The 57,671-nt window shown below is 55.5% G+C and carries 45 protein-coding genes, 1 pseudogene and 1 riboswitch (2 of these 47 running past the window's edge); of the genes and pseudogenes, 40 read left to right on the top strand and 6 right to left on the bottom strand.

What is annotated here, in order from left to right:
- The 3 genes in view from GZH47_RS11320 to GZH47_RS34615 are tightly spaced (at most 22 nt apart) and all read left to right on the top strand, a layout consistent with a single transcriptional unit that may run on beyond the window.
- Positions 1-1,479 carry the end of a response regulator gene (locus GZH47_RS11320; protein WP_162640182.1) on the top strand. Its footprint begins 2,262 nt before the window's first position, so only the last 1,479 of its 3,741 coding nucleotides appear in the window; its start codon lies off the left edge, out of view; its stop codon occupies positions 1,477-1,479.
- A gap of 22 nt (positions 1,480-1,501) precedes the next feature.
- Complete coding sequence (locus GZH47_RS11315) at positions 1,502-2,353, top strand: CheR family methyltransferase (protein ID WP_162640181.1); 852 nt, start codon at positions 1,502-1,504, stop codon at positions 2,351-2,353.
- Between the two features lie 15 nt (positions 2,354-2,368).
- Positions 2,369-4,693 (top strand): response regulator, encoded by a 2,325-nt coding sequence (locus GZH47_RS34615; RefSeq protein WP_162640180.1) that lies wholly within the window; start codon positions 2,369-2,371, stop codon positions 4,691-4,693.
- A 136-nt stretch (positions 4,694-4,829) separates the two neighbouring features.
- Here GZH47_RS34615 and GZH47_RS11305 read toward each other — a convergent pair whose 3' ends face one another.
- Positions 4,830-5,633, bottom strand: a complete 804-nt coding sequence (locus tag GZH47_RS11305) for an SDR family oxidoreductase (protein ID WP_162640179.1) — start codon at positions 5,631-5,633, stop codon at positions 4,830-4,832.
- 109 nt (positions 5,634-5,742) lie between these two features.
- Positions 5,743-6,495 (bottom strand): AraC family transcriptional regulator, encoded by a 753-nt coding sequence (locus tag GZH47_RS11300; protein WP_162640178.1) that lies wholly within the window; start codon positions 6,493-6,495, stop codon positions 5,743-5,745.
- 121 nt (positions 6,496-6,616) lie between these two features.
- Between GZH47_RS11300 and GZH47_RS11295 the strand changes: the two genes are divergently transcribed.
- Positions 6,617-7,477 (top strand): phytanoyl-CoA dioxygenase family protein, encoded by an 861-nt coding sequence (locus tag GZH47_RS11295; RefSeq protein WP_162640177.1) that lies wholly within the window; start codon positions 6,617-6,619, stop codon positions 7,475-7,477.
- 81 nt (positions 7,478-7,558) lie between these two features.
- The gene (locus GZH47_RS11290; protein ID WP_162640176.1) at positions 7,559-7,711 is read left to right on the top strand and encodes a hypothetical protein; all 153 of its coding nucleotides are present in this window, start codon (positions 7,559-7,561) and stop codon (positions 7,709-7,711) included.
- On the opposite strand, the gene GZH47_RS11285 is transcribed toward GZH47_RS11290, so the two are convergent.
- Positions 7,708-8,820 carry an NADH:flavin oxidoreductase gene (locus GZH47_RS11285; RefSeq protein WP_162640175.1) on the bottom strand — a complete coding sequence of 371 codons (1,113 nt, stop codon included), beginning with the start codon at positions 8,818-8,820 and terminating at the stop codon, positions 7,708-7,710. The genes GZH47_RS11290 and GZH47_RS11285 overlap by 4 nt on opposite strands.
- Before the next feature lie 296 nt (positions 8,821-9,116).
- Positions 9,117-9,285: riboswitch (cyclic di-AMP (ydaO/yuaA leader) on the top strand.
- 106 nt (positions 9,286-9,391) lie between these two features.
- Here GZH47_RS11285 and GZH47_RS11280 point away from each other — a divergent pair.
- The 18 genes from GZH47_RS11280 (at position 9,392) to GZH47_RS11195 (ending at position 33,406) form a co-directional block, all read left to right on the top strand.
- Positions 9,392-9,865, top strand: coding sequence for a hypothetical protein (locus GZH47_RS11280; protein WP_162640174.1), 474 nt, complete (start codon positions 9,392-9,394; stop codon positions 9,863-9,865).
- Between the two features lie 155 nt (positions 9,866-10,020).
- Positions 10,021-10,566, top strand: a complete 546-nt coding sequence (locus GZH47_RS11275; RefSeq protein WP_225446445.1) for a hypothetical protein — start codon at positions 10,021-10,023, stop codon at positions 10,564-10,566.
- Positions 10,567-10,715: 149 nt separating this feature from the next.
- A complete protein-coding gene (gene kdpF, locus GZH47_RS34610) occupies positions 10,716-10,793 on the top strand; it encodes a K(+)-transporting ATPase subunit F (protein ID WP_162645188.1) in 78 nt (25 codons plus the stop codon).
- A 149-nt stretch (positions 10,794-10,942) separates the two neighbouring features.
- Positions 10,943-12,616 carry a potassium-transporting ATPase subunit KdpA gene (kdpA, locus tag GZH47_RS11265; RefSeq protein ID WP_162645187.1) on the top strand — a complete coding sequence of 558 codons (1,674 nt, stop codon included), beginning with the start codon at positions 10,943-10,945 and terminating at the stop codon, positions 12,614-12,616.
- A 241-nt stretch (positions 12,617-12,857) separates the two neighbouring features.
- Complete coding sequence (kdpB, locus tag GZH47_RS11260; protein WP_162640173.1) at positions 12,858-14,897, top strand: potassium-transporting ATPase subunit KdpB; 2,040 nt, start codon at positions 12,858-12,860, stop codon at positions 14,895-14,897.
- Positions 14,898-14,923: 26 nt separating this feature from the next.
- A complete protein-coding gene (gene kdpC / locus GZH47_RS11255) occupies positions 14,924-15,490 on the top strand; it encodes a potassium-transporting ATPase subunit KdpC (protein WP_162640172.1) in 567 nt (188 codons plus the stop codon).
- 80 nt (positions 15,491-15,570) lie between these two features.
- On the top strand, positions 15,571-17,928 hold the full coding sequence (locus GZH47_RS11250) for a universal stress protein (RefSeq protein WP_162640171.1): 2,358 nt from the start codon (positions 15,571-15,573) through the stop codon (positions 17,926-17,928).
- Complete coding sequence (locus GZH47_RS11245) at positions 17,903-19,465, top strand: ATP-binding protein (RefSeq protein WP_225446444.1); 1,563 nt, start codon at positions 17,903-17,905, stop codon at positions 19,463-19,465. The genes GZH47_RS11250 and GZH47_RS11245 overlap by 26 nt, the downstream gene beginning before the upstream one ends.
- The gene (locus tag GZH47_RS11240) at positions 19,462-20,169 is read left to right on the top strand and encodes a response regulator (protein WP_162640170.1); all 708 of its coding nucleotides are present in this window, start codon (positions 19,462-19,464) and stop codon (positions 20,167-20,169) included. Before GZH47_RS11245 ends, GZH47_RS11240 begins: the two co-directional genes overlap by 4 nt.
- Positions 20,170-21,258: 1,089 nt before the next feature.
- The gene (locus tag GZH47_RS11235) at positions 21,259-22,884 is read left to right on the top strand and encodes a response regulator (protein WP_162640169.1); all 1,626 of its coding nucleotides are present in this window, start codon (positions 21,259-21,261) and stop codon (positions 22,882-22,884) included.
- A gap of 1 nt (position 22,885) precedes the next feature.
- Positions 22,886-24,664, top strand: a complete 1,779-nt coding sequence (locus GZH47_RS11230; RefSeq protein WP_162640168.1) for a cache domain-containing sensor histidine kinase — start codon at positions 22,886-22,888, stop codon at positions 24,662-24,664.
- 25 nt (positions 24,665-24,689) lie between these two features.
- On the top strand, positions 24,690-25,676 hold the full coding sequence (locus GZH47_RS11225; RefSeq protein ID WP_162640167.1) for a substrate-binding domain-containing protein: 987 nt from the start codon (positions 24,690-24,692) through the stop codon (positions 25,674-25,676).
- 35 nt (positions 25,677-25,711) lie between these two features.
- Complete coding sequence (locus GZH47_RS11220) at positions 25,712-26,986, top strand: extracellular solute-binding protein (RefSeq protein WP_162640166.1); 1,275 nt, start codon at positions 25,712-25,714, stop codon at positions 26,984-26,986.
- Between the two features lie 686 nt (positions 26,987-27,672).
- Entirely contained in the window at positions 27,673-29,088 is a 1,416-nt protein-coding gene (locus GZH47_RS11215; RefSeq protein ID WP_192043600.1) for an ABC transporter substrate-binding protein, read from the top strand.
- 106 nt (positions 29,089-29,194) lie between these two features.
- Positions 29,195-30,097 carry a carbohydrate ABC transporter permease gene (locus GZH47_RS11210; protein ID WP_162640165.1) on the top strand — a complete coding sequence of 301 codons (903 nt, stop codon included), beginning with the start codon at positions 29,195-29,197 and terminating at the stop codon, positions 30,095-30,097.
- A 13-nt stretch (positions 30,098-30,110) separates the two neighbouring features.
- Entirely contained in the window at positions 30,111-30,956 is an 846-nt protein-coding gene (locus GZH47_RS11205; protein ID WP_162640164.1) for a carbohydrate ABC transporter permease, read from the top strand.
- Positions 30,957-31,120: 164 nt separating this feature from the next.
- Complete coding sequence (locus GZH47_RS11200) at positions 31,121-31,471, top strand: hypothetical protein (protein WP_162640163.1); 351 nt, start codon at positions 31,121-31,123, stop codon at positions 31,469-31,471.
- Between the two features lie 450 nt (positions 31,472-31,921).
- Positions 31,922-33,406 (top strand): P-loop ATPase, Sll1717 family, encoded by a 1,485-nt coding sequence (locus GZH47_RS11195; protein WP_162640162.1) that lies wholly within the window; start codon positions 31,922-31,924, stop codon positions 33,404-33,406.
- 1,165 nt (positions 33,407-34,571) lie between these two features.
- Here GZH47_RS11195 and GZH47_RS11190 read toward each other — a convergent pair.
- Positions 34,572-35,819 carry a DUF5050 domain-containing protein gene (locus GZH47_RS11190; RefSeq protein ID WP_162640161.1) on the bottom strand — a complete coding sequence of 416 codons (1,248 nt, stop codon included), beginning with the start codon at positions 35,817-35,819 and terminating at the stop codon, positions 34,572-34,574.
- A 264-nt stretch (positions 35,820-36,083) separates the two neighbouring features.
- Between GZH47_RS11190 and GZH47_RS11185 the strand changes: the two genes are divergently transcribed.
- The 6 genes from GZH47_RS11185 to GZH47_RS11160 all read left to right on the top strand — a co-directional run bounded on the left by GZH47_RS11185 (position 36,084) and on the right by GZH47_RS11160 (position 42,709).
- Entirely contained in the window at positions 36,084-37,232 is a 1,149-nt protein-coding gene (locus GZH47_RS11185) for an enolase C-terminal domain-like protein (RefSeq protein ID WP_162640160.1), read from the top strand.
- 262 nt (positions 37,233-37,494) lie between these two features.
- Complete coding sequence (locus tag GZH47_RS11180) at positions 37,495-38,118, top strand: flavin reductase family protein (protein ID WP_162645185.1); 624 nt, start codon at positions 37,495-37,497, stop codon at positions 38,116-38,118.
- A 317-nt stretch (positions 38,119-38,435) separates the two neighbouring features.
- Positions 38,436-39,986, top strand: coding sequence for an ABC-F family ATP-binding cassette domain-containing protein (locus GZH47_RS11175; RefSeq protein WP_162640159.1), 1,551 nt, complete (start codon positions 38,436-38,438; stop codon positions 39,984-39,986).
- A 197-nt stretch (positions 39,987-40,183) separates the two neighbouring features.
- Positions 40,184-40,759 carry a hypothetical protein gene (locus GZH47_RS11170; protein ID WP_162640158.1) on the top strand — a complete coding sequence of 192 codons (576 nt, stop codon included), beginning with the start codon at positions 40,184-40,186 and terminating at the stop codon, positions 40,757-40,759.
- Between the two features lie 353 nt (positions 40,760-41,112).
- Positions 41,113-41,460: a YciI family protein gene (locus GZH47_RS11165; RefSeq protein ID WP_162640157.1), complete on the top strand. Its 348-nt coding sequence runs from the start codon at positions 41,113-41,115 to the stop codon at positions 41,458-41,460.
- Positions 41,461-41,467: 7 nt separating this feature from the next.
- A complete protein-coding gene (locus tag GZH47_RS11160; protein ID WP_162640156.1) occupies positions 41,468-42,709 on the top strand; it encodes an RNA polymerase sigma factor in 1,242 nt (413 codons plus the stop codon).
- A 162-nt stretch (positions 42,710-42,871) separates the two neighbouring features.
- Here GZH47_RS11160 and GZH47_RS11155 read toward each other — a convergent pair whose 3' ends face one another.
- Positions 42,872-44,374 carry a hypothetical protein gene (locus tag GZH47_RS11155; RefSeq protein WP_162640155.1) on the bottom strand — a complete coding sequence of 501 codons (1,503 nt, stop codon included), beginning with the start codon at positions 44,372-44,374 and terminating at the stop codon, positions 42,872-42,874.
- A gap of 236 nt (positions 44,375-44,610) precedes the next feature.
- On the opposite strand from GZH47_RS11155, the gene GZH47_RS11150 reads away from it, so the two are divergent.
- Together GZH47_RS11150 and GZH47_RS11145 are read left to right on the top strand one after the other, a co-directional pair.
- Positions 44,611-48,429, top strand: a complete 3,819-nt coding sequence (locus GZH47_RS11150) for a glycosyl hydrolase (RefSeq protein WP_162640154.1) — start codon at positions 44,611-44,613, stop codon at positions 48,427-48,429.
- 144 nt (positions 48,430-48,573) lie between these two features.
- The gene (locus tag GZH47_RS11145) at positions 48,574-49,629 is read left to right on the top strand and encodes a hypothetical protein (RefSeq protein WP_162640153.1); all 1,056 of its coding nucleotides are present in this window, start codon (positions 48,574-48,576) and stop codon (positions 49,627-49,629) included.
- Between the two features lie 113 nt (positions 49,630-49,742).
- Here GZH47_RS11145 and GZH47_RS11140 read toward each other — a convergent pair whose 3' ends face one another.
- Positions 49,743-50,435 (bottom strand): Dph6-related ATP pyrophosphatase, encoded by a 693-nt coding sequence (locus GZH47_RS11140; RefSeq protein WP_162640152.1) that lies wholly within the window; start codon positions 50,433-50,435, stop codon positions 49,743-49,745.
- Positions 50,436-50,531: 96 nt separating this feature from the next.
- On the opposite strand from GZH47_RS11140, the gene GZH47_RS11135 reads away from it, so the two are divergent.
- From GZH47_RS11135 to GZH47_RS11095, 9 genes and pseudogenes are all read left to right on the top strand, one after another.
- Entirely contained in the window at positions 50,532-51,200 is a 669-nt protein-coding gene (locus tag GZH47_RS11135; RefSeq protein ID WP_162640151.1) for an RNA polymerase sigma factor, read from the top strand.
- An 85-nt stretch (positions 51,201-51,285) separates the two neighbouring features.
- Positions 51,286-51,699, top strand: a complete 414-nt coding sequence (locus GZH47_RS11130; RefSeq protein ID WP_162640150.1) for a VOC family protein — start codon at positions 51,286-51,288, stop codon at positions 51,697-51,699.
- A gap of 201 nt (positions 51,700-51,900) precedes the next feature.
- Complete coding sequence (locus GZH47_RS11125; protein ID WP_225446443.1) at positions 51,901-53,016, top strand: GNAT family N-acetyltransferase; 1,116 nt, start codon at positions 51,901-51,903, stop codon at positions 53,014-53,016.
- A gap of 20 nt (positions 53,017-53,036) precedes the next feature.
- Complete coding sequence (locus GZH47_RS11120) at positions 53,037-54,017, top strand: DUF4838 domain-containing protein (RefSeq protein WP_162640148.1); 981 nt, start codon at positions 53,037-53,039, stop codon at positions 54,015-54,017.
- A 125-nt stretch (positions 54,018-54,142) separates the two neighbouring features.
- Entirely contained in the window at positions 54,143-54,604 is a 462-nt protein-coding gene (locus GZH47_RS11115; protein WP_225446442.1) for a HEAT repeat domain-containing protein, read from the top strand.
- 6 nt (positions 54,605-54,610) lie between these two features.
- A pseudogene (locus GZH47_RS34605) lies at positions 54,611-54,733 on the top strand (DUF3934 domain-containing protein); the annotation flags it as partial.
- 366 nt (positions 54,734-55,099) lie between these two features.
- The gene (locus GZH47_RS11105) at positions 55,100-55,873 is read left to right on the top strand and encodes an NUDIX hydrolase (protein WP_162640146.1); all 774 of its coding nucleotides are present in this window, start codon (positions 55,100-55,102) and stop codon (positions 55,871-55,873) included.
- A 21-nt stretch (positions 55,874-55,894) separates the two neighbouring features.
- The gene (locus tag GZH47_RS11100) at positions 55,895-56,452 is read left to right on the top strand and encodes a cysteine hydrolase family protein (protein WP_162640145.1); all 558 of its coding nucleotides are present in this window, start codon (positions 55,895-55,897) and stop codon (positions 56,450-56,452) included.
- Between the two features lie 15 nt (positions 56,453-56,467).
- On the top strand, positions 56,468-57,671 hold the 5' portion of the coding sequence (locus GZH47_RS11095; RefSeq protein ID WP_162640144.1) for a nicotinate phosphoribosyltransferase. Its footprint extends 239 nt past the window's final position; only the first 1,204 of its 1,443 coding nucleotides appear in the window; its start codon is at positions 56,468-56,470; the stop codon falls past the right edge of the window.

Raw genomic sequence — 57,671 nt, 5'->3', positions numbered from 1 at the left:
GGCGGCAAGCTCTTGCTGGAGAGCAAGGAAGGCGAGGGCAGCGTATTCACGCTGTACCTGCCCGAATATCACGTCGCCTTCCAGAACGGGAAGGACGCGCAGACGGATAGCGACGCGAAGCTCGGCGAGCAGGCCGTCGAGGCAGCCATGCTCGCGAAGCAGGGCCGCCGGGCGCTGAGCGAAGCCGCGATGTCGACAGCCTCCGGCCTGGCTGCACAGAGACCGCTGACGCCGAGCGGAACGAATGCCGGCCTGGTCCGGGCGGCCGCATCCATCGAAGACGACCGCGATTCGATCGAAACGGAGGACCGGGTCGTCCTCATTATCGAGGACGACGAACCGTTCGCACGCGTCCTGCTGGATATGGCGCGCGCGCACGGCTTTAAGGGCATCGTCGCCATGCAGGGCGATATCGGCTTGAACGAAGCTAGGCGCTACAAGCCGGATGCCATCCTGCTCGACATCATGCTGCCGGTCATGGACGGCTGGTCCGTGCTGCATCACCTCAAGCATGACGCCGATACGCGCCATATCCCGGTCCATGTCGTCTCCGTCATGGAAGAAGTGCAGCAAGGACTGGCCATGGGGGCGATCGCATACTTGCGCAAGCCGGCGGAGAAGGAGCGGTTGGAAAGGCTGTTCGTGAAGATGGAGTCCTTCCTTGCCCACGATCTCAAGTATGTGCTGGTTGTCGAAGACGACGCCGCCCAGCGCACGGGCATTATCGAGCTGGTCGGCGGCGAGGACGTTATCGTGAAGGCCGTGTCGTCCGGGGCGGAAGCGATGCGGGAGCTGGAGACGCAGCATTGGGACTGCATGGTGCTCGACCTCGGGCTGCCTGACATCTCCGGCTTCGAATTGCTGGACGGCATCCGCCGGAGCGAGAAGCTGCGCGAGCTGCCCATCATTATTTATACCGGGCGCGATCTCGACAAGAAGGATGAAATCCGGCTGCGCCAATACGCGGAGACGATTATTATCAAGGATGCCAAGTCACCGGAGCGGCTGCTGGACGAGACAACGCTGTTCCTGCATCGCGTCGTAGCGGACTTGCCGGAGGAGAAGCGCACCGTACTGAGGAAGCTTCATAGCGTGGAGACGATTTTCGAAGGAAAGTCCATTCTGATCGTCGACGACGATATCCGAAACGTGTTCGCCTTGTCGAGCGCTCTGGAAGGCTATAAAATGGATATTCATATTGCCGAGAACGGGCGGGAGGCGCTGGAGATGCTTGCGCGGCATCCCGACACGCAGCTGATCCTGATGGATATGATGATGCCCGAAATGGACGGCTACGAAACGATGCGGCATATTCGCGCCATTCCGGAATACGAACGGCTGCCGATGATCGCCATCACGGCGAAGGCGATGAAAGAAGATCGCGATAAATGCATTGAAGCCGGCGCTTCCGACTATATCTCGAAGCCGGTTAATATCGACCAGCTGCTGTCGTTAATGAGGGTGTGGTTATATCAATAGAATAGAGAGAGAAGAGAATAGCATGATGGAAATCAACGATGAATCAAGCAAAGCCGACGAGCGGGAGCAGGTCGAAGCTGCGCTGCTGCTGGAGGGGCTGTACCAGCTGTACGGGTACGATTTTCGCAATTACGCCCCTTCTTCGATCCGCCGCCGCATTTGGCATCGGGTGAGAGCGGAACGGCTGCCGACGATTACGTCCTTGACGGAGAAGGTGCTGCATGACCGGGCGGTCATGAACCGGCTGCTGGCCGACTTGACGATCCACGTAACGGAGATGTTCCGCGATCCGGAAGTGTTCCGGGTATTCCGCGAGCAGGTCGTTCCGCTGCTTCGAACGTATCCGTTTATCCGGATTTGGCATGCCGGCTGTTCCACGGGCGAGGAAGTGTACGCCATGGCCATTCTGCTGAAGGAAGAAGGACTGTACGACAAGTCGCGCATTTATGCAACGGACATGAACGAGCGCGTGCTGGAGACCGCGCGCGAGGGCGTGTATCCGCTCGACCGGATGCAGACGTTCACGCGTAACTACATCGAGGCGGGAGGCAGGGAATCGTTCAGCGATTACTATACGGCCAAATACGATTCCGTGCTGTTCCACAGCGAGCTTAAGAGCAATATCGTGTTCGCGCAGCATAATTTGGTTACGGATCGTTCTTTCAACGAATTCAATATCATTTTCTGCCGCAACGTCATGATCTATTTCAACAAAGAGCTGCAAAATCACGTGCACAGCTTGCTCTTCGAAAGTCTCAGCAACTTCGGCATTCTAGCGCTTGGCACGAAAGAGTCCATTAATTTCACGCGGCATGCCGATGCTTACGAGGAATTGGACGCCCACAGCCGGCTCTATCGCAAAATCAAATCTTGACCGGGAGGTATAAGCATGATTGCATATAGCGGACCGGTTAACATCTTGCTGGTGGATGACCATCCGGATAATTTGCTGGTGTTGGAAGCTGTATTAGGGGATTTGAACTGCAATCTCGTCAAATGTCTTTCCGGCGCGGAAGCGCTGCGATGCCTGCTGAGGGACGAGTTCGCGGTCATTCTGCTGGACGTGCAGATGCCGGAGATGGATGGCTTCGAGACGGCGAGACTGATCAAGTCGCGGAAAAAAACGCAGGAAACGCCGATTATTTTCATTTCGGCGACGAGCAAGGAAGCGGAGCATTTCTTCACCGGCTACGAGGCCGGCGCGATCGATTATATGCTGAAGCCGTTCATGCCGCAGATTCTCAAGGCCAAGATCGAAGGCTTCGTGCGGCTCTACGTCGGCAACAAGACCTTGCAGCTGCAAGCCGAGCTGCTGCAGCAGCAGAAGAGCGAGCTGGAGCGGGGCAACCGCGAGCTGATGCTGACGGCCTACCAGCTGACGAAAACGCAGGCGCTCACGCGCGCCATTCAAGAAACGAGCATGGATACGATGATGACGTTTGACGAGGACGGCATCATATTAACGGTCAACCCCGCGCTCATGGCGATGTTCGGCTACCGCGAGGACGAGGTGCTGGGGCAGCCGGTCGAGATGCTCGTTCCGTGTTTTGCGGGAGGGGCGTTCAAGACAGGCGGAGCCGGTTCGCAAGTACATAACGACGCGGCAAGGAACGGCCTTCATTCTGGCCCGGGGCAGATCATGTCCGTAAGCCACGATGCAGCGCCGGGGCCGGGTGAATGGTTCGACACGACGCCGAGGGCTGACCATGCATCGGCCGTGCCGGATCATGGCAATAGGGAGAGGCTTGTCGGCGGCGGTTCGCTGACAGGGGATCGCAGGCAGCTGAATCCGGTCCGCAAGGATGGCAGCCGTTTCCCCTCGGAAATCCAGATCGGCGTGGCGACCATCGACGATGAGCGCATCTACGCTTGCACCGTCGTCGACATGACGGAGCGCAAACGTTTCGAGCGCGAGCTGATGGCCGCGAAGGAAACGGCGGAGATCGCGGCGCGGGCGAAGACGAATTTTCTCACGATGGTGAGCCATGAGATCCGCACGCCGATGAACGGCGTGCTCGGCATGACGGGGCTGCTGCTCGATACGGAGCTCGACGAGTCGCAGCGCGAGTTCGCTGAAATCATCCGCAAGAGCGGCGAAGCGCTGCTGTCGGTCATCAATGATATTTTGGACTATGCGAAGATCGAGTCGGGTAAGCTGGAATTGGAGCATCTCCCGTTCAAGCTGCCGCATCTGATCGAAGAAACGTTCGACCTGTTCACGGCCAAGTCCAAGCAAAGCCGCCTGGCGCTTACATACGAGGCGGATCCGGCACTGCCGGAGCTGCTTGAAGGGGACGAGATCAAGCTGCGGCAGGTGCTCGTCAATCTGATCGGCAACGCCTTTAAATTTACGGCGCATGGCTCCATTGCCGTCACTACGAAGCTGCTTGCCGCCCAAGAGGAAGCGGTGCGGATCGAATTCGCCGTGACGGATACCGGCGTCGGCATTCCCGGAGATAAGCTGCCGCTGTTGTTTCAGCCTTTCTCGCAGGTCGATACGTCGCTTACGCGGCAGTACGAAGGAACGGGCCTCGGACTAGCGATATGCAAAAACCTGGTCGAAATGATGGGCGGTACCATCGCGGTGGAATCCGATCAGGGGATCGGCACGACGTTCCGTTTCACCGTGCAGCTCCGAACCTGGCAGGCGGCGCGGCATGAGCCGGCCCCGGAAGGAAGCTTCGCGTCGCTTGCTGCGGATGACTTCGAGCTGTGGCAGGAAGCAGAAAGGGATGGCGACAGGAGATTGGCGGCAGACGGGAGACTGGCAGCGGACAAGGAAATGGCAGCGGACAGGGGAATGGGAGGCGACAGGGCAGCTGCCGTGCTCGTCGCCGACGATAACGTCATTAATCAGAAGCTGACATTGACGCTGCTGAATAAACTCGGCGTAGCCGCGGACGTCGCCAGCAACGGCAGCGATGCCGTGGAATTGGCTTATCGACGCAATTACGATTTGATCTTAATGGATATGCGAATGCCGATTATGGACGGGCTAGAAGCAACGCGCCGCCTCTTGGCGTCTGCGCCGCCCGGCCGGGCGCCGGTGGTCGTCGCGATGACGGCGAATGTGATGCCTACGGACCGCGAACGTTGTTTGGAAGCGGGGATGACGGATTTTCTAGTGAAACCGATTCAATTTGAAATGATGAAGCAGGTGCTGAGGCGGCATGGCATCGAACCGGAACAGAAGGAATCATCCGTAGGCCAATAGAGCGCTGCGCCGAGCGCGTACGCGGAAACGAATAGACGAACGTTGAGAGGGCGGCAGCTTGCCGCCCTCTTTTCTATCTACTAGGTATCCATTACAGGTATCCATTACAGGTATCCATTACAGGTCATCGTTGCTGTCATCCATGCAGCAGCGACTCCGCCCCGTCGATGAAGATCGGCGTGCCGGTAATGTGGCTCGATGCGTCGGAAGCCAGGAACAATACCAAGTCGCCGACCTGGGCCGCACGGCCGGGGCCGTGTTCCAATGGCTGGTCGCCTTCGGGATATTCGACCGGAATTTGAATTTCTTCCAGCTCCGGCGTAGGATGCGTATTTTGCCCGATATGCGTCTTGATGGCACCGGGACAGACCGCATTGACGCGAATGCCGTATTGGGCCAGCTCCAAGGCGGCCATTTGCATGAAAGCAACCTGTCCTGCTTTGGAGGTGCTGTACGCGCTCATGCCGAAATTCGAGAACACCCGATTGCCGTTGATGGAGCTCGTGATGACGATGCTGCCGCCTTTCTTCTTCAGAAACGGGACGGCGTATTTGACGGTCAGGAAGGTTCCCTTCAAATTCGTATCGAGCGTCGTGCTCCAATCCTCGTGCGTCATGGATTCAATGGGCGCCAATGTACCGTTGATGCCGGCGTTGGCGAACACGATATCAAGCCGGTCCCATTTGCCTGCTGCTTCCCGGATGGCGTTCTCGACTTCCTCCGGCTTCGAAATATCCGCCTCGACGGCAATGGCTTCGCCGCCGGATTCGTTGATCCGTTTCCGTACGTCGGCGACCCGCTCCTCCTTGATGTCCACGAGCGCAATGCGCGCGCCTTCCTTCGCCAGCCTCAGCGCGGCGGCCCGGCCGATGCCGGATCCTGCTCCGGTAATAACGGCGACTTTGCCGTCTAAGATTCCTTTGTCGTTCGCTGCATGCATAGGTATGATGAGACCTCCATTCCATGGATTGCGAATTGCTCCGCATCTTCTCATACCCGTTTTGTCCTAATTGCAACCAAATATACCTGCCGCCCGCGATCCGCCGAGCTTAACGGATCTTCCTGTATTGCAGCGGCGTCACGCCGAACGACCGCTTGAACAGCTCGATGAATTGCGACGTCGTCGAGAAGCCGCAGTCCATGCCGATCGCGCTGACCGTCTGCGCCGTGTGCAGCAGCCGGTCCTTGGCCGCTTCCAGCCGTTTGCGCAGGATGTACTGGCCTGGCGGAAGGCCGGTCTGCTCCTTGAACAGATGGCGAAAATGATCCTCGCTGTACCCGGACAGCTCTGCAAGCGTGCGAAGCTCGACGGGCTGCGTGAAGTTCTCGTCCAAGTACCGCCTGGCGTAGAAAAGCCGTTCCGGCCGGTGTTCGTCCTGCGGAGCGGCGGTCTCGGACTGGCGTCCCAGCAGCAGGATAATCTCGTTCAGCAAGAGATTCGTCCGCGGGACGTAGTGGGCTTTCTGGGCGAGCAGCTCTTCTTTCATCGTCAGCATGAGCGATAGAACGGTCCGTTCTTCCGTGTCGGCGATCAGGCCGTTCTGCAAGGGCACCGGGAAATCGTCGTAGCGGAAGCCGAAGAAGATGACCTCGGTTTCCTCGTCATGCCGCTCGTCGTGCATATAGTCGGGCCGTGTCATCGTCATGGTGCCGGGCGCGTAAACGAGCGTCCGGCCGCCCAAATTCATCGTTCCGCTCCCCGATACATAGTATACGAGCTCGTAGCAGCTATGCTTGTGGAAATCCACATAGGTGCCGGGTTCATGGGATTTATATAAGAAAAACTCCAGCTTGCCGTTCATGGAAGCTCCCAGCCTTTCGCCGAATCCTGATATTTCATAACCAGTCTATTATAGCGGCGCATGGTTGTCACCTCTATGATAAAAGAGCAGCAACATTACGGATGCGCGGGAGTGATCGACGGTGGCCAACGGGATCGAGCAGGGTTTGACCGAACAGGAAATCAGCCGTTATTGGGAAGACGGATTTCTCGTATTTGACGATATTTTGACCGCGGAGGAAGTGGAGGAGCTGCGTCTCGCTTGCGAACAGCCGCAAATTACGGCGCTCCGCTCGCAGAAGGATTACGAGACGAAGACGGTGCATTCGCTCGGCATTACGGCGCTTCACCCGGCCTTTCTGAAGCTGGCGAAGCATCCGGCGATCGTCGCCAAGCTGATCCCGCTGCTCGGAGCGGACATCGAGCTGCAGCATTCCAAGCTGGCGACGAAGCCGCCGACGAAGGGCGTGGGCATCTTCGCCTGGCATCAGGACTATGCTTTCTACCCGCATACGAACACCGATCTGCTGTCGGTCATGGTCATGCTCGACGATGCGACGCCGGAGAACGGCTGCATGCGGATGGTCAAGGGCAGCCATCGACTGGGGCAGCTGAATCATCTGAGCGACGGGCGGTTCGCGGCGGAATGCCAGGAGAGCCGGTATTGGGAACGGCCGGCCAATCCGAATGATATCGTGCTCATTACCCCGAAAACCGGCGGCATCAGCATTCATCATACCTTGACGCTGCATGGCTCGGATGCGAACGCGTCGGGCAAGCCGCGCCGGGGAATCGTATTCTCGTACCGGGCGTCTGATGCCTATCAGCTGGCCGACACGCTGTTCGACGACACGGGCCTGACGATTTGCGGCAGCAACAAGGGCATCGTGCGCTGCGCGGCTGGCGTCGTAACGCTGCCGTACCGGGGCGGAAACACGCCGTACGGCTCGGCTTGGAATCAAGTCGGCGGGTTCGCATGGGAGAAGAACGGAGAGAACGCGTAGGAGCAGCACACGTACGATTCGCGCACAATTCTCGTATAGATCGCGCTTAGATCGCCCGCGCAGACCGCGCGGACATCGCGCATGACAAAGAGCCATGAAGACCGCGCCGCGCGGTTCATTCATGGCTCTTTGTCATGGGGCGGCAATTCGTATCTGTACGTCCAAGCACGCTCCAATCGGCAAAACAGGCTGTCCCCGATCAAGATCGAGAACAGCCTGATTCATGTGGTTTAATACAGCGTTTGCGTCGCTTCCGGCGTGAACGGACGCAGTTCATCCTGGCGTCCTTCTTTGATTTTCTTCGCCCATGCGGGATCGTTCAGCAAGGCTCTGCCGATGGCGACGAGGTCGAATTCGCCGCGATCGAGCCGTTCCAGCAAGCCGTCGATGCTGACCGCTTCGGCGCCTTTCTTCTCTTTGAACAGACGCGTGAACTCGAGATCGAGTCCGACCGAGCCGACGGTGATCGTCGGTTTGCCCGTCAGCTTCTTCGTCCAGCCTGCCAAATTCAAGTCCTCTCCGTCCGCGAACGCGGGCTCCCAGAAACGGCGCGTCGAGCAGTGGAAGACATCGACGCCGGCGTCGACCAGCGGCTGCAGGAAGCGGCTTAATTCATCCGGCGATTCCGCGAGCTTCGCGTCATAGGCGCCGTCCTTCCATTGGGAGAAGCGCATGATGATCGGAAACTCCGATCCGACGGCGCGTCTGCATGCTTCGACGACTTCCGTCGCGAAGCGGGTCCGTTTCACGAGGTCGCCGCCGTAGCGGTCCGTTCGAACGTTCGTCACGCCCCAGAAGAATTGGTCGATCAGGTACCCGTGGGCGCCATGCAGCTCGATGCCGTCGAAGCCGAGCCGTTTGGCATCGGCCGCCGCCTGAGCATAAGCAGCGATCAGATCGGCGATTTCCGCTTCGGTGAGCGGGTCGCCCACTTGTTCGCCGGCCAGGTTGAGCCCGGAAGGACCGACCGACGGCGCTTCCGGATTCGTGCCGGTGCCGGGCTTGCGCGTCAAGCCGATATGCCACAGCTGCGGAAGGATTTTGCCGCCGGCTTCGTGAACGGCCTTAACGACGCCGGACCAGCCCTCCAAGGCGTTCGTGCCGAAGAAATGCGGCCACTTCGTGCTTGCGCCTGCCGCGGGATGATTGATCAAGGTGCCTTCCGTGACGATCAGGCCGACGCCGTTCTCGGCACGGCGCTTATAGTAGGCCGCCACGTCCTCGCCGGGTACGCCGCCGGGCGAGAAGCCTCGCGTCATGGGGGCCATGACGATGCGATTGTCGAGCGTCAATTTGTCCGAACGGAAAGGCTGGAATAATGCTTTAACGGAATTCGTGCTCATAATAATTCCTCCCTGCAAGTTATTCGGGCATCGTCTGCGCTGCAGTTGTACACCTTCAATGTACCCCTATAAATCGTTAAATTCAATAGAACTAGTCGGCTTAGGAACGTCGGGCTTGTCAGCGGCTTAGCAAATAGAAGCATGCCGAAGAAATTGGCAGCACTTTCCGCGAAATAAACGGATGCGCGCGTTTTCATTGCGATTTTTCGGCGAGAAGCCCGTTTGCGGACATCAGGCCGCTTTTTACAATTCCTGAGGACGGGACTACGATTAGTATCAACAAATGAATGGTATCCATTCCAATATCGCTGAATCCCTTTCGAAGGGGAACGGGGGAACCGCGGGAGGCGCCGATTGCCGGCGTCCGCCCAGGGGTGAATCGCGGGCAGGCATGGCTTGTCCGGGCAGGGCGCTCTCTAGCCCGAATAGGGCAGCTAACCTCGTAAGCGGACCAAGAGAGACAATCAGGCAAATGCGCGGCGGCACTTGTTTCTTTGTGCTGCCCGCGAAGCCGGGAGCGGAGATTTCTCTTCCTCTCGGCTTTTTTATTTTCCAAGAGGAGTGAAGGGACATGCAGGCTGCGCAAGCGGAACAGAATGGACGGACGAAGGTTTTCCTGCAAGAACGCATGGATAGCACGAGGATTGCGAGAGTCGAGTGCTTCCGGTTCGACGGCGAGGCGGCGCGGCTGCTCGTTCCCGGATGCGGCAGCGGCGATTGCTGCGGCATGGTGAAGCTAAGCGCGGCGGAAGGCGACTGGGGTGCCGGCGTCTTTCGCGAATGCCGCTTGAAGGGGGATTTCGTTCAGTGGGCATGCGCCTTTCAGCGGGTGAAGCGCGCGACGCTGGCCGAAGGGCTGCGCGAGGCGCTGCTCAAGCAAGAGAGCTGGGGGAACGCGCGGACCGCGGCGTTTCTGATGGCGCTTCAAGCGCTGGCGTCGGGCAGCGCGTTCAGATCCGGGACGGGAGCCGCGGGACCGCTTCCCGCTAGCTTTGGCGATCCGGCGTACTGCTTCCGGCATGCCGAAGCGTACGTCATTTTCTGATTCGGCGGCAGCGGATTGGCGGCACGGGGAGGGAAAGAGCCTCATTTTTATGTTTTTTTTACACCTGGAGCGGAATCTCTTTACCCCGAATTTATGGGAAACGGGATTAAGATGACTTTAGGCAAACGCGAGAGCGAGGGACAGGAGGCAGAAGCGTGAACGGACAAGAGCTTGAAACGAGCCCGGCATGGGCGCCGACATCGCCACAGACACAGATATCGACATCGCAACAGACACAGATCCAGACATCGACGCAGACTCAGACATCGGCATCGGCATCGGCGCCGGAAACGATCGTAGTCCCGTCCTTAACGAAGGCCGGCGAACATTTCATCAAGCAGCTGATGGCGAAGGGCGTGCCGTTCACGGCCGTAACGAACAGCGCCGCCGAGCGGCAGCGGCTCTCCAAGCTCGGAGCAAGGTCCATCCTGCTGGTCAATACGATCGATGCGGATGAATGGCAGTCGCCGGATTTTCCCGTCGGCAAGGTGTTTCTGTTCGAAAGCAGCCTGTCGCTCTGCTGCAGATATTTGCGCATGGTGCGCCAGTGGACCGATCGGACGGTGCATGTCATCACAAGCCGAACGAATGGCCGGCTGATCTACAAGAGCCTTGGCGCCGATCAAATCACGCATTCCCAAACCGGGAGCGTAGCTTTTCTGCTGGACGCGCATAATACGGCAGTCTATGGAAAATCGTAACGAATGCGAGAGAGGTTATGGAGGAGGTTGCGCGGATGGTGAACGATTTTACGATGGTCGTCTTGGTGACGATCGTATTCGGACTGTTTTGGGGTTTTAAGAAATTTTGCGAGCGCGCATAAGATGATGCTTCCGAAGGAGGAAACGCCATGATCACAATGGGAATTATCGCCATCGCGCTATTGATCTATCTCGGGTTCGTGTTGGTGAAACCGGAGAAATTTTAAGCCTTGAAATACAAGCAAGCCTAAGCTTCCGCTTACCCTTAAGCTTGTATTTCCCCGGAACGAAACGCTCCGCGCCGCCGGAAGGAGGGCGACAGCCGTTTCGCCTTGCAAGGCTGCTTCTATAACGAGGAGGATATTTGAATATGGCTATGGGATTCGTACAAGTCGCCATTACGCTGGCGATCGTCATGCTGCTGGTCAAACCGGTCGGCACCTATCTTGTAAAAGTCTTTGCGCAGGAACGCACGGGGCTGGACCGGGTATTCGGTCCGATCGAGCGGCTGCTCTACCGGATCGCGGGCGTGCGCGAAGGAGAGTCCATGGGCTGGCGCGCTTACTTAAGCGCCGTGCTGCTGTCCAATTTTGTCATGCTGCTTCTATGTTATCTGGTATTGCGCCTTCAGAGTTATCTGCCGCTGAACCCGGACGGCATCGGAAATATGCCCGCAGGTCAGGCGTTCAATACGGCGGTATCGTTCATGACCAATACGAACTGGCAATCGTACAGCGGCGAGAACGGATTATCGTATCTGTCGCAATTGCTGGTGATTACGTTCTCGATGTTTACATCGGCGGCGACGGGCTTCGCGGTGGCGATTGCCTTCATTCGCGGCTTGATCGGCCGCAAGGACGACCTCGGCAACTTCTACGTCGACGTCATTCGTTCCATTACGCGCGTATTTCTGCCGCTTGCCTTCTTGGTTGCGCTGTTCCTGGTGTTTCAGGGGGTACCGCAAACGCTGCTCGGCGCCGTTCACGCTTCGACGCTGGACGGGGGAGAACAGACGATAACCCGCGGCCTCATTGCATCGCTCGAGTCGATCAAGCATCTTGGCACGAACGGCGGCGGCTGGATGGGCACCAATGCGGCGCATCCGTTCGAGAACCCGACGGCGCTGACGAATTTGGTCCATATTCTTTGCATGATGCTGCTGCCTACGGCGCTGATTTACGCGTTCGGTCTGATGATCCGCAATAAGAAACAAGGCTGGGCCGTGTTCGGCGCGATGAGCGTCATCTTCCTGGTCATGCTGGTGACCGTGTTCGTCGCGGAATACAAAGGCGTCGGCGCATTGGATGCCATGGGCGTTCACGGGAACATGGAAGGCAAGGAAGTGCGGTTCGGCATCTCGGAATCCGCATTGTTCACGACCGTAACGACGGCGGCTACGACAGGCAGCGTCAACAACATGCATGAATCGCTGACTCCGCTTGGCGGATTCACGGCACTTGCCGAAATGATGCTTAATAATGTATTCGGCGGCAAGGGCGTCGGCCTTCTTAATGGGTTATTGTATCTTATCCTATCCATATTTATATGCGGCCTGATGGTCGGACGAACGCCGGAATTTCTTGGCAAGAAAATCGAAGGCAAGGAAGTGAAGCTCGCTTCCATCGCCCTGCTGATCCACCCGCTCATCATATTGGCGCCGACGGCCATCGCGTTCCTCAGTTCGAGCGCGCAGTCGTCCATCTCGAACGGCGGCATGCACGGCTTGTCGGAGGTGCTCTATGCGTTCACATCGGGCGCAGCCAATAATGGCTCGGCCTTCGGCGGCCTGAACGCCAATACGGACTTTTACAATATCGGCATCGGCGTCGTCATGCTGCTCGGCCGTTACGTCTCGATCACGGCCATGATCGCAATCGCGGGCTCGCTGGCAGTCAAACGCGTCGTGCCGGTGACGACAGGAACGCTCCGGACGAACACGGCGTTGTTCTCGGGCATCCTGCTGGTCATCATCCTGGTCATCGGAGCACTAACGTTCTTCCCAGCACTGGCGCTGGGCCCAATCGCAGAACACCTGGCAATGCCTAAGTAATAAATAACAGGCCGACGAGCGTGCAAGACCGCGAGTCAAGCCTTCTGCTTTACGAGTTTAAAGATTGTAAAGAGTGACCGAAGGTCGGCAGAGAGTCGGAAAAACGAAGTGGTCGCCTTTGTAATCGGATATAAACCTCTAAATGTCTTATGAAATGAAATATATCCGAGTACAACAGCGATTGGAGACCTTTGCCGACCGTAGGGAATAACTTTATCCAAGCTTTATAAGGAGGATCACCATGGAGGCCAGCAAAAAAACGTATTCAGGAGAAATCATCGTCCAAGCGGCCGCGGACGCGTTCAAGAAGCTGAACCCCGCGGTCATGATCAAGAATCCGGTCATGTTCATCGTCGAAGTCGGGACGCTGATCACCTTCTTGCTCTCGATCAAGCCGGATCTCTTCGCCGCGGGCGGTTCCGGCCGGGGCTATAATATCGCCGTGTTCATCATCCTGCTCTTCACCGTGCTGTTCGCGAACTTCGCCGAAGCGCTGGCGGAAGGCCGAGGCAAGGCGCAAGCGGATACGCTGCGCAAGACCAAGTCGGAGACGACGGCCAAGGTCGTCCAGAAAGACGGCTCGCTGAAGCAAGTATCGTCCACGCAGCTGCGCAAAGGGGACATCGTCCGCGTCGATACCGGGGAGATGATCCCGACCGACGGCGAGATCGTCGAAGGGCTCGCGTCCATCGACGAATCGGCCATTACCGGCGAGTCCGCGCCGGTCATCAAGGAAGCCGGCGGCGACTTCTCGTCCGTTACCGGCGGTACGAGGGTCGTATCGGACTTCATCGTCGTGAAAGTCATGACGGATCCCGGCGAGTCGTTCCTCGATCGGATGATCGCGCTCGTCGAAGGCGCCAAACGGCAGAAGACGCCGAATGAAATCGCATTGACGACGCTGCTCGCCGTGCTCACGATGATCTTCTTGATCGTCATCGTCACGATGGTGCCGATGGCGGACTATCTCAACGTCCATCTGGACATCGCGACGCTCATCGCCCTGCTCGTGTGCTTGATCCCTACGACGATCGGCGGCCTGCTATCCGCGATCGGGATTGCCGGCATGGACCGCGTCACGCAGTTTAACGTGCTCGCGATGTCGGGCAAGGCGGTTGAAGCCGCCGGCGATATCGACACGCTCATCCTGGATAAGACCGGTACGATTACGTACGGCAACCGGATGGCATCGGAGTTCGCGCCTGTTAGCGGCGTATCGGCGCAGGAGATGGCAACGGCGGCGCTGCGGGCTTCATTGAAAGACGAAACGCCGGAAGGACGTTCCATCGTGGAGCTGGCGCTCAAGCTGGGCACGGTGCCGGGCCATCCCGGCGACGAAGCGGCCGAACCGGTCGAATTCACGGCCGAGACGCGGATGTCCGGCCTCGACCTGGCGGACGGCACGAAGATTCGCAAAGGCGCCGTCGACGCGATGAAACGCTATATTACGGCTCAAGGCGGCAGCATACCCGGCGGATTGGACGACATTGCGAACCGTATTGCCAAGGCAGGCGGAACGCCGCTGGCGGTTGCCATCGGCGATAAGATTTACGGGGTCATTTACTTGAAGGATACCGTGAAGCCGGGGCTGAAGGAACGGTTCGCGGAGATGAGGGGCATGGGCATCAAGACGATCATGTGTACCGGCGACAATCCGCTGACGGCTGCGACGATCGCGCTGGAAGCGGGCGTCGACGACTTCATCGCGGAAGCGAAGCCGGAGGACAAAATCGCCGCCATCCGCAAAGAACAGATGGAAGGCAAGCTCGTCGCGATGACGGGCGACGGTACGAACGATGCGCCGGCGCTGGCGCAAGCCGACGTGGGACTCGCGATGAACTCCGGCACGATGGCGGCGAAGGAAGCGGCCAACATGATCGATCTCGATTCCGATCCGACGAAGCTGCTGTCCGTCGTCTCGATCGGCAAGCAGCTGCTCATTACGCGCGGCGCGCTGACGACGTTCTCGATTTCCAACGACATCGCGAAATATTTTGCCATCATTCCGGCGATGTTCATCCTGGCGATGCCGCAGCTGCAGTCGCTCAACATCATGAACCTGGCTTCGCCGAAGTCGGCCATTCTGTCGGCGCTGATCTTCAATGCGATCATTATCCCGCTGCTCATTCCGATCGCGATGAAAGGCGTCAAATACCGTGCCATGAGCGCGGACCGGCTGCTGACGCGCAACGTGCTGCTGTACGGAATCGGCGGAGTTATCGTGCCGTTCATCGGAATCAAAATCATCGATCTCGTACTGCATGGCCTAAATCTCGCCTAAAATGAAAGAAGAGGAGTCCTTCGACGATGAAATCGATAGTAACCGCGATCCGCGTTTCCATAGTGCTGATGTTAATTTGCGGCTTTATATACCCGCTCGTGACGACCGGTTTTGCGCAAGTGCTGTTCCCGAAGCAGGCTGACGGAAGCCTGATGGTTTCCGCCGACGGCACCGTCCTCGGCTCGAAGCTGCTGGCCCAGAACGTGGAGTCGCCGAAGCTGTTCCACCCCCGGGCGTCGAACGCCAAGTACGACCCGACCGCTTCGGCCGGCTCTAACCGCGCGGTCGCGACGACGGAATACGTGAAGGAAATGGAAGAGAGGGTCGCCGCCGTGAAGGCCGACAATCCGGAATTGACGGATATCCCGGCCGACCTCGTGACCGTATCGGGTTCGGGCTTCGACCCGGATCTGTCGCCGGAAGCGGCGAAGGCGCAGGTGCCGCGAATCAGCAAGGCGACCGGCATGAGCGCGGACGCGCTGAATAAGCTGATCGACGAAGTGGCGAACAGCCGCCAGCTGGGCATATTCGGCGAACCCCGGGTGAACGTGAACGCGCTCAACACGGAACTTATGCAGCAGATCAAGCTTTAATCGCAACGATGACGCAGCCGCTCCCGCTTGGCCGGGGGTGGCTTTGTCTGCATCTTGCATCGGTTGAGGGGGAGACGGATATGGAGAATTTCAAGCGCAAAACGCCGGAGGAAATATTGCAGTCCATCTCCAAGCTGCACCGGGGGACGCTCAAGATTTACATCGGACCGGTCAGCGGTTCGGGGAAAACGTACCATATGCTGCGGGAGGGCCAGACGCTGCTTCAACAAGACGTGGACGTTGTCATCTGCGCGGTCTCGACGCTGCAGCGGCCGGAGACGGTGGAGCAGATCGGAGAATTGGAGCGGGTGCCGAGCATTCATTGGTATAAGAACGGAACGGAATACAAGGATCTCAATCTGGATGCGCTGGTGGCGCGCAATCCGGAGGTCGTGCTGGCCGACGGGCTGGCGCACCGGAACCGGCCGGACGCGCGGTTCCCGACACGCTTGGAAGATATCAAGTTTCTGTTGAGCCGCGGCATCAGCGTGATTACGACGGTTAACGTGTATGAATTGGAAGGCTACACGGAGCTCGCCCATAGGATGACGGGCATCGAGGCGACGCATACGGTGCCCGCCGATACGCTGGAATTGGCCGATGAAGTCAGGCTGATCGACGTCACGCCGGAGACGATTCTGAACCGGCTGGCGGAAGGGCATTTGCTGGGCTGCAAGGACATGGCGGTGTTCAAACGGGGAAATCTCGGCGTCCTGCGCGAGCTTGCGCTGCGTCTTGTTGCCGAGGACGTAAGCGATTCGCTGCGGGAGTACCGGGAGGAACTGGGGCTCGTCGGACCGGCCGGAACGGTAGAACGGATTCTGGTTTCGGCGCAATACCATTGGAACGGGTCGATCTATGTCCGCCGCGGACAGCAAATCGCCAAGCGGTTGAACGGCGAGCTGATGGTGGTTACGTTTCGCCAGATGAAGAGCTCGTTGTCCAAGGAAGCGGCCGCTTTTCGCCGAAGCATCATGAAGCTGGTCGAGAAGGTAGGCGGCAGCTTCGAAGAGCTGCCCTTCCGGAATCGCCGTTCGATTCCGAGGACGATCGTGGATTATGCGGCGCGGCATGGCGTGACCCGTATCGTCATGGGACATTCGAAACATACGCGTTGGCAGGAGATCTGGCAGGGCTCCGTCATCGCTCGTCTGTTGAAGCTTGCGCGGAACATGGATGTATTTCTCGTTGCGGACCGGGCGGAGTATGAAGGCGAACGCGTGCTGCCGGCCAAATTCGCTTCCGCCGAGGAGCGGCAGCGGTACCGGCGGTTAAGCGAGAAGGAAGTGACCGAGCGGATCGGGGAAATCAAGCGGGGCACGTTCAAAGTGTATATCGGGGCCGCGCCCGGCGTCGGCAAGACGTACAGGATGCTGCGGGACGGCAATGATCTGCTGCGCAAAGGCATCGATGTGCGCATCGGCCTTCTGGAAACGCACGGCAGACAGGAGACGCTCGCCCAGATCTCCCAATTGCCGCTGATTCCGAGACTGCAGACGGTGTACCAAGGCATCTCGCTCGAGGAAATGGATACGGATGCCATCATTCAGGGCTGCCCCGAAGTCGTGCTCGTCGACGAGCTGGCGCATACGAACGTGCCGGGCAGCAAGAACAAGAAGCGATACGAGGACGTCCTGGAACTGCTGGATGCCGGCATCTCGGTCATTACGACCGTGAACGTGCAGCATCTGGAGAGTCTGAACGACGCGGTGGAGCAGATCACGGGCATCCGCGTGCGGGAAACGGTGCCCGATAGTATCCTGCAGCTGGCGGATGAAGTACAATTGATTGACGTTGCCCCCGAGGCGCTGCGAAATCGGATGCGCGAGGGCAAGATCTATGCTAGACCCAAGATTGACCAGGCGTTGTCCAATTTCTTCAAAACCGGCAACCTTATCGCGCTGCGCGAGCTGGCGCTGCGGGAAATCGCCGACGACGTCGATGAACGGCTGGAGTCGCTGGAGCGGAACAACTCGCTTCGCGGCCCGTGGCGGAGACGGGAATCGATCTTCGTCTGCGTTAACGACACGCCCCATGCCCAGCGGCTGGTGCGGCGCGGTTTTCGGACGGCTTATCGGCTCAAGGCGCAATGGAGCGTCAATTACGTGCGAGTCGGAGAGCGGCAGAACGGCGGGGATGCGGCGCCGAATCCAAGTCCCAATCTGGAGGCGCTGGAGCGGCTGACCGTTCGGCTGGGCGGCAAGTTCATCGTCCATTACGCCGAATCCCGCAAAGAGATCGCGGAAGTGTTGTCGGCGAACGCGGACAAGGCGGAGGCGACGCAGCTCATTATCGGTCAATCCCAGGTTTCCTGGTGGGAGATGTTCCTGCACGGCTCGGTCGTGAAGAAGCTGATCGGCCTGTCCAGGATGAGAGATATATTGATCGTCGCGGATTACGGTACGAAAGAGGGTGAGGAGCGTCGAGGCAACCGTTGAACGTAGAAAAAAACTTGCGCTGCTGCCTTATGCATGGATCACGATCGGCGTCGCGGCGCTGTCCGTCGTTCTGCATGAATTCGGTTTCGCTTTCGATGCCGTCAACATCGCGCTGATGTATTTGTTCCCGGTGCTCTTCAGCGCCGTGTATTGGGGACTTGTCCCCTCCTTCTATGCCGCAGCCGCCGGCGTGCTGGCGTTCGATTATTTCTTCGTGCCGCCGTTCCTCAGCTTCAGCGTGGAGGATCTGCGGTACTTGCTTTCTTTTGCCGTCTACTTGGCGGTGGCGGCGCTGACCGCCACGCTCGCGGCCCGGCTGAAGCAGCAGGTGAAGCTGTCGAAGGAGCGGGAGGCGCATACGGCCGCGCTCTATTCGCTGAGCCGGCAGATGGCGGCAGTCGGCGAGATCAAGACGCTGCTTGAAAATATCGCGCTCCAGGTGTCCGTTACCGTGCAGGCGCAAATCGCGATCTACATGCCGGATGCGCGATCCGAGCTGGCACGGACGGCGTACTCGCCCGGCGACCATGGCTTCGGCGAAGGGGAATCCGCCATGGTCATTGCCAAATGGACCTTCGAGCATGGCCGGATGGCCGGCAGGGGGACGGAAACGCTGGGCGAGTTTCCGGGCTTGTTCGTTCCTTTGCGGACGGAAGAGAGGACGTACGGCGTCTTGGCCGTTCGCGCGGACGCCGGAGCGCTGTCGGCCGAGAGCCGTCATCTGCTGGAAGCGTTCGGCGGACTGGCGGCGACGGCGATCGCGCGCGTCAAGCTGAGCGAGGAAGCCAAGCTGGCTCAGCTGACGGCCGAGTCCGAGCGCATTCGGACCGCGCTGCTGGACTCCGTATCGCATGAGCTCCGCACGCCGCTTGCCACCGTCATCGGCTCGGCGACGGGTCTGATCGACGGAGAAGACGTCTTCTCGTCCGATGACCGCCGGGAGCTGCTCGTTACGATTCGCGACGGCGCCTTGCGCATGAACCGGCTCGTCACGAACCTGCTCGGCATGGTCAAGCTGGAGAGCGGCATGCTTGCGTTGCGCCGGGACTGGGTCGATGCCGAGGATATGATCGGCGTGGTGCTGTCCCAGGTACGAGGCTTTGTGGGCGAGCGGCGGATCGAGGTGCGGATACAGGAGCCGACGCCGTATTTTCCGGGCGACGAAGTGCTGCTGGAGCAGGTGCTCGTCAACGTCGTCAGCAACGCGATCAAATATTCGCCCGACGGCAGCGAGGTGGTCATTGCCGTTCGGCAGTCCGGCTCATGGGTCCGGATTTCGGTGGCAGACAACGGCATCGGCATCGGCGAGGAGGATCGGGAACGGATTTTCGATAAATTTTACCGCGGGCCCGGATCGAACGGCACGACCGGGACGGGACTCGGGCTCGCGATTTGCAAAGGCATCGTGGAAGCCCACGGCGGCACGATCACGGCGGCTCCCCGCGCGGAGAGAGGCACGGTGGTGACCGTCGCGCTTCCGGCAGGCAAGCCGGAATTGCCGGAGGGCTGGCAGCGGGAAGAGGAGGAACAACAATGACGACAGAAACCGGTGCGCGCATTCTCGTCGTGGACGACGAACCGCAAATCCGCAAACTGCTCAAAGTCACGCTGAAGGCGCATCATTTCGACGTGCTGGAGGCGGAAACGGGAGAGGACGGCATCTATCAGGCCAGCATCAACCATCCCGATTTGATCGTGCTGGATCTGGGGCTGCCGGACGTGTCCGGCATGACGGTGCTGAACCGAATCCGCGAGTGGTCGCGCATTCCCATCATCGTGCTGACGGCGAAGGATCGCGAGGCGGACAAAATCGAAGCGCTCGACGGCGGCGCGGACGACTACGTCACGAAGCCGTTCGGCATGGGCGAGCTCGTAGCGCGAATCCGCGTTGCCCTCCGCCATTCGGGTAACGCGCAGCAGGAGCCCGTCCTTCGTTTCGGCCGTCTCGTCATCGACCTTGCGCAGCGTCTCGTGGAACTGGACGGCACAAGGGTCAAGCTGACGCCGACCGAGTATGAGCTGCTCAAAGTACTCGCGTCCAACGCAGGCAAAGTCATCACCCAAAGGCAGCTGCTGCAGCAAGTATGGGGCGGCCACCATCACGAGTCGGATACGCATTACCTGCGCATCTACATCGGCCATCTGCGCAAGAAGCTGGAAGAAGACCCAACCAGACCGACGTTCATCGAGACGGAGCCGGGGATTGGGTATCGGTTCTTGCTGCAGGAGCAGGCGAAGTAGCGATCATAATGTCCGCGCTTCGACTGTCGCTAACGAACCGTACGGCGTGCAGAAACTGCCGCTAACGACGAACCGTACGGCGTGCAGAAACTGCCGCTAACGAACCGTACGGCATGCAGAAACTGTCGCTAACAACGAACCGTACGGCATGCAGAAACTGCCGCTAACGAACCGTACACGTCTTAAACCACCCAAACTGCCGCCAAAAACAGGCTAACGAATCCAGCACGCCTTATTGTGGCCAAAACGGCTCACATCAAGGAGAAAAAGTCCAAATAGCGCTGCTGGGGTTCGTTAGCATGCAAAAAACAGAATGTAGGGGCAAATAGCGCCAACTGGATTCGTTAGCATCGGTAACTTTCCATTCAAAGCGATTAGCGTACAACTAACTAATCAAGGCACCAAGCCGCGCAAGAACAACACCTGAAAGTGTGTCCGCAGGACGAAAACGAGCTCTCCACAAATGCAACTTCGAAGACGGCCCCGCAGCAGGCACGCTAATTCCGGGTCCAGGGACGGAGTCCCTGGTGTCCCCTTGAGAGAAGGGGGATTTACCGCTAACGAACCGTACACGTCTTAAACCACCCAAATATCCGCCAAAAACAGGCTAACGAATCCAGCACGCCTTATTGTGGCCAAAACGGCTCATATCAGGGAGAAAAAGCCCAAATAGCGCTGCTGGGGTTCGTTAGCATGCAAAAAACAGAATGTAGGGGCAAATAGCGCCAACTGGATTCGTTAGCATCGGTAACTTTCCATTCAAAGCGACTAGCGTACAACTAATCAAGGCACCAAGCCGCGCAAGAACGCCAACTGAAAGTGTGTCCGCAGGACGAAAACGAGCCCTCCACAAACGCAACTTCGAAGACGGCCCCGCAGCAGGCACGCTAATTCCGGGTCCAGGGACGGAGTCCCTGGTGTCCCCCTTGAGAGAAGGGGGACACCAGGGGGTTGTGAAACGCTTTTGAACTTATTAATAGATGTAAATAAACGCTTTTATCGAGTAAAGAAAATCTATTCCCAAATTAAAAAAATGGACGATTGAGCTCCCAATCAGCTAATCTATGAAAGCGGGAGGTTGGTGCACCAATGTACAAAGCAATCATCGTCGACGACGAAGCAGTCGTACGCGTCGGCCTCAAAAATACGATTAACTGGCAGGAGCACGGCTTCGAATTGACCGGCGACTACGCCAACGGGCGCGATGCCTGGGAAGCGATCGAGCAGGACAAGCCCGACCTGGTCATTTCCGACATCAGCATGCCGTTCATGGACGGCTTGGAGCTGGCCGGACTCATTACCGCCAGCTACCCCTACATCAAAGTCATTATTCTCACCGGCTACGACGAGTTCGAATACGCCCAGCAGGCGCTGCGCCTGAAGGTGTCGGATTTCGTGCTGAAGCCGATTACCGCGCGCGAAATCCGTCAGCTGCTGGACAAGGTCCGCAGCGAAATGGACGAGGAACGCCAGCGCCGCGAAGACCTCAGCCGGCTGCAAAGCCAGCTGAAACAGAGCTTCCCGATCCTGAAGGAGCGGTTCCTGGAGCGGCTCGTCGCCGTCGGTCTCGGCCGCGCGGAGATCGAAGACCGCTTCGCTTATTTCGGCCTTGCCCCGCTTGCCGCGGGATCGGTTGCCGTCGTCGCCGACATCGACGATTTCGGCGACCGCGAGCTGCTTTCTTATGAGCATGACGTTGAATTTTTGCGGTTCGCCGCTTTTGATATTTTCGAAGAGATCGCCGAACGGGACCGAACGATCGTGTTCCGCACCCGCGAGGAGCGGATGGTCGCGATCATCACCGGCGAAGGCGATGAGAACGACATTTACGAAACCGCTTTCCGGTACGCGGAGGAAGTGCGCCACCATATCGAGAAGTTTCTCAGCTTCACCGTGACCATCGGCGTCGGCCGGATCGTGCAGTCCGCCGAGCTGCTGCCCGGCTCCTATAAAGGCGCGCTGTCCGCGCTGGACTACCGGTTTCTGCACGGCAAGAACCGGGTGCTCAGCATCCTCGATCTGGAGGGACAGCCGGAAGCGGCGTCCTTGCCGAACCTGTCATGGGACCGCAAGCTGGTCTCCACGGTCAAGACGGGCTCGATCCGCGAAGCGCAGGACTTAATCGAGCATGGCATCGCGGAGCTGAAGAAGTCGCGCGTGCCGATCGAGACATGCTTCCTGCAAATGCAGAAGGTCGTGCTTTCGCTCATGAACGCCATTCAGGAGGTCGTTCCGCATGACCGCGAAGGATCGATCGACAGCCAGATGATGCTGATGGAAGTGTACCGGTTCAAGACGCTGGACGAAATCGAGGCGTGGCTCAAGCAGGTCGTAAGCGCCGTCATGACGGAAATCGCCGACAACCGGAACCATTTTACGAATACGCAGATTCACCGGGCGATCGAATACATCGAGACCAATTATGCCAACGATAAAATGTCGCTGCAGGAGCTGTGCCGCCACGTGCTTATGAGCAGCAGCTATTTCAGCCTCGTGTTCAAGCAGAATACGGGCGAGACGTTCGTCGAGTATCTGACCGGTGTCCGCATTGCCAAGGCGAAGGAGCTGCTGCAGTCGACGGGCATGAAGTTTTACGAGATTGCCGAGCAGGTCGGGTACGCCGATCCGAATTATTTCAGCATCCTGTTCAAGAAACGCGTCGGCATGACGCCGAAAGACTATCGCGACAGACTCGCAAAGGAGAGCGGAACCTGATATGCCGAGAGAACGCCTGCTTCGCCTGCCGCTTTTTCCGCTGAAGAGCATCCGTTCGAGCATTTCGTTCGCCTTCTCGTGCGTCATCCTGGCGGCCATCGTCTCGATCAGCCTCATCAGCTACCAGCTGTCCGTCGGCGCGGTCGAGAAGAATTCGCAGGGGTATATCGAGGAAATCATCAAGCAAGTGAACACGAATATCCAGTCTTACGTCGACAACATGGAGAATATCTCCCTGCTTGCGATGACGAGCAAAGACGTGAAATATTATATTTCGGACAACAGCTTCATCAGCGCCGAAGAGCGCCGTCCGTACGAGAAACGCATTTCCGACCTGTTCCAGGCCATTCTCTATACGAGGCAGGACATCGCCAATATCATGGTATTCGGCTATAACGGACGGTTCGTCTCCGACCGGCGCATCACCGACCTGAACCCGAACGTGAACATTACGCAGCAGGCGTGGTATCAGGATGCGAAAGCCGCCGGCGGCAAATCGGTCATCTCCGCGCCGCATGTGCAGAATATCATTCAGAACGAGTACCGCTGGGTCGTTTCGCTCAGCCGCGAGCTGAAGAGCACGGACGGCATTACGGCGGAAGGCGTGTTCCTCGTCGACTTGAACCTGAGCGTCATCAACGACTTGGCGAGCAACATCAACCTCGGCAAGCGCGGGTACGTCTTCATCGTCGACCAGAAAGGGAACATCGTCTATCATCCGCAGCAGCAGCTCATCAACAGCAATTTGCGCGGGGAGCTCATACCGGAGGTGACGGCGGCGAAGAGCGGCACGTCCTTCATCGCGAACGACGCCAACGGCAAGCGCATCTATTCTATTCAAGACACGAGCTTCGGGTGGAAAATCGTCGGCGTCGCTTATACGGACGATCTGATCGCGAGCAAGAGCTCGCTTCGTAACTCCATCCTGCTGTACGCGCTGTGCGGGCTGGCGATTTCGCTGCTCATCTCGTTCTGGCTGTCCCACCGCCTATCCCGGCCGATCCGGGACTTGCAGTCGGATATGAAGCTTGTCGAGCGCGGGAATTTCGACATCCAGACCGAGATTCGCCAGATGAATGAAATCGGCCAGCTCGGCCGCAATTTCAACATGATGGTCGGCCGCATCAAGATGCTCATGAACGAAATCATCCAGAACCAGGAGAGCAAGCGGAAGAGCGAGCTGCAGCTGCTGCAGGCGCAGATCAATCCGCATTTTCTGTACAACACGCTTGATTCCATCGTGTGGATGGCGGAGCAGAAGCAGCATGAGGAAGTCGTCCTGATGACGTCCGCGCTGGCCAAGCTGTTCCGGGCGAGCATTACGAAGGATCAGGAAATCGTTCCGATTCGCGTGGAATTGGACCATATCACGAATTATTTGCTCATCCAGAAGATGCGCTACGAGAGCCAGCTCGATTACGAGATCGACTTCGCAGAAGACATTTTGCGGAACAAGACGATCAAGCTGCTGCTCCAGCCGTTCGTGGAGAACGCCATCTATCACGGGATTCGCAACAGTCCGGACAAAGGCCTGATTACGATTCGCGGCATGCACCAAGGAGAGAATATCGTGTTCGAGGTCGAAGACAATGGTCAGGGCATGCCGCCTGAGCAGCTGCAGCGGCTGCTCCTTCCCGAAGACGGCGAATCGGGCAAAGGCATTGGCATTCGCAATGTCAATGAACGCATCAAGCTGTATTTCGGCCATGAATACGGCATTCAAATTCGCAGCGAGCTCGAAGTCGGCACATGCGTGACGATTACGATCCCGACACTTTAATCAAAGGAAGAAGGAAGAACGCCTTATGCGCAAGCAGCGCCTCACGATTCTGCTCGTTCTCGTGCTTGTGACGGCCGCCGTCTACACGATCTTCTTCTCGAAGCTGATTCTGGTGCCGGATCGAGGAGATAAGACGATCACCGTCATACTGAAGTCGTTGAACGTCCGTTCCGATTATTGGCAGACGATGATTTCCGGCGCCCAGACGGCGGCGAAGGAGCTCGGTGTCGACCTCGACTTGCAGGGGCCGCTGCAGGAATACGATGTCGAGGGACAAATCAAAGCCATTCGGGACGCCATCGCGCGCAAGCCGGATGCGATTGCGGTCGCGCCGGTGGACGATCCGCGCATCCCGGGGCTGCTGAACGAGATTCGTTCGGCCGGCATTTCGCTCGTCGTCATGGAGACGCCGGTGACGCTGGCGGATCCGCCCGTGACGGTCGCGAACGATCATCTGGAGGCCGGCCGGCTTGCCGGGGACGTGGCTGCACGGGCGGCGAAAGGCAGTCCGGCCGTTGCGGTATTCAGCGATTCGATGAAATCGGCGATCTCGATCAAGCGTCTGGAGGGCATCCGGCAGTCGATGAAGGAGCACGGCGGAAGCGTCTCGGGTTTGTATTACAGCGGGGATTCCGAGCAGCTGGCCTATGAATTCACGGTCGCGCTGCTGCGGACGAATCCGCAGGTCAACGCTTTCATTACCTTGAACGAGAGTTCCACGCTCGGCGTTGCCAAAGCGCTCAAGGAAGCGAAGAAGACGGACCGTTATAATTTGGTCGGCTTCGAGAGTTCGATCTACGAGATTCAACTGCTCGAAGAGGGAACCGTAAGCGCTCTCCTCGTCCAGAAACCGTTCAATGTCGGTTATTTGGGCGTCAAGACGGCGATGGGACTGATCAACGGCCATCGGACGGACAAGACGACGAAGATCGGTTCGACCGTCGTCACCCGGGACAACATGAACGAGCCGGAAATCCAGCGGCTGATGTTTCCGTTTACCGTCATTCAATAACTACCGTGCGAACGCGCAAAGGGAGCGTAAATGCCATGGCATATAGAAAAATATTCTCGATCGCCGCCGTTTCGATGCTGCTCGCGCTCCCCGCGATGCTCGCTTCCTGCAGCGGCGAGAAAGGCGGACATGCGGCGCCTCCTCCGGAGAAGACGAGATCGCTGATCCGGTTCGTGGCGTCCGAATACAGCACGGAGACGAAGCCGATCCTCGAGAAGCTGGTCAAAGAGTTCGAGCTGAAGAATCCGCTCATCGATATCGAACTGCAAGTCGCGAACTGGGACATCCTGGATGGCCTCTATACCACGATGATCAGCCAGAATCAGCCGCCGGATCTGCTCAACACGAACGTGTACGCGCATTTTGCCAAGGACGGTTTGCTTAATGATTTGAATGACATCTTGTCGCCCGAGCTGCGCAACAAGCTGTATCCGAATTTGATGAGCATGGATCAGATCGAAGGCCATCAATACGCGATTCCGTACGTCGCTTCGATTCGGAATTTGTACTACAATCGGGATATTTTCGAGAAAGCGGGGATTGCGCAGCCGCCTTCGACCTGGTCGGAGCTCAAAGCAGATGCGCTTAAGATCAAGAAATCCGGCGGAGCGTACGGCTTCGGCGTCGACCTGACCGACAACGAGACGCAGGCGTACTTGTCGTATTTCTTCTTCGGCGCGGGCGGGGGCTGGATCCGGGACGGCAAGTGGATCATCAATTGTCCCGAGAACGTGGAGGGGCTGACGTATTTAAAAGCGCTCTTCGACGCGGGCCTCACCGATCCGGAGCCGACGGTTACGACGAGGGACGAGAAGCAGCGCATTCTCGGCGACGGCAAGCTCGGCATGATGATCTCCGGCGACTATTTCAGCTCCGTCGTGCCGAAGGAGTTTCCGGATTTGCGATGGGGCATGGGAGAGATTCCGGTCAAGGACGGCAGTGCGCCGATCTCGTTCGGCGTCCAGGACGTGCTCGTCTCCTTCAAGACGGATCACACCGACAAGGAAGCGTTGTCGACGTTTCTGGATTTCTTGTACGACGACCCGTCGTATCTGGACATGATCCGGCGCGAAGGCTTCCTGCCGGTCAATTCCCAGGTCGGCTCCGATATGGCGGCGGAAGACGATGACATGAAGGCCAGCCTGCTCGCGCTCACGCGGGCCAAGTTCTACCCCGTGCAGGACGTGGCCTGGCAGGCCGTCATGGACTACGCGCGCAAGCTGGGCGACGCCGTCCTGTACGACAACCTGGCGCCGAAGGCGGCGCTGGACGAGCTGCAGCATTTTGCCGAGAAGCGCAGCAAGCAGTAGAATGGGAATGAGGCGGCGGTATAGCCGGTTCCAGAGTAAGCGTAAGAAGAGTCGGACCGGTCCTCGTTGGGAGGGCCGGTTTTTTCGTTTCTGGTGGATTGAAATGTGTGGGGAGGCGATTGAGCTGGTGCGCACCTTGTGTCATGTACGGCGGAGTTGATCGGATTTGAGCAAAGAGCTGCACCCAGTGCAGTACATGCGGAGAAAAAGGCCGAATGGGAGCAAAGAGCTGCACCCAGTGCAGTATATGCGGAGAAAAAGGCCGAATGGGAGCAAAGAGCTGCACCCCGTGCAGTACATACGTAGGAAAACAGCCGTTACCCCTAGCAAAGCTGTCACCACGACTTGAATTCGGCTCCCCCCCCTCCAAATCCCCGGAATCGCTGCCACCATGACAGGAACTCACTCCACACGGTCCAACTCCCTTTAAAACACCGTCACCACAACAGAAATTCGCCCCTCGCCCCACGACTCGCCCACCTCGGCTGCTCCAACCCACACCACATCCTCCAACAACCCTAAAATCCTTACACAAGAAAATACTAAAGAATTCGTGGAAGATATTCGATTCAGCGAAACCGTTCCACCCTCTATGATGTAAACAAGCGCCGCAGCAGTCTTGCACGGGCGAATCGCTAGGGATTCGGGATTGGCGCCAGTACACACATATTAGGAGGGTACGCTTTATGATGAACAAGAAAAAGTACGCTGCGATGGGCGCGGCGGTATTGCTCGCTTCGGTCTCGCTCGCGGGTTGCGGTTCTAAGGACAACAACTCGAACAACACGGCCTCCACGAACAATGCTTCCACGAATAACGCATCCACGAACAACGGCGGTTCCACGAACGCGACGAACGACGGCAGCACGAACGGCGGCACGAACGCGACAACGCCGGATACGCCTAAACTGACGGGCGACTTCGAAGTGCAATATTTCGTTGGCGGCTACGGGGACAAATGGTGGACGAAGGTCATCGCGGACTTCCAAGCGGCGAACCCCGACCTGCATGTGAAAGCGCTCGGCGGCCCGAAAATCAACGAACAAAACAAACCGCGCTGGATCGGAGGCAACCCGCCGGATTTCGTCTACATCGACGGACCTGAACTGAACGACCGCCAAATGGTCGAAGACGGCCAGCTCGAAGATCTGACGGACTGGATCAAAGACGCGAAGAACGTCGACGGCGACAAAATCCTCGACATGCTGGCGCAGCAGCCGCAGCAGTTCGACGGCAAGATCTACAACATTCCGCTCGTACTGAATTCGTGGGGCATTTTCTGGAACAAAGCGCTCTTCAAGGAGAAAGGCTGGCAGGAGCCGCAAGACTTCCAGCAATTCCTCGACGTCAGCGACAAGATCAAAGCAGCCGGCACGACGCCATTCATCCATACCGGTAAATATCCGTACTACATCAACGGCGCGTTCCTGTATCCGGCGATCGTTTCCGCGAACAACGGCGACTACACCGTGCTTCAGGACATGGCGGCGAACAAAGTCGAAGCGTTCGAGAGCGATGCGGTCAAGACGGCGCTGGGCAAAATCGTAACGCTGCGCGACAAAGGCTTCATCGACAAAGCGTCGATCCAAATCAACCACACCGATTCGCAAATGCTGTTCCTGCAAAATAAAGACGCATTCATCCCGAACGGCCTGTGGCTGCCGAACGAAATGTCCAAAGACATTCCGCAAGGCTTCGACTTCGGCTTCATTCCATCGATCACGCAGGACGCCGGTCAGAAAATCGTAGCGAACACGTCGACGGCAACCGTCGCGATCGCGAAGAACGCGAAGAACAAAGACGCGGCTCATGCCTTCCTGCAATTCGTCTTCTCGAAAGCGCAAGCTTCCCAATGGGCAGAGCTCAGCGGCGCGCCGTCGAACATCAAAGGCGACATCAGCGCTTCCAACGCGCCAAGCTTCGTTAAGGACGCAGCGAAGTACCTGACGGATCCGAACACGATCGTTATCCCGACGATTACGTTCAACGCGGACGTAGACAAAGCGATGCAAGATGCGACGGACGCCCTCACGATCGGCAAGATCGACCCTGCCGGCTGGGTGAAACGCGTAACCGACGTCGTTAAGAAAGTAGCGAAATAAGAACGGCACCAGCCGTTTCGACTGGCAACAAGTAGACAGAAGCGCGAAGGATGGCCGGGCCGCACCGGGTCATCCTTCGCGAATTTACAGGAAGGGCGGTCGCGTCATGGAAGCAGGCAGCGCCAAGTGGCAGAGAAATCTTTTTATCGCTTCGTTCATCATCCCGACATTCGTGTTCTTCTGCATCTTCACCATCTATCCGGTTGCAAAAGGCCTCTATTATTCGATGTTCGATTGGTCCGGCATGGCGCAAACGAAAGATTTCATCGGACTCGACAATTTCAAGGAAATGTTCAAGGATCCTATCGTTTGGCGCTCGATCGGCAACGATTACTTCCTGGTCGTGGGCAAAATCGTCGGCATTATGGTAATCGCCACCTTCTTCGCGGTTGCCTTGACCCGGTTCAACTTCAAGATGGCCGGCTTCTTCCGGTCGATCTTCTTCATTCCGAATGTCATTTCCGTCGTCGTCATCGGCGTCTTGTGGAACTTCATATACAATCCGCAAATCGGCTTCCTGAACGCGTTCCTGTCCTTGTTCACCGACGAGAAAGTTACGATCACCTGGCTCGGCTTCACGAACCATACGATCTGGATGCTGCTTCCTCCGGCCATCTGGGCGGGGATCGGCTTCTACATGATCCTGCTCATCGCGGCCATTCAGAACATCCCGGCCTCCTACTATGAAGCGGCTGACCTGGAAGGCGCGACGCAGTGGAGACAGTTCTGGAGCATTACCGTTCCGCTGATCTGGGAGCAGATGAAAGTGTCCATTCTCAACATCATGATGACGACATTGAACGGCTCGTTCGTGATCGTCTGGATCATGACGGAGGGCGGTCCGGACAACAGCACGCAGGTTATGGGCTCGTACTTGTACCAAATGGCTTTCCGCCAATACCATTTCGGCTTCGGAGCCGCGATCGGCGTACTTATTCTGGTGCTCTCGCTTATTACGACAGTGGTGCTGCAGCGGCTGCTTCGTCATGAGACCGTCGAGCTGAGCTAAGGAGGAACACATCATGATTAACGGCATTCGCAATCCGATCGTCAAATTCGTATTCTACGCCATTCTGATCCTCTGGGGCTTGTCCGTGCTCTACCCGCTCTTGTGGACGCTGCTCGACGCGCTCAAGAATAACGACCAGTTCTTCCGCCATCTGCCCTGGGCGCTTCCGGAAATGCCCCTGCTGTGGTCCAACTTCTCGTACGTATGGGACAAATACAACTTCGATACGTACTTCCTGAACTCCATCGTGATTACGGTCGGCTCGACGCTGCTCGGCCTGCTGCTGGCCGCGACGACCGCGTACGTGCTCGCACGCTACAAATTCCGCGGGAGCGGCGCACTGTACCTGTTGTACATTGCCTCCATGATGGTGCCTTTCATCCTGGCGCTTATCCCGCTGTTCTTCCTGATGAACTCGATGCATCTGATTAATACGAAAATCGGCCTTATACTCGTCTACACGTCCAGCGTGCTGGCGTTCGGCATTTTCGTTCTCGTCGGCTTTTTCAAATCCTTGCCGAAGGAACTCGAAGAAGCGTCGATCATGGACGGGGCCTCGTATTTCGGTACATTCTTCCGAGTGATGCTGCCTTTATCGCAGCCGGGTCTCATCACGGTTGCCATCGTCAACGTGCTGAACATCTGGAACGAGTACATCGTCGGCACGATTCTCATCAACGATCCGAAGCAGTACACGCTGCCGGTCGAAATCGGCGTCATGCAGGCGGAGATGCAGTACCGTACGGAATGGGGACCGCTGTTCGCGGCATTGTTCTTCACGATCGTGCCCGTGCTGCTCGTCTACATCATCTTCCAACGCAAAATCGCCAGCGGCATTACGGCCGGCGCGGTTAAATAATCTCGCGTGCAGCTGTAGCCTGCGTGCTAGCGCAAAGCGACTCCTGTCTGTTTCGATATTCGAAACGGACAGGAGTTTTTTAATGTGACGGCTCTCCACTTGCAGCTTGCGCCGCTTCCCCCTACAATGGACGGTAACAAGCAAACGAAGGAGCCGGACTACTAATGAACCATGAGATTACGATGCATCTATATGAAGATTGGCTGGACACGGTGAAGGAGATTTTCAAAGGCTCCGGCCATCCGCTGCCGAACGACCTGACCCCGGACCAAGTGGCGCTCGCGTATTTCCTGCAGACGGCGCCATCCAAGGAAGAAGCGCTGCGTCAGCGCGAAGCCAACGAGGAGCGGCTGAACGACATCCAGCAGAAGCTGCTGGACAACTTCGAAGCCGTCGTGCTCCCGGATCTGCGCAGCCGTACGGGCTACGCGGGCGAGACATTTGCTTTCAAATGGGTATACAACCAGGGCGAGCATATTATTGAGGAGCGTTCCTCGTATCGGATTCCGTTGTAAGGCGCGTGACGGTACGAGGGTAGCTGGAGTGATTGATTACGTATGAGAGGAATCCGATTCCATCATGTGAGGAATAATGGCAGTTAAGTATATATTAGTATGTGATACTGAATACAGAGCACGGTGAGAGGGACGCCGTTGCTCTGTATTTTTTATTTGTCGAAATCAACGTAAAGTCAACCAGTAATCCCTGAAGTGCATAAAGAGCTGCTTTAACCAGCCCCGTTCGAATAACACAAGATTTCAGTACAAGCAGACAAAGGGCGGGAACGTCCAATATTGCGGGCTGCATTCCCGGCCATGAAAGTGAAGATCAATAATGAGATCCATGAACAGATATTATCAACATAAGGTCAACGTTCTTGGTAGAGGGAGTAAAATTAAAGCTTTTCGAAAACCAAGAGTAAAGCTATAATTAAAGTAAAAATTTTCCGGTTGTGGAGGATAATAATGCCATCAAAACGAGAGATCCTTCAATCTATTTCTTTCGGCCATAGAATAGCAGAAGATGAGAGCCAGGAATTGGCCAATTACTTTGTTGAGACTGACCACTGGAAGAGAATATTTTCTGGTGAAATTGATATTGTGTATGGGCTAAAAGGTACAGGAAAAAGTGCTATATATTCACTGCTCCAAAATAAAAGTTCAGAGTTAATGGATAAAAGGATTAATGTTATTGTAGCTGAGAAGCCAAGAGGTACACCAGCATTTAAAGATATAGTTAATGAGCCACCAACAAGTGAGGCCGAATTTATTACACTTTGGAAGCTTTATTTTCTTTCATTAATTGGTTTTCAAGTAAAAAACATAAAATCGGAAGACTCAAATAGACTTGTTGATTTTCTAGAAGAAGCACGATTGTTACCGAGAGAACTCAACTTAAGAGGCATAATAAAAGCAGCATTTGATTATGCAAAAAAAATTGTAAAGGCTGAATCCTTTGAAGGTGGATTACAGTTTGATCCTAATACTGGAATGCCTGCTGGAGTAAATGGGAAAATAACTCTAAAAGAACCTAGTCATGATCTGACATCACAGGGTTTAGCATCAATTGACCATTTGCTGGAGCTTGCTAATAAAATTATTAAAACAAGTGATTCTAGAATTTGGATATTAATTGATAGGTTAGATGTGGCGTTTGCTGATTCAGCAGAATTAGAGAAAAATGCGTTAAGGGCTTTATTTAAGGTATACCTTGATATGAATGATCTTGAAAATATTTCATTAAAAATATTCCTAAGAAGTGACATTTGGAAGAGAGTGGTTGATGAGGGTTTCCGCGAAAGCAGTCATATTACAAGAAGTTTAACGATTTCATGGAATCCTCAATCACTACTGAATCTTATAATGAAACGATTGTTAAAAAATGATGCTGTTGTTGAGTATCTTGGAATTGATATCGAGAAGATTATGGGGGATATTAACTTACAGCAGGAAACTCTATATAGGATTTTCCCAGCCCAAGTCGATACAGGTCGTAATAAACCAAACACCTTCGATTGGCTTCTGAGTCGGACACGTGACGGTAATGAAGATATCGCGACTGCACCTAGAGAACTAATTCACTTGCTTTCTTCTGTAAGAGAGGTTCAGTTGAAAAAACTAGAAATTGGGGGGAAAGAGCCAGGAGGTAGCTTACTATTTGATGGTGCCTCATTAAAAGAAGCGCTGAACCCTGTATCCAAGGTTCGGTTGGAGCAGACTCTTTATGCTGAGTATCCTCAACATAAGCAGTATCTAGAAAAATTAAATCGAGCAAAAACTGAACAAACTATAGATTCCTTGTCTGTTTTGTGGGAAGTAAATCAAGAAGATTCATATAAAATTGCTACAAAATTAGTTGAGATAGGTTTTTTCAAAAAAACTGTAAGGAATACTTATTGGGTCCCCTTTCTATATCGAAGTGCACTTAATATGGTGCAGGGAAATGCTTGAGAGGAGACTTGGTATTAAGTTTGAGAAATTCCTCAATATATTCTCTAGCTCGAGTGATTGGATTACTTATGGGAAGAATCCAGAGGCTGTGGTCGAGGAGTAAGGACAAAAAACGAATAGCAGTCTGTAATCAATGAATACATCGCTATGCGGTTTGAAACCTTGGCGATGTTTTTTTATACTCTGGAGTCAACATGGAGTCAACACATGAGTCACCAATCGGCTCGTGAATGCCCAACGTCCGGCATGGATGCTGGGAATGTCCCGAAACATTAATAACGCCCTCAACCGCTCCGACCGGAGCGACCATTTGGCTATTCGTTGTCTTGAAATCGACTCGATTATTTTTTAACCACAGGCACCCAAAATTCGCCGTAGAACGTGCCTTCGCCGTTATCTGTGCGATAAGTCGCATTCGGACCGCCAATGTAAGCATAGTCAATGATACGGGCCAAGACTTCGCCAAAAGCACGGTAAGTCAGACGAGGACGACCGCGCCTTCCACTTCGAACTCGCCCATCACGCCGAAGCCGCGCCAAGCCTTGCATCGCGTCGCATCGCACACCCAGCAAGACGAGCTGATCGAGCTGAATAAAATCTTGCTTTTTGAAAATACGAATCCTGTTAATCCGAATCTTTTGGAGCTCGACGATGTGGCGCCTTCGGAGCTGAACCAGCTGATTTCGCTTGCTGCTAGAGATAAGCACTTGCGCTTAACCTATGAGCAGAGTCCTGGCTGGTCGAGGAGTATGACTTTGATACGGACGAGTTTCGTTATTTGCCTGTTGAGATGCTGCGGGACTCGGCAATTTCAATGAAGGAGATGAAATGGTCTGAGTAAGTCGCATCACGGCAAAATGATTTGCCATCTCAATAGGCGGATAGCAGTATGTAAGTTAAAAAAATAGAGCACGACATGGATGCCGTAACTCTGTTTTTGTGTCCGAATTCAACACTTAGTCAATACGAGACTCTTGAGAATACTTTCATGGCGGGTAAAACCGAGCGTACGCTCGCATGTTCTCAACGCGTCTCGGGAATACATTCTCGACGAACTAAATCCGAGTCGCCTCGCCATTGCCTATTGGACCCCCGGCCCTGTCCCAAAATCAAAACCGATTGAAAGAATACGGGATACCTAGCCATAGTCGAGCCCGACTCCTGATCACTTCAGAACAGTGGACATACTTCCATCGAATTTGACTTTGCGCTGAACCTCAATATCATTTTTATACTCGGAATAGACGAACCAGTCTCCGATAACCTGATTGAGTAAATAGTAGGTTTCTTTTTTATATGGGATGACTACTTCTCTTTTGGAAGGATTGGCAGGCTTGAACCGAATTAATGTTCCTGGCTCGGTGAAGCTGCCTTCTTCCGCGTATATCCATCCTTGATCGACAGCGATGATACTGCTATAGCCTTGTGTAAGCTTTTGCGGTGTTCCTCCTGTAAGCTTGACTCGATATATCGGGCCATTCGCGGCATAGGTACCTTTTTCATTAGGCAATTGCCACCACGTGGAATAGTAAATAGAGTCGCCATCTAGATACATTCTTCCATACTTCTCTTTGGTCAACAATTTCTGATTCTTGCCGTCCGTATTCATACGGGTAATGCCATGTTCGCTGACAAAATAAATGACATCGTTCACAATGCTGATCGCGTCTTCGCTGCCTTTGTTGTAATCATAATAATAAAGTTGATCCACTAATAGATTATTTCGTTTTAATTGAATGGGGAACAAGTATTCGTTGCTGAGCAAAGTTAAGCCTTTCCCGTCCAGACGCGAGCGGTACAAGGAGCTTCCTCCATCATCATTAGGCTTTGTAAAGTAAAGGTAGTCTTTATAAACCGTCAATGACTCGAAATGAATGTTACTACTAGCGCTGACGATTATATTTTTCTCTGAACCGTCCAGCTTTCCTCTGAGAATTTGCTTCTTATCCCATGTGATGTAGAATACCCAGCCATCAATGATTCTTAGGATATCCGCATTTTCGTCTCGAATTTTTTTCAATAGGGTATCTTTGGATTGAACATGGTAAAATTCATATCCAACTTTACTTCCCGGAGTAGAGAAATTGATCAGTTCATCATTATTGCCATCACTATCTTCGCTTCCGTCATACTTTATCTTGCGTATGTCCCGTGTATCGTTCATATAACCGCCGGGATTATTAAAATAATAAATCCATCCCTCATTGGATACGCCATACAATGTTTGCTGAGGCATGCTTGATAATGTATCTGACAGTTCGTTCATTGTTGAAGACGAATACTGCAATTGGGATGCATGAACTGTGGATATGCAACTCGAGAAGACAATAGAAAGAGCAATAACGCTTTTTAAGATGACGGACACAGCTGACTTAGGATGGTTGTCCCGGCTCTTATTGTTAAATGCGGTCATATAGTTCCCCTTTTCTTTAGTAGTGTATCGATAAGACCTTTGTTCAATTTACCAATATTTTGACGGTGAGAAAAGGAAAATATGAAGAAGCATCTATTTTGTCTATGAGTTCGATTCAAAGGCTATTGCGGCAGAAGCATGGCAGGTATGCTGCAGCTCTGTTTTTTATGCGCCTGATACAAAAGATATATTATATATAGACATATTAAATATATAATAATATATTGGATGTGATTGGAATTATTTTGATGGGAGTGTATGTCGATGGACTTATCCAATCTTCATCCCGAATGGAAAGTAGAAAAGATCGAGATTGCAACTCTTACAGGCGAGCGTGCTAGAAGCGCGGGTTCAAACGGCAGAATAGGCGATCATGGCAAGAACTGTTCGGTTCGGATCGCTCGAATTACGATTGACGGGGAGACGGGCTTTGGCAACTCCGGCCAGTTGACGGAGGAATTGGCGGAGCGGGTAATCGGCATGAGACTGATCGATCTGTTTGACGAGCAAGGCAGGCTGCTGGAGCCTTATCGCATTCCGCTGGAGTATCCGATTCTGGACTGGCTGGGACGCAGACGGAACACGCCCGTATACAACTTAATCGCTGATCGAGCTTCGGATTCCCCGTTGGTCGTACCTTGCTATGACACTTCGCTTTATTTCGATGATCTGCATTTGCAGTATGAGTTGGACGCGGTAGCCTTGATGAAGGAAGAAGCCGAGCAGGGATTTGCCAAGGGGCATCGGAATTTCAAAATCAAGGTCGGCCGCGGAGGCCGGCATATGCCCCTATGGGAAGGAACGAAACGGGATATCGCAATTATCCATGGTGTCGCTGAGGTTGCAGGGCCAGAGGGGAAGATTATGATTGATGCGAACAATGCGTACAATCTGAATCTGACCAAGGAAGTGCTTGCTGCCGTTGAGGATGTGAATCTCCACTGGATCGAGGAAGCTTTCCACGAAGACGATGCCTTGTATGCCGATCTGAAGTCGTGGCTTCAAGCGCGCGGCCAGCAGGTGCTTATCGCGGATGGAGAGGGACTTGCGTCTCCTCATCTCGTGGACTGGGCGAGAAATGGCTTGGTTGACGTGCTGCAGTACGACATCATCTATCCGGGCTTCACGCATTGGCTGGAGCTTGGCGCCAAGCTCGACCAGTGGGGTCTGCGTTCTGCCCCGCACTGCTACGGCAATGCATATGGCATCTACGCAACGGGACATATCGCAGCGGCGATTCAGAACCTCGAGTTCGTCGAATACGATGAGATCTCCATTGTCGGCATGGATACGTCCGCTTATCGCGTGGAGAACGGTATGCTCCACATTCCGAATAAGGCTGGCTTCGGTTTGGATTTTGACGAGGAGCTATTCGCCAGCCAAGTTCGGGCTAACGGCTGGAGCCGCGGCTAAAGCTGTGGCCGGTCGAATGACAGGTATATGAATAAACGCTCGAACTCATTAACGAAAACATCGCCACGCGGCTCATACGCCCTTGGCGGTGTTTTTTATGCTCCGAAGTCAACACGAGTGTATATAAATATAGGCCGATTCGCCGAAGGAGCGGACTTTGTTTCGTACTCTTGCTGTCTCATTCCATAATCGTATGAACGCTTAAAGGGTTGTGATAACTTAGGGTTACAATAATCCTCTGGAAGGAGCCAGACGCATGATAATACATGTGGAAATCGAACCTAAAATTTTGTATTTCGGCTCGTCCATTGTGCTGATCAGCACGATGAATGTAGATGGAACCCCTAATTTGGCGCCAATGTCGTCAGCTTGGTGGCTGAATCGGTCTTGCATGCTCGGATTAAGCAGTAAATCGCAGACCGCTTTGAACATAATGAGAGAGGGAGAATGTGTGCTGAACTTGCCGTCCATCGACCTGATTTCTGCTATTGAAAGTCTCACGCTGATAACCGGACGAGACCCGGTTCCTGAATCAAAGAAAGCAAGAGGTTATCAATTTGAACCGAACAAATTTGGCAAGTCAAAACTGACTCCCTTACCGTCTCGAGATGTCAAAGCGCCTCGCGTACAAGAATGTCCCGTTCACTTAGAGGCAAAGCTCATAAAGGTACATCCGTTCGAAGAGCCGAGTTCCCTGATTGCATTGGAGGTCCACATCGAGAAAATTCATGTGGATCAGGAATTGACCATGAAAGATCATCCAAATTACATTGATCCGTCCAAATGGAATCCAATGATTATGAACTTCTGTGAATATTTCGGCCTAAGCGAACAGCTGTCTAGATCTCGATTGTCCGCGGTATTTGGGCCAGATGTGACGCAATAGACGACTCTTCCGAACGAAACCTGGAGTGATTGGAACTCATTAACGAAAACATCGCCACGCGGCTCATACGCCCTTGGCGGTGTTTTTTTTCTATGTTTAAAACCGCCGTCGTACGCTAAAACCACCAACAACGCGGTGTCGGGACTAACGCACGTTCATACCCGCAGTGGAATTATATAACGAATCAAGATATTGTACGCATCCATGGCAGGCGATGGTTAACACGGAGCGAACGTATTTGTGATACAATGATTCGGATCAATCGAGAGACTTGTAGATTATAAATCAGGTGCATATATGAATGGAGATATAGAACAATGAGTTTGTTGACAGTGGAGCAATTATCGCATACGTTTGGCGACCGGGTATTGTTTAAGAATGTGTCTTTCCGTTTGCTGGAAGGGGAACGTGTCGGGCTGGTAGGCGCGAATGGCACGGGAAAATCCACGCTGATGAATATTTTGACAGGCAAGCTGTTGAAGGACGAAGGCAAGATGGAATGGACGCCCCGCGTTCGTTACGGCTACTTGGACCAGCATACGAAGCTTGAGGCAGGCAAAACGATCCGGGACGTGTTGAAGGATGCGTTCCTGCCCTTGCTTGTATTGGAAGAAGAGCTTAATGAGATTGCCGGGCAAATGGGCGAAGCCGACCCGGATACGTTGGAACAGCTTCTGGAGCGCATGGGAGAGATTCAAGAGGAGCTTGAAATCGGCGATTTCTATTTGATCGATGTGAAGGTCGATGAGATGGCCAATGGCTTAGGCCTTAACGTAATCGGGCTTGACCGCGAAGTCACGGCGCTAAGCGGCGGACAGCGGACGAAGGTGCTGCTCGCCAAGCTGCTGCTTGAGAAGCCGGGCGTTCTGCTGCTGGATGAGCCGACCAACTACCTGGATGAAGAGCATATTAACTGGCTGACGAATTATTTGCGGAATTATCCGCACGCGCTGATTCTGATTTCTCATGAAACGGGTTTTATGAACCAGGTCGTCGACGTCATCTATCACCTTGAATTTACGAAACTGACCCGATATTCGGCCAATTACGAGAAGTTTCTGGAGATGTCCGAGCTGAACAAAGCGCAGCATATCGACGCCTACGAGAAGCAGAAGGATTATATCAAGAAGCAAGAAGAATTCATTAATAAGAATAAAGCGCGTGCTTCCACCTCGGGACGCGCCAAGAGCCGCGAGAAGCAGCTCGACCGGATCGATCGCATCGACAAGCCGGAGGAAGCGGCCAAGCCGACCTTTAACTTCAAAGAGTCCCGTACAAGCGGCAGGACCGTATTCGAAGCCGTGGGAATGGTCATCGGCTACAGCAAGCCGCTTCTGCCGAAGATGGATATGGTGATCGAACGGGGCGATAAGATTGCCATCGTAGGCTGCAACGGCGTCGGTAAATCCACGCTCCTGAAGTCTATTCTGGGCGTTATTCCTCCGCTGGACGGCAAGACCTATCTCGGCGATTATTTATCTCCCGCTTACTTCGAACAGGAATCCAAAGCGCCGACGATGACTCCGCTGGAGGACGTATGGGATGAATTCTCCTCGATGAACCAGCATGAAGTCCGGGCCGCGCTGGCCCGCTGCGGTCTGAAGAACGAGCATATTACGCGCCCTCTGAATCAGCTCAGCGGGGGCGAGCAGGCGAAGGTTCGTCTTTGCAAGCTGATGATGCGAGAAAGCAACTGGATTTTGTTCGATGAGCCGACGAACCATTTGGACATCGTCGCCAAAGCCGAATTGAAGCGTGCGCTGCAAGCTTATAAAGGTACCGTCGTTCTCGTCTCCCACGAGCCTGATTTCTATGAGGATTGGGTAACGAAAACGTGGGATGTCGAAGCCTGGTCGATGCAGGGCTAGAGGAACTGGATAGATTCAGTGTCAGATACAGAGCGTGGTGATTTTATTGCCACTGCTCTGTTTTTTGTGTGCGCAAGTAATAGAAACGGGTTTTTTACAGAATGTGGATGGCGGTCGTGATATAGTAACAATGATATGCCGGTTGCCGTCGCTTACGCTGACGGTGAGGAAGGAATTTCACGACGGGAGAGATCATTTTGACAAATAAAAGTGAAATTATTCAATCTATAAAACAACAGAATAATCCCATGATCGTAGCTAACAGATTATCCACATTTATCGTACATGCAATAAGAGAAGGCAGTATAAATCTTTATGAAGCCTACTTGTTAAATGGGGAAGTAATCAAATGGTACAGAAAGGGTTATACGCAGCCCGCTTGGAAAAGCCCGGTGCTGGTTTCGAATTGCCTTGCAATTCTAAACCAAAAGTTGTTATCGCATATTTTTGATGGAAATACGGTTACAGAAAACATTTATAAGTTGGGTTTAGAAGCGTACAGACTAAATGATGACAAGCGAAAACATTATATTATGGATAAGTACGCGCTTTTCTTGGAAGCTCAAGATTCACCTGCGTTATTACATGAACTGCAGTCGATTAGAAATAATGCTGACAAGCAAAGTTACGATGATGGACCGTATCATTTTGATGAATTTCCTTTTGAATGCTTTAGTCCTGAGACGATCTTGTTAGAAGGCGGCGGTCATTTATTCGAGAAAACGATACAAGATGAGATTGAGGATCTTATTGTTGAACTTAATTTAACGTAAGAGCTTTCTGGCCTGTTCTACGCGATACCTCTTTGCAGTCCGAGCCGGAGATGTCCCTGATTTCGTTATTAATGAAACGATCCGAGACGAGCGTGCGAATGAATCCTCGGGCAAACGGTAGTTGGAGCAACAACTGAAGTGAAGTCGAGAACAGAGCACGGTGATGCGACATCGCCTTCTCTGTTTTTTGGTTTGGCACTCAATCGCGGGAAATAATCGAGAAGGCAACGGTACCTCAATGATATGATTAGCTCATACAAAAAAATTTCACCTGCCATGTAGAAATCCGCCTTTTGAAATCGACACAAGTACGTAAATCCAATAAGTATGCAATCGATGAGAGGAGCTTGAGCATGCATTTTACGCTGATGTTATTTGAAAGCACGGAGGATTTCGCCGCTCGGCAAAATCCGGAGAAACAGGAGGAATATCGGGCAGGCTGGTCGCATTACGTTCATGCCTTGCGCGATTCCGGGGTTGCGGTCACCGGATTCGGCCTTCATGCGCCCGAGACGGCTGCGACCGTAAAGCGGAGCGACGGCACGATGCATGTACAGGATGGACCTTTTACCGAAACGAAAGAGCAGCTCGGCGGCATATTCGTCATCGACGTACCGGATTTGGATACCGCGCTGGAATGGGCGGCCCGAGCTCCAGTAAACGCCGTTGAGGTCAGGCAAAATCTCCCGGCCATGAAGTAGGCAGGAGATGAATACGTATCGCGTTGTCGAGCATACCGTTCGCGATTCTTATGGACGGATCATCTCCTTTCTCTCCGCTGACTGGCGCAATCTAGATGCGGTTGAAGATGCGCTTGCGGACGCGCTCGTCTCCGCTCTGGAATCGTGGCCGAAGTCGGGTATTCCAGACAAACCGGAGGCATGGCTGTTAAAGGTAGCTAAGCGGAGGCTTATCGATCGTACTCGCCGTGACCGCATTTCCGAGAAGGCCTTCGCGGCGCTGCTCGCCATGTCGGAGAACGTGCAGCATATGGATTTTGCGTCTTTCCCCGACGAACGGTTGAAGATGTTGTTCTTGTGCACCCATCCTGAAATCGATCCGTCGATGCACACGCCTCTGATGCTGCAGACTGTACTAGGTATCGATGCATCCCGCATCGCTTCCGCCTTCGTGGTGAAGCCCTCCACGATGGGTCAGCGGTTGACGCGCGCCAAAGCCAAGATGCGAAGCGACCGCCTGACGTTCTCCATGCCCGATGTTGAAGAATTGCCTGAACGCTTGGACGCCGTACTGGAGTCGGTTTATGCGGCTTATGGCAGTGGCTGGGAGGATCTTGGGGGAGTAGACCCGCGGCGCAGGGGGTTAGTGGACGAGGCGATTTATCTGGGAAGGCTTCTCTCCGCGCATATGCCTGATGAGTCCGAGGCGCTGGGACTTCTTGCGCTCATGCTGCATTGCGAGGCGCGCCAGCAAGCCCGCCGCGATGACGCCGGGAGCTACGTTCCGCTTAGCGAGCAGGATACTTCGCGCTGGTCCTCCTCCCTGATCGCGGAGGCGGAGCGTTGTCTGCATGCAGCCGCGCGAGCGAACCGGATCGGGCGATTTCAGCTGATGGCGGCAATCCAGTCGGTTCACGCGCAGCGGGCGCGGACGGGACGCACGGAATGGCAGGAGATCGCCTTGTTATATGAAGGACTAAGCCGGCTGAGTCCGACGCTTGGCATTCTTGTGGGAAGAGCGGCCGCTGTTGCGGAGGCGTACGGTCCGAGGGAAGGGCTAACCCTTCTAGAAGCGATTCCCCATGCGAAAATCGGCAGTTACCAGCCTTATTGGGCGCTCGCTGCGCATGTGCACCGGAAACTGGAGAACTTCGGGGAAGCGCGCACAGCGTACAGCCTCGCAATCGGGCTTTGCGAAGATCGTTCCGTCAGGCGATTCTTGCGCCAGCGCGCAATGGAGATTGAACAGAGCACGCGAACACGAACATAAGCGACAAGGTCGAGTGACGAACAAAGGCCGGGAATGCCACTACCGCATGGTAGTGCGCAATCCCGGCCTTTGGTATGCGGCTATGCGTAAATGGAGCTTCTTCCGAATAACGCGGTGCATTCCGCAGTATCGCATCCCGCATCCCGCATCCCGAATGACGGATTACTGCAATTTCGCGCTCATGATAAGCGTGCCGTTTGCACCGGTCGAGTACGACACCACATAGGACCGATCCTCGATCGTGAGCTTGAAGGACTTGGTATTGATCGGGGCAATCCGAAGATCGGAGCTGTCCTTGTCCAGCTTGGGCAGCCCTTGGATTTTCGGCAAAATATTGATGCGTCCGCCGCCGGGATCGGCCGCAGCCGCATTGAATAAATCAAGCTCCGCCCCATAAGCATACGAAGCGATGAAATATTGATCCGTCAGCCAAAAGTAGTCGTAAAACGCCCCGCCAATGATCCGATCCCGACGGCTGTGATCGCTCGAGCGAAGCGTGAAATACTGGCTGTCCGAAGTGATCCAATCATATAACAGGCGATACGTGCCCCCCGGGGAAGCGAGCGCCTCCGTAGCGAATCGCCGATTCTGGTCGGCATTGTTATCCAGGGCAACGCGGGCATGGCTGATGACTTCATCCTGATCCGTGAAGGTAACGGGGAAATTCGATTGGCCGATCGGAGCGTACAACAACCCTTCATAATTGTTGTACACTTCGACGTAATTATCGTCATCGAACTCATTGACCCATATTCCTGCGTTGGCAGATGCATAAGACCCGCCGCCATGAATGAAGCCATGATCGATTTCGAAGAACGATTGGAGCGCCTTGCTGCTATCTATGGCGTCCCAGACGCCGTTGCCCTTGTCCAGTGCGATTAGCAATTCCTTCAACAGCGTCGAGCCAGGGCGCTGCGCAGGCTTGCGGATCACGAAGGCCTCCTCGATCTTCGAAGTGCCTCGCAAACCGACATAGAATGTTTTTGTCTTATAGAAGCGGTCTTGACCCTTCGAATAACCCGGGGCGCCGAGCACGGCATTCACCTCGGACAGCGGCGAACCGATCCGAAGATGATCGACGATCTCTCCCTTGAACCGGTTGGACACGATAATGCCCGGCGATGCGTACCAATTCGTCAGCTCCAGCCCGTTCTTCCAATCGGAGTCGCGATAGGCGCCAGGGTTCAGCGCCACTTGCTGAATACGCGCGTTGATCGCATGTTTGGACCAATCCGCATACGGAACCGGGTGCAAGCCGGCCTGGGAATACGTGAGCGTCTTCAGGGCCAGGCTGCCGGACAAGTAATCGGCCATGCCGGTATACGCGAGTTTCGTCACCTTGCGCGCTTTCGGATCCGCGGTCACCTTCATGTCCATTTTGCCGTCCGTGAGCTCGAGCGACCAGTAGCCGTTTGCTTTGGCCATGTCTTGAAGGAAGGATTCCAGTCCCTTTGCATTCTGCAGAGTGGAGTTCTTCGGCATGGTCACGGCATATACGGGGTACGTGCCGCCTACCAGCTTTAATTGGTTCAGTTTGATCCCGTTTTTCAACAATACGTTCTTCGTGGGGTGGTTCCATTTCTGAAGATCGACGTATACGATACTGCTCGAAGCAGCAGCGGAAGCCGTGTGAATCTCCGTGGGAATAAGGAGAGCTAGAATCATGACTAGGACAAGGACTCGTCTATACGAATAAATGACAATCACTCCATTGTTATCAGATGACACGCCGCGTCTTACGACAATTTAAGATGCCTTATTTACATAATATCCTAAAATCTCTCAAGGATTGCAAGCCGAAAGTCCTGCAAGAGAGCAAGAAATAACAACGATCACAAGAAAGTGATATTTCTACTGAATCCCCTTCCAACTATAATAGGGACAAAGAACGGAGGGGTGTCATGAAAACGGCAGTGCAGGATGCGATGTTCGAGACGTTTGGAGAGGCACCGGCGGCTTACGGCCCAGTGGCGTTGTGGTGGTGGAACGGAGAGGCGCTCGATCGGGAAAGGCTCGCTTGGCAGCTCGATCGGCTTGCGGAGGCGGAGATGATGCATGTCTGCGTGTGTTACGCCAAGACGGGAGACGATGGGTTGATCGAGGCGTCGCCAACGGCGTTCACGCCCGAGTGGCTGGAGATCTGGGACTGGACCGCCGCGCAGTGCGCGGAACGCGGGATGACGCTCGGCTTCTGCGACTATGTATGGATTGATCAAGCGCAGGAACGATTGGCGGAGGCGAATCCCGAATTTCGGGGATGGAAGCTGACGGCGACGGTCGCGACGGCTCATCCGGCCGATCCGGTATCGTTCGAAGCCATGACGGACACGCAGCGGATTATCGCGGCTTACGCCTGGCCTGGCGTAAGCGGGCCATACCGGCTGGCAGACGCGGTTATGCTATCCCCCGAACAGGGGACTTGGCGGCCCGAGGCTGACGAGTGGACGGTGCTGACGGTACGGGCCGAGCGGATCCGCTTCGATCCGATGAATCGGCAAGCGACGGAAGCGATCATTGGCACGCTGTATGCGGTATTCGACCGCCCGGAGAGCGGCGCAAGGCTCGGGGGAACACTCGATTATTTTTTTCAGGATGAATTGAGCTTCGGGGGCGAGATGCCTTATTGGAACGACAAGTTCGAGGAAGCGTTCCGCGAGCAGACCGGTTATGGGCTAATCGGCGCGCTGCCGGCGCTGTGGCTGGACGTCGGCGAGGAGACGGCGCGAGTCCGCCTCGACTATTACGATGTCGCGATCGGCCTGATGGAGGCGTGCTATTACAAGCCGATCTACGAATGGCATGCGGCGCGCGGCACGCTGTACGGCCATGACCAGTGGGGACGGCAATCGATTATCGGGACGACGAAGATGTACGGGGATTATTTTCGGACGATGCGCTGGTATAGCGCGCCGGGGTACGACGATTTCGGCGGAGCGGGAAGGCAGCGCAATTTCAAGGACGGGAAGCTGGCGAGCTCGGTCGCGCATTTGAACGGGCGTTCGCGCGTATGGGTCGAAGCGTTCCACAGCGCGGGCTGGGGCATGACGCCGGCGGAGATGACGTCATGGCTGAACGAGAATTTCGCGTTCGGCGCAACGTTGTACAACGCGCACGGGCTGTACTATTCCACGTACGGCGGATGGTTCGAGTGGGCGCCGCCGGATCCGCACTTCCGCCAGCCGTACTGGGCGCATATGACGCGGTTCAACCGCTACGTCGCGCGCATGTGTTACATGCTCAGCCAAGGCGAGCATCGCTGCGAAATTGCGGTCATGATGCCGATTTCGTCGGTGCAGGCCGGCATCGGCCAGGAAAAGGCGGAAAGCGATTGCTACGGTTTGGCCGAGAAGCTGTTCTACGGTGGACTCAATCTGGATTTCGCGGACGAGACTTCGCTCGCGTCGGCCTCCGTTGCGGACGGTAGGCTGCTTGTCGCGGGGGCGAGCTATCGCATACTGGTGCTGCCGTCGATCGGGGCGATGCGGCAGGAGACGCTCGAGAAGCTCGCAGCGTTCCGCGAAAGCGGCGGCATCGTGATCGCGTACGGGCGGCTGCCCGAAGCGACGGATCGCGGCGGGAGCGCCGATCCGGCGCTGACGTCCGCGCTCGCGCGGATTTTCGGCGGCGATGCGGCATCGGGCGGCGAAGGTGCAGCAACGAGCAGCGCCGAGTGCCATGGGTACTTCGTGCAGAGCGGGTATGATCGCGTGCGCGAGATCGCCGAACGCCATGCGACAGCCGCGTTCCGGGCAGACCGTCCCGGGCTGCTAAGCGTGGAGCGGCGAGTGGGCGCGCGGCGGATTTTCTATCTCTACAACGCGACGGACGAAACGCTGGACGCGGGCTGCACGTTTCCGGCAGCCGGAGCGGGCAGCGTCTGGGATGCCTGGACCGGCGAGGTCTCTGCGCTTTCCGATGCGGTCGGAACGGCGGACGGAACGAAGGCGCGGCTGCGGTTCGCGCCGCGCGAAGCGCAGCTCGTCGTGTTCGATATTGCGAGTGACGGCGATAGCGATGAACGAAGCACATCCATTGCGAGCGTCGACGCGATAACGCCGGAACGATGCAGTGCGGCGGGCCATGAGTCGCAGCTCAGCACGGTGAAGCTGCCGCTCGGCGGCGAATGGGAAGTCCGGCTCGTTCCGCTGCTGGACAATCGGTATGGCGATTTTCGGCTGCCTGCAAGCGGCGAGTTAATCGGAGGCGAGGCAGCGTCGTTCGTGTGGCGTCCGGAGCATGAGGCGGAACAAGGCTGGATGCTGCCGGATTACGACGACGCCGATTGGGTGAAGCACGGCGCTTCGTATGGCCCGGCATTCCGTTCGGTCGGCGATTTCGCGCCCGGCGACGAGTCGTCCGCGAACGAAGCGCGCTCGCTGCTGAACGTCGCCGGAGATGCGGCTCCCGGCAATGCGGAGCCGATCGCAGAATGGGCATCGGCGCGCGGCTATACGCTGTCTGCGCATGCGTTCTCTCGCGAATGGGGAATCGAACGCGATCCGATGCAGATGTATCTGGGAGCAGGGCCTTTCGGGTTGAAAAAGCGCGCCTTCGACACGTTCCTCGACTTCGGTTACGTTGGAACAGGTCGTGTTCTCGACCCGCACGGGCCGGGCATCGACCAGCCGGCTTCCGACATCGTGCCGCGCTCCGGAAGGATCGCATGGACGGATGTCCTCGCGGACGAAGACGCGGTTCGGATACTCTATCTCGAAGCGATGGTTTATGAAGATTTCTTCCCCGCGCGGCCGCGATTGCTCCCGGTGCGCGCCTGGCTGAACGGCGTTCTCGTCGCCGAAGCCAGCGGCGAATACGAGGTTCGGCTGCGGCCCGGGCGTAACCGGCTCGTGCTGGAGCTGCAATATCCGGCGAACGAGAGGCTGCGTGCTTATGCCGTCATCGCCGAACACGACGCGGGCGCAGAAGTAGAAGCAGCAGCCGCAGCAGCAGCAGCAGAAGCAGAAGCAGAAGCAAGAGCAGGCGCAAAGCCGCTTCGGTGGTCGGGCTCGAAGAATTGGCACCGCAGCGATTCGCTCGGACGCGATGCCGGCAACTCGGCGGGACTGTACCGATTCGCCGTGCCGCCGGGCATCCGGTCGCTGCGGTTCGCCGCGTTCGCGCGCGAGGCGGAAGCGTGGATCGGCGGCGAAAGCTGCGCCGCTGCTGCCGTAGGCGAGACCGCGGAAGGGGCGACGCTGTTCGAAGCGTCGCTGGCTGTATCGTCGCCGCGCGTAACGGTCGCCGCGCTGCGCATCCCTCACCCGCCCGGCTACGCTGGCGGGATGGCGCTGCCCGAGCCGGTCAAGTTCGTCTGCGAGCCGGGATTCGCGGAGCTGGCCGACTGGCGCGAGTGGGGCCTGGCCGCATACTCCGGCGCCATTCGTTATTCGCGCAGAATCGAGCTGCCTCCGGGCAGACTCGTCTCGTCAATGCTTTCGCTCGGCGACGTCAGCGCGTGCGCGCAGGTATTCGTGAACGGCGCCTTCGCAGGGGCCGCGATAGCGCCGCCGTGGACGGTCGACTTGACCGAAGCGCTGCAGCAAGGCGGCGTTGTCCAGCTTGAGATCGAGGTCGCGAACACGGCCGCCAACCATTGGCTCGCGCATACGCCGACGATGTATGCCTACCCGGGTCAGGATGCGTCGGGCTTGACGGGACCGGTATCCATAAGCTGCGTGTACGCCATAGACCCTCGTGAAGGATATGAAGAACAAGAATGATTTTCACAAACAGAGCCTAGCAGCGGATTAATCGCCGCTGCTGCTCTGTTTTTTCTGTTCAGAAACCAACATTCAGCTGGCGCGAACAGGGATTTCCCATCCATTGGGTGAATTATCCAATACAATATTCCCGGAGGTGCACGTATGAAGGAGGATAAGATCATGCAGCCGACAGAGCTTGTGAAGCTGGGGCAGTATAGATTCAGCGGGCTGGATGCGTCGCTGGTCGGGGCCATGAAATCTGCAGCGGACTATTATCGAATGCCGTTAACCGCAGCTTGGATATACGGCATGACAGGGCTTGCCTTCTTGCATGTGCTGGACGAGAACATGGCGGAACCGAATGGGGGACCATTGGAGCCGGAGGTTTTCCGGCTTGCCCGCAATATCGGCTTGGACATTCAGGGGATTCACGTTTACGCGGAAGGTGAGACCTTCGCTCGTTTACAAGCGGAGGCATGGGAGAAAGCGAAACAAGCGATGTACGCAAGCCGGCCGGTTTTTGCCAAGAATATCGATATCCGCAATCAAACGTCGGTCATCCATGCGATCGATGATACCGGTTACTACACGTACACGTGGCATACGGGGTATGAACACAGCGAAGAGGTAATTCCTTGGAACTTATTGGGCTTAAGCCGGTGCCCTTGTATCCATTGCGTGCTTGATCGGCAATCCTCGGCAACGGAAGAGGTAACGGACTCATCCGCCGGGTTAATTTCGCTGCATTGGACGAATCCGATCCAGGCTGCCGATGAAGAAGCTTCTTTCAAAGAAGCGCTCGAGTTTGTCATTCGGTTGAACGAGAAAGCCGCGTTTCAGTGGTCGGGGCGAACCTATTTGGTTGGTTCCAAGGCTTACGAGCATTGGTTAACGGCTGTGGAAAACCGTACGTTGGACAAGTACATGTTCAGCCTGTTCGTTGAAATCTTGACCGAAGCCAGGAATCACGCGGTTGCTTTTCTCGCTGAACTACGCGGAGTCTTAAAGCAGGTGAACCCGGCGCTGGTGGACGAACTCATGCTTATTTATTCTGAAATGGCTTCCGAGTATCAAATTTTGAAAGGCATGTATCCGTATTCGGAACCGCGCGAGCATGAGCTTACGCAGCATGAACGATGCGCGGAAATTCTAAGGGGAATCATGGCATTGGAGGCGAAGGCAACCGTAACGATGATGGGAATTTACGAGACGCTGTAAGCTGCAAGAGAAGCAAGGCCAGACTTCCTCGGCTTCTATGGTTTCTGGCCTTTACGAGTCGCGATTGCGGCATCGGCTACCTGCCGGCTACCTCTAGTTCTGCGTTAACGCTCTTAAGGAAGCGCCAGCTCCAAGGGTAAGAAGGCATACTCCCCATTCCTGACGATGCCGCCATGACGAACGGGAATGCGATGCTTGAAGAGGGGGCCGTCGATGACAGTGGTGTGGAACTCGCCGCCTTCTCCGCAAGGGTCAATACCGCGGGCTTGCAGTTCCTTCACGTAGTCGTGCGTTAACGTTCGTCCCAGATCCTCTTCCCGCATCCCCAACGATAGATTCACCGTGACCAGAACGGATTCGAATCCCAGATCGATAAACGCCGCGACAACTTCAAAATGATCCATTTCCCACAGCGGCATGCCAAGCTTCAGGCCTGCGTTCCGGGTAACCTTGTCATGCCAGCAATCTTCGACAGGCATATCCAAGTCTCCGGTAACCAACGCTTCTGCGCCGCGTTGCTTCGCTTGTTCCAATAAGACCATGAATTCGCGTTCATAGTCCTCCCAGCTTGCAGACGCCATATAAACGGGCAAGCCGATCGCTTCGGCCTGAGCGCGAATGAGCTCGGGAGGCATGCCGTGGGAGCGGGAACGTTTCCCTTCTTCCTCCAGCATGACGATGATCCCGATCGCCTCTCCGACCTGCATGGACTTGTACAGCGCCAGGGTGCTGTCCTTCCCCCCGCTGAAGGAGGCGATAAACGGATGCCCGTGAGCGCCGGTTTTCCAATTTATAGTTTCGTTCATTCTATCGTGCTCCTTTGTTAAGCTGCTCTGTGAATTGTAACACGAATCACTGAAACGGAGGCGAGTCAGTCGGAATCCAGGACGGATATACAGCGTATGAAAGTTTTAATTTACCGCTACAGCTTGCGAATGACGAACGACCCGTGGGAGGCGGAAGATTTATCGCAGGATGCGCTGCTCAAAGTTCATCGCGCGCTAGAGCTTAATCCTCAATTGTCGATTTCAAAGGCTTACTTATTTCGCGTGGTTAGTAATGCGTGGAAAGATAAATGGAAACGGAGAAAAGGCCGCCAAGCGCTGTTCGGCGATGCTGTCCTCGATGTGGCCGTGCAGGATGGGGAGCTATCGACGAGAGAATTGCTGGAAGTGCTGGCAGAGCGCCTGTCCCCTCGTTCTTTGGTCATTTTGCTGCTGAGGGATGTGTTTGATTTCACGGCAAGGGAGACGGCGGCCTTTCTGTCTTCCACCGAAGAGGCGATCCAAGTTGCGCTTGGCCGTGCAAGGCTCAGGCTGCGTAAACTTGCCGATCGGTCCAAGGCGGAAGAGGGGTTAGGAGAAGCGCGCCGTCAGTCCGCGCAATGGGGACCGCATGATTTCGACAAGCTGGTAGATGCTTTTCGAAGGCGAGACCCGAGGTCGATTTGCCGGGCCTATATCGGACTTGCGAGGCAGCGAGTACGTATAAGCCGGCTGCTATGGTCGAATGGCAAACTTGCTTTCTATTTGGAAGACCCGGACGGCAACCGGTTCATGATTACCGAATAATTTTTTTTGAAGGGATGTTTGGTTTCGATCCTGATTGTCGTTCATTATGCGTAGTCTATTATTTATTAAAATGGAGGCAGCAAAAATGGGAGTTCATTCATTAGGTGCGATTTTTATTCGTGTGAGCAACTTAGAGAATTCGATTCCGTTCTATTCTGCTTTAGGTTTGCGATTCCGCGGAATTGAGGACTGGGACCCAGGGCGTGCGGCGACGTTCTACCTGTTACCGGACCATGACGGATTTCCGCTCATGACGTTAGTGGAATCCGACAAGGTTCAGGTGCTGGAATATCATAGCTACAATCTGAATGCGACGAATGTACGGGAGATATATAGGGATTTGGAACTGAGCGGCTATAAGTTAAGGCCGGTCGAGGAATGGTCCTCGCCATGGAACCATCATATTATGTTCGATGTCTATGATCCCGATGGTCATCCGATCAATATTATCGAGGTCATTCCAATTAACCAAGCGCAAGCTGTCCAGGTGCACAGATAGTATGAAGCAAGGAGTAAAGAAGGGCCGGGATCGCCGCCATTGCGATGATATCCCGGCCCTTCTTAGTGATAGCGCGGTGTGCGCATTCATCTGTAACAATGAGGTCTTTGTTTTTTGTATAATGTAAGCAGTTTCAAGAATTCCGCCAGCATTCATGAATGCTATTTTCTAATTACTGTACACAAAGGGGCTATCATCGTGATGGAATACAGAAAGGCAAGACCGGACGAGCGCGAGGCTTATATCGATTTAGCCAACTACGCTTTTAAAATCGATTTCGAATCCGTGATTCCGAAAGTGTACGGCAAGGACATGGACCCGTCGGCGATGCATATGGTCGCTGCGGACGAGCAGGGACGGCTGCGAGCGCAAGTGGCCGTTTATCCGGAACCGATGAACGTCGGCGGCTTTCCGCTGCGAGCAGGATACTTGGGCATTGTGTCGGTGCATCCGAGGGCCCGCGGAGAAGGACATATGAAGGTACTGATGAACAAGTGGCTCGAAGAAGCGCCGCAATCGTACGATATGCTCGTGTTATACGGTCAGCGTCAACGATACGAATATTTCGACTTCACGCTCGGAGGAGTGAGAATCAAATATACGGTTGGGCAAGACAATGCCCGCCATGCGTTGAACGACGTGAGCATCGACGGGCTGTCCATCCGCCCGCTGTTCGAGATCGAAGGCGCCGCAGCCTTCGCGGGCAAGCTGAACGATGCCCGGCCGTCGTTCGTGCAACGCGACGAGCAGCAGATGCCGTTCGTCTTAACCGGTCTAGAGCAGCGTCCGCTCGGGGTTCTGGACGAGGGCAGACTGATCGGCTATCTGGTTGTCGGCAAGACAGGCAAAGAAATCACCGAATTCGCGATGGAGAATGCAGACGACATTCCGCGGGCGATGAAAGCATATTTGGCGCATGCGGGCACGGACTGGCTGTCGGTTCTCGCGCCGGAATACGAGACGGAGCTGAATGCGAGCTTGAGCCGTTTTGCGGAAAATTACGCGATCGAGACGTCCGACATGTACCATATTTTCGATTTTGCGCGAGTGCTTGAAGCCTATCTGACGCTGAAGCATCGGACGATCGGACTTGCGTACGGTCAATTCTCCGCCATATTGGATGGCCAGCCCGTAACTGCCCGCGTGGATGAGAACGGCGTAACGGTCGAACGATCGGCGCTGCCTGGCGCTGGCGAGTTTACCAAGCAGCAGGCCCAGAAGCTTCTGCTCACGCCGCACGGCCGTTTTATGGAAGCCCGCGTCCCGGCCGGATGGTTTCCGCTCCCGATCTTCTGGTACATGGCCGATAAGTTTTGACAGAACGGGAGGAGACAGCTATGAATACGACTACGAAGGCAACTATGGAAGAGAAACGCGGCATACTCATTTTGCCTGAGGAGGCTGGCCTCTATTGGGCGGATCTGATCGCGCGTTCGGGCCTTAATCTGGTGGGCATCCATCCGGGCTGGGGAGCGGGAGCGCTCGAGGAACTCGAGAAAATGCTGGATTTCGTGAAGACGCCGCAATTTGCGGAATTCGCGCAGCGGATGAAAGAGCTGAACGTAGCTATCGAGTTCGAGGCCCACGCCATGTCATGGCTCGTTCCGCGAGCCCTATTCTCCGAGCATCCCGACTGGTTCCGAATGGATGAGTCAGGCAACCGGAATGCGGACTTCAACTTATGCGCGTCCAGCCCGGAGGCGCTCCTTTTCTTGGAGACGCGGTCGGAAGAGCTAGCCCGCGCATTGCCTTCGCCGACGGGGCGATATTATTTTTGGATCGACGACGTGACCGGCAGCGCTTGCCATTGCGGGAATTGCCGGGTATTGTCCGCCTCCGACCAGGCGATGATTTTCTATAATCATATCTTGCGTGGGATACGGCGATTCGATCTAGAGGCCGAGCACTGTTATCTGGCTTACCAGGATACCATTCAGGCACCTGATAAAGTGAAGCCAGATCCTGGCATCTTTCTGGAATACGCCCCCATCTATCGCGATTCGGCCCGGCCGATCAACGATCCGGATTGCCCGGAGAACTACAAGGAGCTCGAGCACCTGCCTGGCCTGCTGCGACTGTTCGGACAAGAAGGCGCTCAAATCCTGGAATACTGGATGGACAATTCCCGGTTTTTGAAATGGCAGAAACCGCTGAGCCCGCTGCCTTTCTACGAAGAGGTTATTCGCCGGGATGCGGAGTATTATCGGAGCTTGGGGTTCAATCGGCAGACCAGCTTCGGCGTATGGCTGGGAGAGGACTACGGTCAGGCTTTCGGAGAGCCGCCGATCATCGCTTATGCTCGCGCAATCGAGGGATAAGCAGGGGCGGCATTGACTTTACGTCTATTTAAGGGTAGCGTGGTAGTGGCTGGCAATTGATACGCGGGGACGGCGTCGCTGGGGCGCCGCTGCTCGGACAGCCGATCCATAGCTAAGGGAGATTGATGAAAGTGGAACATACAGAGGACCAAATCGAAGAACAAATAAGCGCCGCGCCGGGCATGGAAGAATTGAAGAGAGCCGTGAGCCGTACGTCGAATTGGCGCGAGCGGCTGAAAGCCGTGGAAGCGCTGAGAGAGCTGGGCGGCCAGCCTGCTGTCGATCTATTGACGCGCATCGTCAAGAACGATACCGTCCATCAAGTGCAGTTGGCTGCGCATAGCGCATTGACGGAGCTGGGCGTGGAAGCCGAGCGTCCGCTGAAGAAGACGATCGAGCTGGTCAAGGGCACGGGCAAGATCTTGCTGCGCATCAAGAAGAGCCTGCCTGCCGGCCACTCGTACGAGGCGTTCAAAGAGAAGCTGAAGCATATGCGGACGGACGTGTACGATATTTACGAAGGCGACAAGGGAGAAGGCTTCGACGAATGGCTCGAAAGCACATGGTCTTCCTTGTCCGGAAGGTAGACGAGCATGGCCAAGAGCAAGGGCGGTACAGGCCGCGGCACGGATAAGAAGGGCTGGAACCGCTGGCAGGCAACAGAGAAACGCATCAAGAACGCACCGAAACCGTACAAGAGCAAAGGCACCAAGAAGCCGGCCGAAGGCGGCGCTGCTTCTGGAACGCCTGGCGCCGCGGCGGGCAAAGGGACCGGTTCCGGAGCTTCTTCCCGTCCGGCTGCGAAATCCCCGTCCGCTAAATAGGGCATGGCTGCATAAATTTCCTCTTTCCGTGAACGCTGATAGACATGGCGTATGCGCGGAAGAGGTTTTTTTATTGCACGCGCGCATGAATGCCAGGCCTGGAATGCCGAGAAGCGAAACGGGCTTAGCGGCGGCAATCCGGACGCGAAGCTCTCTGCATATTGGCGCCGGCGACAGCTTTTTCTCCTTTGCCTATTGACTTTCGTTTTAATTATGTCAAAATGACAATATAAGAAAACGAAGCAGGTGATCCCGCATATGAACGAACCGATCGAAGAAGCCGCGAATTATTCCGCAAGCCGATACCGGACGCCGGACGGAGCGCCCGCGGATATCGTCATCTTCACCATCACCTCAACGGAGCGGAACACGGCGAAGAAGTCGCTGCCCGTACGACAGCTCGAGGTGCTGCTTATCCAGCGCAAAGGCTGGCCTTATCAAGGACACTGGGCGCTCCCGGGCGGCTTCTCCAAGGAAACGGAAACCTTGCTGGACAGCGCGCTGCGCGAACTGCACGAAGAAACGGGCGTCGCCGACGTGCACATCGAATATTTCGGCGTCTACAGCAAGCCGGGCCGCGACCCCCGCGGTTGGATGATTTCGCATGCGTTCTTCGCGCTCGTTCACGAACATGCGCTGGCGAACCGGCGTGCGGCGGACGATGCTGCCGATGTCCGGTTGTTCCCGGTGCAGGAAGCGCTGGCGATGAATCTTGCCTTCGACCACCGCGAGATATTGGAGGACGCGCTGCAGCAAATTCGCATCAAGATGCTCACGACGACGATCGCCAAGTCATTCCTTCCGGAGGAGTTCACGATCGGCGAACTCTATCAGGTTATCGAGGCGGTCGTACCGGATTTCGAAGAGAAGAACTTTATTCGCAAAATCACGTCTACCCAGAGCCGCAAAGGCATTATCGAAGAAGTACGCGACCGTAAAGGCGAGCTCAAGCAGTCCAATCGCCATTCCCAACGCGCGGCGCAGCTGTACCGGTTCACGGACTACGTGCCGCAGCTTTCGATTTACAGCTAATTGGAGAAAAGGGGAAATGCAATGAAAGCACTCATCGTCATCGATTATACAGTTGACTTCGTCGTCGGCAAGCTGCCTTGCGGCCAGCCGGCAATCGATATTGAGCAACGTATCGCGGAATTGACGGCGCAGTTTGCGGGGCAGGGGGATTTTACCGTGATGGCCGTCGACCTGCATCGGGAGCAGGATGAGCTGCATCCCGAGCATAGGCTGTTTCCGCCGCATAACATCGAGGGTACGGACGGCCGTGATTTGTACGGACGGCTGAAGGATGTCTATGAAGCGAACCGGGAACGCATCTATTGGATGGACAAAACGCGCTACAGCGCTTTTTGCGGAACCGATCTGGAATTGCAGCTGCGCATGAGAGATATTCAGGAACTGCACCTCGTCGGCGTCTGCACGGATATTTGCGTCCTGCACACGGCAGTGGACGCCTACAATAAAGGCTTTCGCATCGTCATCCATGCAGATGCGGTCGCGAGCTTCAATGAACAAGGACATGACTGGGCGCTGACGCATTTCGAGCGGACGCTCGGCGCCGCGATTTATAGAGATGGACAGCGAATTACAGTTTAAGGAGAGTGGATCGAGATGAATTACGAGAACATGACGCTTCACACCGATAAATATCAAATCAACATGATGTACGCCCACTGGGTGCAAGGATCGCATAACGATCAGGCGATATTCGAAGTATTCTTCCGCAAACTGCCGTTCGGCAACGGATACGCGGTCTTCGCCGGGTTGGAGCGGGTCGTCGATTATATTCGAAACATCCGGTTCGGCGACGAGGAAATCGCTTTTCTCCGCGAGCAGGAAGAAGGCTATAAGGAAGAATTCCTGGAGGAGCTGCGGGAGTACCGATTCACGGGACAGCTGGACGCCGTACCGGAAGGAACGATCGTGTTCGCGAACGAACCTCTTCTGCGCATTACGGCGCGGATTTTCGAGGCGCAGCTGATCGAGACGGCCATCCTCAACTTCGTGAACTTCCAAACGCTGATCGCCACGAAAGCATCGCGGATCAAGCAGGTGGCCGGCGATGACGGCCTGCTGGAATTCGGCACCCGAAGAGCCCAGGAAGCCGACGCTTCCGTATGGGGAGCAAGGGCGGCGTATATCGCCGGATTCCATGCCACGTCGAACCTGCGGGCAGGCATGCTGTTCGGCATTCCGACCAAAGGAACGCACGCCCACGCTTGGGTGCAGGGGCATGACACGGAGGAGGAGGCATTCCGCAAATACGCGGAGGTGCTGCCGGACCAAGTCACTTTGCTCGTGGATACGTACGACACCTTGCGGAGCGGCGTGCCGAACGCGATCCGGATCGGGAAGATGCTGGAGAAGCAGGGCAAACGAATGAACGGAATCCGCCTCGACAGCGGAGACTTGGCGTATTTGTCGCAGGAAGCGCGGCGCATGCTGGACGAAGCGGGACTGCATTATGTCGGCATCGTCGCTTCGAACGACTTGGATGAGTCGCTGATTTTCAGCTTAAAGGGGCAAGGAGCCAAGATCGACGTTTGGGGCGTGGGCACGCAGCTCATTACCTCGGGCGATCAACCATCGCTTGGCGGGGTCTACAAACTGGTCGCGCGGGAAAAGGATGGCGAGATGGTTCCCGTCATCAAGATTTCAGGCAATCCCGAGAAGGTGACGACGCCCGGGCGCAAAGACGTGTACCGCATCATCAACCGTGAAACCGGTATTGCGGAAGGCGACTATTTGACTCTCGTCGAGGAAGGCCCGCTGAACACCGAGGAGCCGCTGCGGCTGTTCGATCCGGTGCATCATT

The organism is Paenibacillus rhizovicinus (assembly GCF_010365285.1).
In the GTDB taxonomy this organism is placed as follows: Bacteria; Bacillota; Bacilli; order Paenibacillales; family Paenibacillaceae; genus Paenibacillus_Z; species Paenibacillus_Z rhizovicinus.
This window is presented reverse-complemented; position numbering and strand designations above follow the sequence as displayed.

Coding starts and splice junctions, on each gene's coding strand:
- GZH47_RS11100 (WP_162640145.1), top strand. CDS start 55,895: ATGAAAGCACTCATCGTCATCGATTATACAGTTGACTTCGTCGTCGGC.
- GZH47_RS11200 (WP_162640163.1), top strand. CDS start 31,121: ATGAACCATGAGATTACGATGCATCTATATGAAGATTGGCTGGACACG.
- GZH47_RS11135 (WP_162640151.1), top strand. CDS start 50,532: ATGAAAGTTTTAATTTACCGCTACAGCTTGCGAATGACGAACGACCCG.
- GZH47_RS11230 (WP_162640168.1), top strand. CDS start 22,886: ATGCCGAGAGAACGCCTGCTTCGCCTGCCGCTTTTTCCGCTGAAGAGC.
- GZH47_RS11130 (WP_162640150.1), top strand. CDS start 51,286: ATGGGAGTTCATTCATTAGGTGCGATTTTTATTCGTGTGAGCAACTTA.
- GZH47_RS11215 (WP_192043600.1), top strand. CDS start 27,673: ATGATGAACAAGAAAAAGTACGCTGCGATGGGCGCGGCGGTATTGCTC.
- GZH47_RS11235 (WP_162640169.1), top strand. CDS start 21,259: ATGTACAAAGCAATCATCGTCGACGACGAAGCAGTCGTACGCGTCGGC.
- GZH47_RS34615 (WP_162640180.1), top strand. CDS start 2,369: ATGATTGCATATAGCGGACCGGTTAACATCTTGCTGGTGGATGACCAT.
- GZH47_RS11145 (WP_162640153.1), top strand. CDS start 48,574: ATGAAGGAGGATAAGATCATGCAGCCGACAGAGCTTGTGAAGCTGGGG.
- GZH47_RS11250 (WP_162640171.1), top strand. CDS start 15,571: ATGGAGAATTTCAAGCGCAAAACGCCGGAGGAAATATTGCAGTCCATC.
- GZH47_RS11285 (WP_162640175.1), bottom strand. CDS start 8,820: ATGAGCACGAATTCCGTTAAAGCATTATTCCAGCCTTTCCGTTCGGAC.
- GZH47_RS11125 (WP_225446443.1), top strand. CDS start 51,901: ATGGAATACAGAAAGGCAAGACCGGACGAGCGCGAGGCTTATATCGAT.
- GZH47_RS11120 (WP_162640148.1), top strand. CDS start 53,037: ATGAATACGACTACGAAGGCAACTATGGAAGAGAAACGCGGCATACTC.
- GZH47_RS11140 (WP_162640152.1), bottom strand. CDS start 50,435: ATGAACGAAACTATAAATTGGAAAACCGGCGCTCACGGGCATCCGTTT.
- GZH47_RS11195 (WP_162640162.1), top strand. CDS start 31,922: ATGCCATCAAAACGAGAGATCCTTCAATCTATTTCTTTCGGCCATAGA.
- GZH47_RS11290 (WP_162640176.1), top strand. CDS start 7,559: ATGACAAAGAGCCATGAAGACCGCGCCGCGCGGTTCATTCATGGCTCT.
- kdpB (WP_162640173.1), top strand. CDS start 12,858: ATGGAGGCCAGCAAAAAAACGTATTCAGGAGAAATCATCGTCCAAGCG.
- GZH47_RS11305 (WP_162640179.1), bottom strand. CDS start 5,633: ATGCATGCAGCGAACGACAAAGGAATCTTAGACGGCAAAGTCGCCGTT.
- GZH47_RS11240 (WP_162640170.1), top strand. CDS start 19,462: ATGACGACAGAAACCGGTGCGCGCATTCTCGTCGTGGACGACGAACCG.
- GZH47_RS11190 (WP_162640161.1), bottom strand. CDS start 35,819: ATGACCGCATTTAACAATAAGAGCCGGGACAACCATCCTAAGTCAGCT.
- GZH47_RS11155 (WP_162640155.1), bottom strand. CDS start 44,374: ATGATTCTAGCTCTCCTTATTCCCACGGAGATTCACACGGCTTCCGCT.
- GZH47_RS11165 (WP_162640157.1), top strand. CDS start 41,113: ATGCATTTTACGCTGATGTTATTTGAAAGCACGGAGGATTTCGCCGCT.
- GZH47_RS11280 (WP_162640174.1), top strand. CDS start 9,392: ATGCAGGCTGCGCAAGCGGAACAGAATGGACGGACGAAGGTTTTCCTG.
- GZH47_RS11300 (WP_162640178.1), bottom strand. CDS start 6,495: ATGAACGGCAAGCTGGAGTTTTTCTTATATAAATCCCATGAACCCGGC.
- GZH47_RS11115 (WP_225446442.1), top strand. CDS start 54,143: ATGAAAGTGGAACATACAGAGGACCAAATCGAAGAACAAATAAGCGCC.
- kdpA (WP_162645187.1), top strand. CDS start 10,943: ATGGGATTCGTACAAGTCGCCATTACGCTGGCGATCGTCATGCTGCTG.
- GZH47_RS11175 (WP_162640159.1), top strand. CDS start 38,436: ATGAGTTTGTTGACAGTGGAGCAATTATCGCATACGTTTGGCGACCGG.
- GZH47_RS11150 (WP_162640154.1), top strand. CDS start 44,611: ATGAAAACGGCAGTGCAGGATGCGATGTTCGAGACGTTTGGAGAGGCA.
- GZH47_RS11315 (WP_162640181.1), top strand. CDS start 1,502: ATGATGGAAATCAACGATGAATCAAGCAAAGCCGACGAGCGGGAGCAG.
- kdpF (WP_162645188.1), top strand. CDS start 10,716: ATGATCACAATGGGAATTATCGCCATCGCGCTATTGATCTATCTCGGG.
- GZH47_RS11205 (WP_162640164.1), top strand. CDS start 30,111: ATGATTAACGGCATTCGCAATCCGATCGTCAAATTCGTATTCTACGCC.
- GZH47_RS11225 (WP_162640167.1), top strand. CDS start 24,690: ATGCGCAAGCAGCGCCTCACGATTCTGCTCGTTCTCGTGCTTGTGACG.
- GZH47_RS11220 (WP_162640166.1), top strand. CDS start 25,712: ATGGCATATAGAAAAATATTCTCGATCGCCGCCGTTTCGATGCTGCTC.
- kdpC (WP_162640172.1), top strand. CDS start 14,924: ATGAAATCGATAGTAACCGCGATCCGCGTTTCCATAGTGCTGATGTTA.
- GZH47_RS11160 (WP_162640156.1), top strand. CDS start 41,468: ATGAATACGTATCGCGTTGTCGAGCATACCGTTCGCGATTCTTATGGA.
- GZH47_RS11105 (WP_162640146.1), top strand. CDS start 55,100: ATGAACGAACCGATCGAAGAAGCCGCGAATTATTCCGCAAGCCGATAC.
- GZH47_RS11210 (WP_162640165.1), top strand. CDS start 29,195: ATGGAAGCAGGCAGCGCCAAGTGGCAGAGAAATCTTTTTATCGCTTCG.
- GZH47_RS11185 (WP_162640160.1), top strand. CDS start 36,084: ATGGACTTATCCAATCTTCATCCCGAATGGAAAGTAGAAAAGATCGAG.